Origin of the sequence: Serinibacter arcticus (assembly GCF_004786095.1) — a bacterium.
GTDB lineage: Bacteria > Actinomycetota > Actinomycetes > Actinomycetales > Beutenbergiaceae > Litorihabitans > Litorihabitans arcticus.
Genome location: NZ_RHPJ01000002.1, coordinates 804,554 through 859,964, shown reverse-complemented (window position 1 = coordinate 859,964; position 55,411 = coordinate 804,554). Strand labels below are relative to the sequence as shown.

60 protein-coding genes and 1 tRNA gene (2 of these 61 cut by a window edge) are annotated in these 55,411 nt (G+C 73.0%); 16 read left to right on the top strand and 45 right to left on the bottom strand.

Annotation, left to right across the window (positions count from 1 at the left end; genetic code table 11):
• A protein-coding gene (locus tag SERN_RS08560) for an ROK family protein (protein WP_158292618.1) crosses the window boundary here: on the top strand, positions 1-1,095 show its 3' portion. 33 nt of this gene lie to the left of the window's left edge; 1,095 of the gene's 1,128 nt are visible here — the last part of the coding sequence; its start codon lies beyond the left edge, outside the window; it ends in the stop codon at positions 1,093-1,095.
• Between the two features lie 21 nt (positions 1,096-1,116).
• Complete coding sequence (locus SERN_RS08555; protein WP_233251557.1) at positions 1,117-2,007, top strand: suppressor of fused domain protein; 891 nt, start codon at positions 1,117-1,119, stop codon at positions 2,005-2,007.
• Between the two features lie 15 nt (positions 2,008-2,022).
• Here SERN_RS08555 and SERN_RS08550 read toward each other — a convergent pair whose 3' ends face one another.
• Genes SERN_RS08550 through SERN_RS08540 form a run of 3 tightly spaced genes read right to left on the bottom strand, consistent with a single transcriptional unit; the run spans position 2,023 to position 5,037 of the window.
• Positions 2,023-3,525, bottom strand: coding sequence for a tripartite tricarboxylate transporter permease (locus SERN_RS08550; protein ID WP_135849658.1), 1,503 nt, complete (start codon positions 3,523-3,525; stop codon positions 2,023-2,025).
• Positions 3,526-3,529: 4 nt separating this feature from the next.
• Positions 3,530-4,039, bottom strand: a complete 510-nt coding sequence (locus tag SERN_RS08545; protein ID WP_158292617.1) for a tripartite tricarboxylate transporter TctB family protein — start codon at positions 4,037-4,039, stop codon at positions 3,530-3,532.
• The gene (locus tag SERN_RS08540; RefSeq protein ID WP_233251556.1) at positions 4,036-5,037 is read right to left on the bottom strand and encodes a Bug family tripartite tricarboxylate transporter substrate binding protein; all 1,002 of its coding nucleotides are present in this window, start codon (positions 5,035-5,037) and stop codon (positions 4,036-4,038) included. The genes SERN_RS08545 and SERN_RS08540 overlap by 4 nt, the downstream gene beginning before the upstream one ends.
• A gap of 108 nt (positions 5,038-5,145) precedes the next feature.
• Between SERN_RS08540 and SERN_RS08535 the strand changes: the two genes are divergently transcribed.
• Positions 5,146-5,547 carry a universal stress protein gene (locus tag SERN_RS08535; protein ID WP_135849656.1) on the top strand — a complete coding sequence of 134 codons (402 nt, stop codon included), beginning with the start codon at positions 5,146-5,148 and terminating at the stop codon, positions 5,545-5,547.
• 19 nt (positions 5,548-5,566) lie between these two features.
• On the opposite strand, the gene SERN_RS08530 is transcribed toward SERN_RS08535, so the two are convergent.
• The 3 genes from SERN_RS08530 to SERN_RS08525 are packed head-to-tail and all read right to left on the bottom strand — an operon-like array spanning position 5,567 to position 6,973.
• Positions 5,567-6,097, bottom strand: a complete 531-nt coding sequence (locus SERN_RS08530) for a GNAT family N-acetyltransferase (RefSeq protein ID WP_135849655.1) — start codon at positions 6,095-6,097, stop codon at positions 5,567-5,569.
• Positions 6,098-6,146: 49 nt separating this feature from the next.
• Positions 6,147-6,302, bottom strand: a complete 156-nt coding sequence (locus SERN_RS15315; protein WP_158292616.1) for a hypothetical protein — start codon at positions 6,300-6,302, stop codon at positions 6,147-6,149.
• The gene (locus SERN_RS08525; protein WP_135849654.1) at positions 6,299-6,973 is read right to left on the bottom strand and encodes a DsbA family oxidoreductase; all 675 of its coding nucleotides are present in this window, start codon (positions 6,971-6,973) and stop codon (positions 6,299-6,301) included. Before SERN_RS08525 ends, SERN_RS15315 begins: the two co-directional genes overlap by 4 nt.
• Before the next feature lie 69 nt (positions 6,974-7,042).
• On the opposite strand from SERN_RS08525, the gene SERN_RS08520 reads away from it, so the two are divergent.
• Entirely contained in the window at positions 7,043-8,329 is a 1,287-nt protein-coding gene (locus SERN_RS08520) for an MFS transporter (RefSeq protein ID WP_135849653.1), read from the top strand.
• Here SERN_RS08520 and SERN_RS08515 read toward each other — a convergent pair.
• From SERN_RS08515 to SERN_RS08505, 3 genes are all read right to left on the bottom strand, one after another.
• Entirely contained in the window at positions 8,314-8,847 is a 534-nt protein-coding gene (locus SERN_RS08515; protein ID WP_135849652.1) for an acyl-CoA thioesterase, read from the bottom strand. The two genes, SERN_RS08520 and SERN_RS08515, sit on opposite strands and share 16 nt — an antisense overlap.
• 64 nt (positions 8,848-8,911) lie before the next feature.
• Positions 8,912-9,409, bottom strand: a complete 498-nt coding sequence (locus SERN_RS08510) for a hypothetical protein (protein ID WP_135849651.1) — start codon at positions 9,407-9,409, stop codon at positions 8,912-8,914.
• Between the two features lie 147 nt (positions 9,410-9,556).
• Positions 9,557-12,103: an ATP-dependent Clp protease ATP-binding subunit gene (locus tag SERN_RS08505; protein ID WP_135849650.1), complete on the bottom strand. Its 2,547-nt coding sequence runs from the start codon at positions 12,101-12,103 to the stop codon at positions 9,557-9,559.
• A 260-nt stretch (positions 12,104-12,363) separates the two neighbouring features.
• On the opposite strand from SERN_RS08505, the gene SERN_RS08500 reads away from it, so the two are divergent.
• Positions 12,364-12,798, top strand: coding sequence for a VOC family protein (locus SERN_RS08500; protein ID WP_135849649.1), 435 nt, complete (start codon positions 12,364-12,366; stop codon positions 12,796-12,798).
• 27 nt (positions 12,799-12,825) lie between these two features.
• Here SERN_RS08500 and dtd read toward each other — a convergent pair whose 3' ends face one another.
• From dtd to SERN_RS08470, 6 genes are all read right to left on the bottom strand, one after another.
• On the bottom strand, positions 12,826-13,260 hold the full coding sequence (dtd, locus tag SERN_RS08495) for a D-aminoacyl-tRNA deacylase (RefSeq protein ID WP_135849648.1): 435 nt from the start codon (positions 13,258-13,260) through the stop codon (positions 12,826-12,828).
• A 12-nt stretch (positions 13,261-13,272) separates the two neighbouring features.
• Entirely contained in the window at positions 13,273-13,626 is a 354-nt protein-coding gene (locus tag SERN_RS08490; RefSeq protein WP_135849647.1) for a DUF2516 family protein, read from the bottom strand.
• Between the two features lie 9 nt (positions 13,627-13,635).
• A complete protein-coding gene (locus SERN_RS08485; RefSeq protein ID WP_158292615.1) occupies positions 13,636-14,730 on the bottom strand; it encodes an FUSC family protein in 1,095 nt (364 codons plus the stop codon).
• Between the two features lie 7 nt (positions 14,731-14,737).
• Positions 14,738-15,889, bottom strand: coding sequence for a CAF17-like 4Fe-4S cluster assembly/insertion protein YgfZ (gene ygfZ, locus SERN_RS08480; RefSeq protein WP_135849645.1), 1,152 nt, complete (start codon positions 15,887-15,889; stop codon positions 14,738-14,740).
• 15 nt (positions 15,890-15,904) lie between these two features.
• Positions 15,905-16,501: an FABP family protein gene (locus SERN_RS08475; protein ID WP_135849644.1), complete on the bottom strand. Its 597-nt coding sequence runs from the start codon at positions 16,499-16,501 to the stop codon at positions 15,905-15,907.
• 149 nt (positions 16,502-16,650) lie between these two features.
• Positions 16,651-17,388, bottom strand: coding sequence for a hypothetical protein (locus tag SERN_RS08470; protein WP_135849643.1), 738 nt, complete (start codon positions 17,386-17,388; stop codon positions 16,651-16,653).
• A 102-nt stretch (positions 17,389-17,490) separates the two neighbouring features.
• On the opposite strand from SERN_RS08470, the gene SERN_RS08465 reads away from it, so the two are divergent.
• The 3 genes from SERN_RS08465 to SERN_RS08455 all read left to right on the top strand — a co-directional run bounded on the left by SERN_RS08465 (position 17,491) and on the right by SERN_RS08455 (position 20,187).
• The gene (locus tag SERN_RS08465) at positions 17,491-18,261 is read left to right on the top strand and encodes a response regulator transcription factor (RefSeq protein WP_135849642.1); all 771 of its coding nucleotides are present in this window, start codon (positions 17,491-17,493) and stop codon (positions 18,259-18,261) included.
• 276 nt (positions 18,262-18,537) lie between these two features.
• Entirely contained in the window at positions 18,538-19,170 is a 633-nt protein-coding gene (locus SERN_RS08460; protein ID WP_135849641.1) for a DUF47 domain-containing protein, read from the top strand.
• A gap of 3 nt (positions 19,171-19,173) precedes the next feature.
• A complete protein-coding gene (locus SERN_RS08455; RefSeq protein WP_135849640.1) occupies positions 19,174-20,187 on the top strand; it encodes an inorganic phosphate transporter in 1,014 nt (337 codons plus the stop codon).
• 84 nt (positions 20,188-20,271) lie between these two features.
• On the opposite strand, the gene pstB is transcribed toward SERN_RS08455, so the two are convergent.
• The 8 genes from pstB to SERN_RS08415 all read right to left on the bottom strand — a co-directional run bounded on the left by pstB (position 20,272) and on the right by SERN_RS08415 (position 29,432).
• Positions 20,272-21,051, bottom strand: coding sequence for a phosphate ABC transporter ATP-binding protein PstB (pstB, locus tag SERN_RS08450; RefSeq protein WP_135849639.1), 780 nt, complete (start codon positions 21,049-21,051; stop codon positions 20,272-20,274).
• Between the two features lie 16 nt (positions 21,052-21,067).
• Positions 21,068-21,991, bottom strand: coding sequence for a phosphate ABC transporter permease PstA (gene pstA / locus SERN_RS08445; RefSeq protein ID WP_135849638.1), 924 nt, complete (start codon positions 21,989-21,991; stop codon positions 21,068-21,070).
• Positions 21,991-22,986, bottom strand: a complete 996-nt coding sequence (pstC, locus tag SERN_RS08440) for a phosphate ABC transporter permease subunit PstC (protein ID WP_135849637.1) — start codon at positions 22,984-22,986, stop codon at positions 21,991-21,993. The genes pstA and pstC overlap by 1 nt, the downstream gene beginning before the upstream one ends.
• Positions 22,987-23,087: 101 nt before the next feature.
• A complete protein-coding gene (gene pstS / locus SERN_RS08435; RefSeq protein ID WP_408640863.1) occupies positions 23,088-24,251 on the bottom strand; it encodes a phosphate ABC transporter substrate-binding protein PstS in 1,164 nt (387 codons plus the stop codon).
• A 163-nt stretch (positions 24,252-24,414) separates the two neighbouring features.
• The gene (locus SERN_RS08430) at positions 24,415-25,470 is read right to left on the bottom strand and encodes an NUDIX hydrolase (protein WP_233251554.1); all 1,056 of its coding nucleotides are present in this window, start codon (positions 25,468-25,470) and stop codon (positions 24,415-24,417) included.
• A 4-nt stretch (positions 25,471-25,474) separates the two neighbouring features.
• On the bottom strand, positions 25,475-27,850 hold the full coding sequence (locus SERN_RS08425) for an RNA degradosome polyphosphate kinase (protein WP_233251553.1): 2,376 nt from the start codon (positions 27,848-27,850) through the stop codon (positions 25,475-25,477).
• Entirely contained in the window at positions 27,847-28,779 is a 933-nt protein-coding gene (mshD, locus tag SERN_RS08420; RefSeq protein WP_199241550.1) for a mycothiol synthase, read from the bottom strand. Before mshD ends, SERN_RS08425 begins: the two co-directional genes overlap by 4 nt.
• Positions 28,776-29,432: a hypothetical protein gene (locus SERN_RS08415; protein ID WP_135849635.1), complete on the bottom strand. Its 657-nt coding sequence runs from the start codon at positions 29,430-29,432 to the stop codon at positions 28,776-28,778. Before SERN_RS08415 ends, mshD begins: the two co-directional genes overlap by 4 nt.
• A gap of 113 nt (positions 29,433-29,545) precedes the next feature.
• Here SERN_RS08415 and SERN_RS08410 point away from each other — a divergent pair, with 113 nt between their 5' ends.
• From SERN_RS08410 to SERN_RS08400, 3 genes are all read left to right on the top strand, one after another.
• Complete coding sequence (locus SERN_RS08410) at positions 29,546-30,406, top strand: transglutaminase-like domain-containing protein (RefSeq protein ID WP_135849634.1); 861 nt, start codon at positions 29,546-29,548, stop codon at positions 30,404-30,406.
• Between the two features lie 18 nt (positions 30,407-30,424).
• Complete coding sequence (locus SERN_RS08405) at positions 30,425-31,426, top strand: LacI family DNA-binding transcriptional regulator (protein ID WP_135849839.1); 1,002 nt, start codon at positions 30,425-30,427, stop codon at positions 31,424-31,426.
• A gap of 89 nt (positions 31,427-31,515) precedes the next feature.
• The gene (locus tag SERN_RS08400) at positions 31,516-33,615 is read left to right on the top strand and encodes an S-layer homology domain-containing protein (protein WP_135849633.1); all 2,100 of its coding nucleotides are present in this window, start codon (positions 31,516-31,518) and stop codon (positions 33,613-33,615) included.
• On the opposite strand, the gene SERN_RS08395 is transcribed toward SERN_RS08400, so the two are convergent.
• The 5 genes from SERN_RS08395 to SERN_RS08375 form a co-directional block, all read right to left on the bottom strand.
• Positions 33,554-34,666, bottom strand: a complete 1,113-nt coding sequence (locus tag SERN_RS08395) for a methyltransferase family protein (RefSeq protein ID WP_135849632.1) — start codon at positions 34,664-34,666, stop codon at positions 33,554-33,556. The genes SERN_RS08400 and SERN_RS08395 overlap by 62 nt on opposite strands.
• 3 nt (positions 34,667-34,669) lie before the next feature.
• Positions 34,670-35,227, bottom strand: coding sequence for a MarR family winged helix-turn-helix transcriptional regulator (locus SERN_RS08390; protein WP_135849631.1), 558 nt, complete (start codon positions 35,225-35,227; stop codon positions 34,670-34,672).
• A gap of 191 nt (positions 35,228-35,418) precedes the next feature.
• Positions 35,419-38,043: a polynucleotide kinase-phosphatase gene (locus tag SERN_RS08385; protein WP_135849630.1), complete on the bottom strand. Its 2,625-nt coding sequence runs from the start codon at positions 38,041-38,043 to the stop codon at positions 35,419-35,421.
• A complete protein-coding gene (locus tag SERN_RS08380; RefSeq protein WP_135849629.1) occupies positions 38,040-39,476 on the bottom strand; it encodes a 3' terminal RNA ribose 2'-O-methyltransferase Hen1 in 1,437 nt (478 codons plus the stop codon). The genes SERN_RS08385 and SERN_RS08380 overlap by 4 nt, the downstream gene beginning before the upstream one ends.
• 55 nt (positions 39,477-39,531) lie before the next feature.
• Positions 39,532-41,133 carry a PAS domain-containing sensor histidine kinase gene (locus SERN_RS08375; RefSeq protein ID WP_135849628.1) on the bottom strand — a complete coding sequence of 534 codons (1,602 nt, stop codon included), beginning with the start codon at positions 41,131-41,133 and terminating at the stop codon, positions 39,532-39,534.
• A gap of 91 nt (positions 41,134-41,224) precedes the next feature.
• Here SERN_RS08375 and SERN_RS08370 point away from each other — a divergent pair, with 91 nt between their 5' ends.
• Positions 41,225-41,725 (top strand): YdbT family protein, encoded by a 501-nt coding sequence (locus tag SERN_RS08370; RefSeq protein WP_135849627.1) that lies wholly within the window; start codon positions 41,225-41,227, stop codon positions 41,723-41,725.
• Between the two features lie 22 nt (positions 41,726-41,747).
• On the opposite strand, the gene SERN_RS08365 is transcribed toward SERN_RS08370, so the two are convergent.
• The 15 genes from SERN_RS08365 to SERN_RS08300 form a co-directional block, all read right to left on the bottom strand.
• Positions 41,748-42,980, bottom strand: a complete 1,233-nt coding sequence (locus SERN_RS08365) for a Dyp-type peroxidase (RefSeq protein ID WP_135849626.1) — start codon at positions 42,978-42,980, stop codon at positions 41,748-41,750.
• On the bottom strand, positions 42,980-43,633 hold the full coding sequence (locus tag SERN_RS08360; protein ID WP_135849625.1) for a copper chaperone PCu(A)C: 654 nt from the start codon (positions 43,631-43,633) through the stop codon (positions 42,980-42,982). Before SERN_RS08360 ends, SERN_RS08365 begins: the two co-directional genes overlap by 1 nt.
• Before the next feature lie 62 nt (positions 43,634-43,695).
• Positions 43,696-44,313 (bottom strand): copper resistance CopC family protein, encoded by a 618-nt coding sequence (locus SERN_RS08355; RefSeq protein WP_135849624.1) that lies wholly within the window; start codon positions 44,311-44,313, stop codon positions 43,696-43,698.
• Positions 44,314-44,374: 61 nt separating this feature from the next.
• Positions 44,375-45,001, bottom strand: coding sequence for a hypothetical protein (locus tag SERN_RS08350; protein WP_135849623.1), 627 nt, complete (start codon positions 44,999-45,001; stop codon positions 44,375-44,377).
• A gap of 90 nt (positions 45,002-45,091) precedes the next feature.
• Positions 45,092-45,250, bottom strand: a complete 159-nt coding sequence (locus tag SERN_RS15310) for a hypothetical protein (RefSeq protein WP_158292614.1) — start codon at positions 45,248-45,250, stop codon at positions 45,092-45,094.
• Between the two features lie 240 nt (positions 45,251-45,490).
• Positions 45,491-45,664 carry a CsbD family protein gene (locus tag SERN_RS08345; RefSeq protein ID WP_135849622.1) on the bottom strand — a complete coding sequence of 58 codons (174 nt, stop codon included), beginning with the start codon at positions 45,662-45,664 and terminating at the stop codon, positions 45,491-45,493.
• 79 nt (positions 45,665-45,743) lie between these two features.
• Complete coding sequence (locus SERN_RS08340) at positions 45,744-46,115, bottom strand: hypothetical protein (protein WP_135849621.1); 372 nt, start codon at positions 46,113-46,115, stop codon at positions 45,744-45,746.
• Positions 46,108-46,755, bottom strand: a complete 648-nt coding sequence (locus SERN_RS08335; protein ID WP_135849620.1) for an Asp23/Gls24 family envelope stress response protein — start codon at positions 46,753-46,755, stop codon at positions 46,108-46,110. The genes SERN_RS08340 and SERN_RS08335 overlap by 8 nt, the downstream gene beginning before the upstream one ends.
• Positions 46,752-47,399 (bottom strand): RNA polymerase sigma factor, encoded by a 648-nt coding sequence (locus SERN_RS08330; protein ID WP_135849619.1) that lies wholly within the window; start codon positions 47,397-47,399, stop codon positions 46,752-46,754. Before SERN_RS08330 ends, SERN_RS08335 begins: the two co-directional genes overlap by 4 nt.
• 321 nt (positions 47,400-47,720) lie before the next feature.
• On the bottom strand, positions 47,721-48,329 hold the full coding sequence (locus SERN_RS08325) for a hypothetical protein (protein ID WP_135849618.1): 609 nt from the start codon (positions 48,327-48,329) through the stop codon (positions 47,721-47,723).
• Complete coding sequence (locus SERN_RS08320) at positions 48,329-48,886, bottom strand: DUF6286 domain-containing protein (protein WP_135849617.1); 558 nt, start codon at positions 48,884-48,886, stop codon at positions 48,329-48,331. Before SERN_RS08320 ends, SERN_RS08325 begins: the two co-directional genes overlap by 1 nt.
• Positions 48,883-49,299 carry an Asp23/Gls24 family envelope stress response protein gene (locus tag SERN_RS08315; RefSeq protein WP_135849616.1) on the bottom strand — a complete coding sequence of 139 codons (417 nt, stop codon included), beginning with the start codon at positions 49,297-49,299 and terminating at the stop codon, positions 48,883-48,885. Before SERN_RS08315 ends, SERN_RS08320 begins: the two co-directional genes overlap by 4 nt.
• Positions 49,296-49,478, bottom strand: coding sequence for a hypothetical protein (locus tag SERN_RS08310; protein WP_135849615.1), 183 nt, complete (start codon positions 49,476-49,478; stop codon positions 49,296-49,298). Before SERN_RS08310 ends, SERN_RS08315 begins: the two co-directional genes overlap by 4 nt.
• 94 nt (positions 49,479-49,572) lie before the next feature.
• Positions 49,573-50,076 (bottom strand): Asp23/Gls24 family envelope stress response protein, encoded by a 504-nt coding sequence (locus tag SERN_RS08305; RefSeq protein ID WP_135849614.1) that lies wholly within the window; start codon positions 50,074-50,076, stop codon positions 49,573-49,575.
• Between the two features lie 212 nt (positions 50,077-50,288).
• On the bottom strand, positions 50,289-50,693 hold the full coding sequence (locus SERN_RS08300; RefSeq protein ID WP_199241548.1) for a hypothetical protein: 405 nt from the start codon (positions 50,691-50,693) through the stop codon (positions 50,289-50,291).
• Between the two features lie 205 nt (positions 50,694-50,898).
• Here SERN_RS08300 and SERN_RS08295 point away from each other — a divergent pair.
• The 4 genes from SERN_RS08295 (at position 50,899) to mgtE (ending at position 53,965) form a co-directional block, all read left to right on the top strand.
• Positions 50,899-50,974, top strand: a tRNA-Lys gene (locus SERN_RS08295).
• Positions 50,975-51,107: 133 nt separating this feature from the next.
• Positions 51,108-51,680: an ECF RNA polymerase sigma factor SigK gene (gene sigK, locus SERN_RS08290; protein WP_135849613.1), complete on the top strand. Its 573-nt coding sequence runs from the start codon at positions 51,108-51,110 to the stop codon at positions 51,678-51,680.
• A 32-nt stretch (positions 51,681-51,712) separates the two neighbouring features.
• Positions 51,713-52,477, top strand: coding sequence for an anti-sigma factor (locus SERN_RS08285; RefSeq protein WP_135849612.1), 765 nt, complete (start codon positions 51,713-51,715; stop codon positions 52,475-52,477).
• A gap of 105 nt (positions 52,478-52,582) precedes the next feature.
• The gene (gene mgtE / locus SERN_RS08280; RefSeq protein WP_135849611.1) at positions 52,583-53,965 is read left to right on the top strand and encodes a magnesium transporter; all 1,383 of its coding nucleotides are present in this window, start codon (positions 52,583-52,585) and stop codon (positions 53,963-53,965) included.
• A gap of 173 nt (positions 53,966-54,138) precedes the next feature.
• Here mgtE and SERN_RS08275 read toward each other — a convergent pair whose 3' ends face one another.
• On the bottom strand, positions 54,139-55,197 hold the full coding sequence (locus SERN_RS08275; protein WP_135849610.1) for a magnesium and cobalt transport protein CorA: 1,059 nt from the start codon (positions 55,195-55,197) through the stop codon (positions 54,139-54,141).
• A gap of 119 nt (positions 55,198-55,316) precedes the next feature.
• On the bottom strand, positions 55,317-55,411 hold the end of the coding sequence (locus SERN_RS08270; RefSeq protein ID WP_135849609.1) for an alcohol dehydrogenase catalytic domain-containing protein. It continues 892 nt past the right edge of the window; 95 of the gene's 987 nt are visible here — the last part of the coding sequence; its start codon lies off the right edge, out of view; the stop codon is at positions 55,317-55,319.

Here is a 55,411-nt window from a genome sequence, read left to right as displayed (position 1 = left end):
CGTGGTGCCGCTCGTCAGGCGGGGCTGCGCAGCCAGAACCTCGCGCTCGTGGTCGAGCACGTGGCGCGCGCCGGCACGGTCTCACGCGCCGACGTCGCCTCGGCCACCGGTCTGACGCGGGCGACCGTGTCCAGCCTGGTCGAGGTGCTGATCGAGGCCCGCGTGCTCGAGTGGGCCCCCGCTCCCGCGGCCGGCGGCGTCGGTCGGCCCGCGTCGCCCGTGCGCCTGGCCGTCGCCACGGTGGCCGGGCTCGGGGTGGAGATCGGTGCCAACCACCTGTGCGCCGTCGTCGTCGACCTGCGCGGCGAGCGCCTGGCGTTCCGCGAGGTCCGCGGCGACTTCGCCTCGCCTGCGCCCGCCGCGGCGCTGGCCTCGGTCGCCGCGCTGGCGACCACGGCCCTCGCCGCCGCTCGGGCCGCGCACCCCGACCTGGTGCTGCTGGGCACCACCCTCGCCGTCCCCGGCATCGTGCGCGACGGCGTGGTGCTGGACGCCCCCCGGCTGGGGTGGATCGACGTCGACGCCGCGGCGGCCCTGACGGACGTCGCGCCCGACGTCCCGGTCGCTGTCGGAAACGAGGCGTCGCTCGCCGCGCTCGCCGAGTCCCACGCCCGCCCCGCCAGCACGTTCCTGTACATCTCCGGGGGCGTCGGCGTCGGTGGCGCCCACGTGGTCGACGGCGTGGTCCAGGGCGGGGTGCACGGGTTCGCGAGCGAGCTCGGCCACGTCGTGGTGGACCCGGCCGGGCCCGACTGCCGCTGCGGCGCGACGGGCTGCCTCGAGCAGTACGCGGGCGCCCAGGGGCTGGCGCGGCTCGCCCCGTCCGACGTCGGCAGGGCGCTCGGGATCGGTCTGGCCAGCGCCGTCAACGTGCTCGACGTCGCCGCCGTCGTCGTGGGCGGGGCGCTCGGCGACCTCCTCCCCCGACTGCACGACGCGCTGACGGCGGAGCTCGCCACCCGCGTGCTCGCCTACCCCTGGGCGCCCGTCGACGTGCAGCGCGCGCAGGTACGCGAGCTCCCGGGGCTGCAGGGGGCGGCGCTGTCCCCCGTGCTCGCCGCGCTGGCCAACCCCGAGTCCCTGCTGCGCACCTGACGTCCGCTACCGTCGTCGCGCATGAGCGACCTCCCTCTCGTGCCCTCGTCCGAAGCCTTCCCCGCCCACGTCTTCGACGCCCGCGGCCTCCCGCCACGCGTGCACGACGAGCGCATCGGCGGCTCGGTCCTCGTGGTCGAGAAGGACCTGCCGGAGGGGTCGGTACTCCTGGCGACCGCCGGTGTCTCGCGCCTGCCGGTCGGGGCGGGGCTCCCTGTCGAGCTCGCGGTCGAGGTGCCGCACGGCCAGGAGGGTGCCGGCCTGATCGCGCTGCGCCTCGTCTGCGACGACGTCGCGCACCATCGCCGCACGCCCCCGGTCGGATCGCCGTGGCGCAGCTCGCAGCCGTTCCTCCTCGGGACCCGCATCACCGCGATCGTGGCGACGTCCTCGCGCTGGGGTGACTCCTTCGACGAGGTCCGCGAGGCGGACGGCACGCTCGCGGGTCACGTGCGGACGCTGCGTCTGCTGACCGACGGCGAGGCCGCCGTCGTCGCGACGCACGGCTGGGACGGCCTGCTCGAGCGGGCCGGATCGCTCGAGCGACTGCTGGACGTGACGCGGGAGGGTGTCGTCGACGGTCACGTCGGGCCGAACGCGGGTGGCGGTGATGCTGCCGGCAGCGCGGCCCCCGCGGCCTCCGGTCCCCCGAGGGACGGCTCCGTCGTGATGCTGTCGCGGCTCCACGAGCAGCACCCGCCGCGCTGGCTGACGTTCGAGGACGGGGTGTTCCACTCGGTCACGGGGCGCGAGTCGCCGGAGTACATGGCCGACAGCGGCAACCACACCTTCTGGTCGCGGACGAGCTACCTCGCGCGCTTCCCGTGGACCGAGGGCTTCACGAGCACGGCGCAGGAGGGCCAGACGGCGGTGTTCACCGACGCGAGCGGCGCGTTCACGCTCGAGGACTGAGCCGGGAGGGCCGGCTCAGAAGTCGGCGCGCACCGCGCGACGGCGCCGCAGCACCGCCCAGGCGACCCCGGCCACGAGCACGGCGTAGAGCCCGATCGTGATCGGACTGCTCACCAGCACGGCGGGGTCGTTGCCGGAGTTGGCCATGGCGTCGCGCAGGGAGTACTCGGCCAGCGGCCCGAGGATGACCGCGATCAGCACCGGGGCCAGCGGGACGTCGTAGCGGCGCATCGCGAACCCGAGCAGCCCGATGCCGAGCATCAGGAGCAGGTCGGTGGTGCTCGCCGCCGCCGCGTACACCCCGAACGCCGCGAGCAGGCTGATCCCCGCGTACAGGTACGCCTTCGGCACCTTGAGCAGCTTCGCCCACAGGGGTGCCACGGGGAGGTTGAGGATGAGCAGCACGACCATCGCGATGAAGAGGCTCGCCAGCAGCGCCCAGACGATCTCGCCGTTGCGCTCGAACAGGAGCGGTCCCGGCTGCATCCCGTACTGCCGGAAGGCGATCAGCAGCACCGCGGCCGTCGCCGAGGTCGGCAGTCCGAGGGTCAGGAGCGCACCCATCGCGGTCCCCGCCGTCGCGTTGCCCGCCGCCTCGGGCCCGGCGACGCCCTTGATCGAACCCTTGCCGAACTGCGGGTCCGCCGATCGCCGGTCCAGCGCCCGCTCGGTGCCGTAGGCGAGAAACGTGGGAACCTCGGCTCCGCCGGCGGGGATGACGCCGAACGGCACCCCGAACCCGGTTCCGCGGAGCCACGCGGGCAGCGCCTGACGGATCTCGGCCCGGCTGAGGAACGGCTGACCGCCGGTCGGGATGAGCTTCGCCTCGTCCGCGAACCCCACCTTGGACGCCTGGTGGATGACCTCGCCGACCGCGAGCAGCGCCACCGTGATCACCACGATGTCGACGCCGTCGAACAGCGGGCGGAGCTCGAACGTGAACCGCTGCGTCCCGGTGGGCTGGTCGATCCCGACGACGGCCAGCGCGAGCCCGATCGCCAGCGCCGCGAGGCCGCGGATCGCCGAGTCGGAGACGACGGTCGCGATCGCGACGAACGCGAACACCGCCAGCGCGAAGAACTCCGCCGGACCGAAGCGGTTCGCGAGGTCGGCCATCGACGGCGCGAAGAACACCACGAGCACCGTGGCGATGATGCCGCCGATGAACGCGCCGATCGCCGCCGTCGCCAGGGCCTGCGGCGCACGCCCCGCGCGCGCCATGCGGTGGCCCTCGAGCGACGACGCGATCGCCGTGCTGTTGCCGGGGGTGTTCATGAGGATGCCGGCGATCGAGTCGCCGAACAGCCCGCCGAAGTAGATGCCGGCGAACATCGCGAGCGCGGCCAGCGGGTCGAGGCTGGCGGTCAGCGGCAGCAGCAGGGCCACCGCCATGGCCGAGCCGAGTCCCGGAAGCACGCCCACCGCGGTGCCCAGCACCGCGCCGATGAGGACGAACAGCAGGTTGGACAGGGTGAGCGCGTCGGCGAAGCCACCGGCGAGGTTGGTCAGCTGTTCCATCGGGTCACCCCAGGATTCCGGGAGGGATGTGGATGCCCAGCAACCCGCCGAACAGGAGCTGGATGGCGGCTGCCAGGCCGAGACCGGCGACGAGGCTGACGACGTGGTTGCGCGCCCCCATGCCGACGGCGACGACGGCGAACAGCAGCGTGGCGGAGATCAGCCAGCCGACCGGCTCGAGGAGCAGGATGAACAGCAGGACGCCGCCGACCACGATCGCCACGCCGCGCCAGTTCGTGCCCTCGGGCGCCTCCGGCTCGCCGTCGAGGATCTCGTCGGCCTCGTCACCGGGGTCGGCGGTCGGCGGGGTGGTGCTCGGGCGGAGCACCTGGACCGCCATCAGGACGGCGACGACGAGGCACAGGACCGCGATCACCCACGGGAACGCCTTGGGCCCGAAGAGCCCGCCCTCACCGGCCTCGTCCATCGTGAGGATGCCCGTCACGAGCGTGACGCCGACCGCGAGCAGGACGACGGGGATGACCAGGGCTCCGAGCTGCCTGCGCTCGCTCACGAGAGCCCCAGCTCCTCGACGAGCACGCCGATCCGCGCCTGCTCGGTCTCGACGAAGGCCGCGAACTCCTCGCCGTACAGCGGGCTGGGCACCCACCGGTTGAGCTCGACGGCCTCCGCCCAGCTCTCGGTCTGGACCATCTCCTCCACGACGGCGATCAGCTCGTCGCGCTCGTCGTCGGTGATGCCCGCGGGCGCCACCAGCCCGCGCCAGTTCACGAGGTCGACCTCGGGGTAGCCGAGCTCGATCATCGTGGGGACCTCGATGCCGGGGAGCCGCTCCGGCGCGACGACCGCGAGCGCCCGCAACCGGCCGCCCTCGATCAGGTCGCGGAAGTCGTTGTAGCCGCTGATCCCGACGTTGACGGTGCCGGCCGCCGTCGAGGTCAACGACTGGGTCAGCTCGCCGCCGCCCGCGTGCGGCGTGTAGACGAGGTCCTCCGGCACGATCCCGAGCGATCCTGCGAGCTGGGCGGCGACCAGGTGGTCGATGCCGCCGGCCGAGCCGCCACCGATCGGCAGGCCGGCCGGGTCGGCGGTCCAGGCCGCGACGAAGTCCTCGAGGGTCTGGAACGGCGAGTCCGCGGGCACCGCGATCACCTCGAAGTCCTCGGCGAGCCGTGCGACGGGGGTGGTGTCGGCCAGCGTGGTGGAGCTGCCGGACTGGGCGATGCCGCCGAGCATCACGGTCCCGGTCACCATCAGGGTCTGCGAGTCCCCCTCGAGCTCGGCGAGCTGGCTCAGGCCGATCGTGCCGCCGGCACCGGGGATGTTCACGACGCTGACCGACCCGACGACGCCGTCGCTGCGCAGCGCCTGCTGCGACTCCCGCGCCACGAGGTCCCAGCCGCCGCCGACCGCCGCCGGTGCGACCAGGGTCAGCGTGGTGCGGGCACCCGCGCCCTCACCGGCCCCCCGTGCGTCGATCACCGCGAGCACGGTCAGAGCGCCGACGACCACGACGCCGACCACGCGCTGCACCACCGATCGCGTCCTCACCAGTCCCACCTTCGCCGTCGGAAGCAGTTCTCGACGGGAATCATGGCACGGTCGACGACCTCGACGTGACACTGGCCGCACGACGGGGGAGGTGAGTAGGTTGTGGCCATGACCGTCGGCGTCGCCTTCAGCAGCACCCCCGCGGGTCAGGCCGCCCTGCGCGAGGCCGTCCGCGAGGCGGTGCGCCGCGGCACCGACCTCGCGGTCCTCGTCGTGGTCGACACGGTCGAGCACGCGGCGGCCGGGCCGGACGTCGAGGCCGCCCGGGACGAGACCGCTCGTCGGGCCGCGGAGGTCGAGGGCGGCGAGGCGGTGGCCTGGCGCGTCGAGACGGCACCGACGCGCGGCGACGTCGCCGACGTGCTGGTCGATCTCGCCGTCAGGGTGGAGGCCGACCCCCTCGTGATCGGTGCCAGGAGGCGCTCCCCGGTCGGCAAGCTGATCCTCGGCAGCGCCGTGCGGAGCGTGCTCATGCAGGCGCCGATGGCGGTGCTGGTCACCAAGGCCTGACGGCGCTCCGGCGAGGTGCTCAGACCTCGTAGCCGTCGCGCGTGATCTCGCCGGACGGGAACTCGCCCCGACCGAGCGGGAGGTGCAACGACGCCTCGCGCCAGACCTGGACGGACTCGTCGCGCTCGATCGTGCGCGTGAGCTGCGTCGGGGTGCGCCGCCAGCCGCCGCGGGAGTAGAAGCCCTCGCGGTCGTGGCCGGTGGTGAGGAAGCCGAACGGGACGCCCAGCCCCGCGAGCACGCGGGCTGCCTCGGTCAGCAGCGCGAGCCCGAGGCCGGTCCCCTGACGCGACGGGTCGACGGCGACCAGGCCGGTGTCCGCCACGAGCACCTCGGCCGTGCCGACCCTGACGAACCGGCGCAGGACCGCGAGGTGCGCGGCGGGGGCGCCGTCGTCGTCCGTGCCGACGAGGCGCAGCTCGGGTCTCTCGGAGCACCAGCTCCGACCCCGCAGGTCGGTCTCGGGGAAGGCCCGCGCCAGGAGGCCGGCGAGCGCGGTGTGGTCGGCTGCGGTGAGGTCGGTCTCGCGAACCGTGCGCCAGGTCGTCATCGGTCGACCCTATGCGGCCGCCCGACGACGCGTCCGGACGGTCGGGTCGTCAGCGAGGCGGGTCGACGGCGCAGACGCCGTCGATGCACAGTCCCGTCTCCACGTCGTCGTCGACGGCGGTGACGAACGTCAGGAGCGACGGCGCGGGGCGGGTCGGGTCGACGCCGCTCGCGTCCGGACGGCCCGTCGGCGGCGATGCGGTCACGCCGTCGCCCCGGCCCCGGCCGACGCCGAGTCGCGCGCCTCGCGCGCCTGTGCCAGCGCCGCCACGAACGTCTCGGGGCTCTGCGCGCCGGACACCCCGAGCGCGCCGTCGAACACGTAGAACGGCACGCCCCGGATGCCGTACGCGGCCGCCTGCGCGGTGTCGGCCTTCACGGCCGGGAGGTAGCGGTGGTCGGCGAGCGCGGCGCGGATCTCCTCGGGGTCGAGCCCGACGTCGGTGCCCAGCGCCACCAGCTCCTCCACCCTCCCCACGTGCCGCCCCTGCTCGAAGTAGGCCGCCAGCAGCCGCTCCTTCAGCTCGGCCTGCAGCCCGCGCTCGCGCGCCAGGTGCAGCAGCTCGTGCGCCAGCACCGTGTTGGTCTGGTGCACGTGGTCGAAGTCGTAGGCGAGCCCCTCCTGGGCCGCGAGACCGGTGACGTGGGCCATCATCTCGGCGGCCTGCTCGCGCGAGATGCCCTTGCGCTCGCTCAGGTAGTCGGCGGGTGTCCCGTCGTAGTCGACCGGGGTGTCGGGCGCGAGCTCGAACGAGCGGTAGGTGATGGCCACCCGCTCCCCCGAGTCGGCGAGCGCCGTCTCGAATCGCCGCTTGCCGATGTAGCACCAGGGGCACTGCACGTCGGACCAGATCTCGACCGTCAGGGGTTCGCTCACACCTGGTCAACGGGCGGGCCGGCCGCGGCTATTCCCTGCGCACGGCGCCTCGTGGGTGACGATGGGGTCGTGACGACCACGACCGACGACGCCTGGAGCCTGCGACGCCTGTGGCCCGGCGTGTACCTGCCGGCGATCGTGGTCGAGGCGGGCATCGGGGCCGTCATCCCGTTCGTCCCGGCCGTCGTGACCGCGCAGGGCGGGAGTCTCGCCGTCGCCGGCGTGCTCGCCGCCATGCTGCCGATCGGCCACATCGTCGCCGACATCCCCGCGGGGGCGCTGGCCGGCCGGATCGGCGATCGCCGCGCCATGCAGGTCGCGTGCCTCCTGGTGGCGCTCGCGATGGCGGGCGCCGCGCTGGCACCGTCGATCCTCCTCCTGGCGATCTGCCTGTTCCTCATGGGGTGCGCCGACGCCGTCTTCGGCCTCGCTCGCCAGTCCTACCTGACCGCGGTCGTCCCGCCGCTGCGACGGGCACGCGCCCTCTCCACGCTCGGCGGCGTGCACCGCATCGGGCTGTTCGTCGGCCCCTTCCTCGGCGCCCTGGTGGTGGCCGGCGGCTCACCGGCGCGGGCCTTCGGGCTCGCCGTCGCGACGTCGCTGCTCGCGTGGCTGGTCGTGACCGTCTCGCGCGAGCTGCCGGGGGCGGAGACGATCCGCGCGGGCGAGGGCCACACCGGCGTCGCCACCGTCCTGCGCGAGCACTCGCGCGTCCTGACCCGGCTCGGCGTCGCCATCGCCGCGATCGGACTGATCCGCGGCGCGCGCCAGGTCGTGCTGCCGCTGTGGGGCACGGCCATCGGTCTCGACCCGACGACGACGGCTCTGGTCTTCGGCGTCTCCGGCGCCGTCGACATGCTGCTCTTCTACCCCGCCGGCAAGGTCATGGACGCACGGGGCAGGCTCTGGATCGCCATCCCGTCGATGCTGACGATGGGCCTCGCGCTCGCGCTCGTGCCGTTCACGTCGACGGCGACGGGGCTCGGCCTCGTGGCGCTCCTGCTCGGGCTCGGGAACGGCATGGGTTCCGGCGTCGTCATGACGCTCGGCGCCGACGTCGCCCCGCCCGCCACGCGCGCGCAGTTCCTGGGCGCGTGGCGCCTGCTGCAGGACCTGGGCAGCGCGGCCGGTCCGCTCGCGCTGTCCGCCGGGGCCGCGCTCGGCTCGCTGGCGGGCGGGGTGGGCGCCGTCGCCGTGCTCTCGATCGGGGCCGCCGGTGCGCTGTGGCGCTTCGTGCCGCGGTACTCGGTGCACGCCAACCGGACCACGCGCCGTCGCGCGGGGATCGGCGTCGACCCCGGGGCGACCGAGGGTCCGGACCGCGGCACCGGGCCGACGGGTCAGTCCCCGCGGTAGGCGACGCCGACGGCGTGCGCCCACTCGGCGACGTCCTCCGGCAGCGTCGGCTGCGCCAGCCCCGGGGACAGGAGCTCCACGACGTCGGGGGCGGGCACCCTGGCCGTGCTCCCGCGCTGCAGGAAGCGACCGGCGACCAGACCGCGCGCGCAGACCTCGCCGTCGCGCAGGAACTCCTGCGTCAGATACGTCATGCGCTCGTCCCAGCCGACCATCCTGGTGTGGATCTCGAACCGCTGACCGAGTGTCAGGGAGCGCCGGTACCGCATCGTCGATGCGGCGACGACGGGGTACCAGCGACGCTGCGCCAGCGCCGCGACGCCGCCGATGTCGGCGATGTAGTTGCTGCGGGCGACGTCCATCATCTGCAGGTAGACGCCGTTGTTGACGTGCAGGTAGAAGTCGAGGTCGCTCGGCCGCACGCGCATCCTCGTGACGGAGAGGGCGAACGGGTCGGCGCCGGGGATCGCGGCGCGCGGCCGGGTCGAGGCGAGGATCAGGTGGAGCTGGCGTGCCATGGCCCGAACCTACCAACGGCGCCGGGCCGCTCGCTGCGAGCGACCGACGCCGGGCGTCCCGCCCTCAGCCCAGGAGGACCGGGAGGAGGAACGAGAGCACGACGACCGCGAGCGCGAGTCCGACGATCCCCCACACGAAGCCCAGACCCTTGAACTTCTGGGGGACGTGACCGATGTTGCCGGTCGTGAACTGGTGCGCGGGCGCCGCGTAGAAGACCGGCACGGTCTGTCCCGGCTGCGCGTCGAAGGTCAGGGACGCCTGGCCGTACTTGCGCAGCCACTGGCACTCCACGTCCACGCGCACCGGACCGGCCGCGACCGGGACGGACCGCTGGCCGTACTTGGCCGTGAGGGCGTGCCCGTTCACCCAGACCGTGGGCGGGACGAAGCTGCGCATCATCACGTTGCCCTGGATCGTCAGGTCGATCGTCGCCTGGGCGCCGTAGCCCTGCGGGGCCGGGGCGGGGGCGCCGTAGCCGGCGGGGACGGGGCTGCCCGATCCGTGCTGCGGATCGAAGGACTGCTGCGGCTGCTGCCCGTACCCGGGCTGAGGAGTGGTCACGAGGGACGACTGTAGCGACGGCCCCGGTCGTCGCGGGGATCCAGGTTCACGCCGCGCGGTGAGCGGTGCCCGGTCAGCGACCGGAACGACGGCGAGGGCCGCCGCACCCGGAGGTGCGACGGCCCTCGCCGTCGTGCGGAGACCGACTCAGGAGTCGGTGACCGGGGCGTCCTCGACGGACGTCACGGAGCCGTCCGACGCGGCGCCGACCGTGACGACCTCGGCCTCGAGACGCGGGTCGTCCTTGTCCACACCGGTGAACAGGAACTCCCCGAGCAGGCCCTCGCCGCGGGCGTCCACGATGATCTTCTGGCCGGCGCGGAGCTCACCGAACAGGATCTTCTCGCTGAGGGTGTCCTCGATCTCACGCTGGATCGCACGGCGCAGCGGCCGGGCGCCCAACACGGGGTCGTACCCGCGGTCGGCGAGCAGCACCTTGGCGGGCTCGGTGAGCTCGATGGCCATGTCCTTGTCCTCCAGGCGGAGGGCGAGGCGCGCGATCAGCAGGTCGACGATCTCGAAGATCTCGTCGCGGCTGAGCTGCGGGAACACCACCACGTCGTCGACGCGGTTGAGGAACTCGGGCCGGAAGTGCTGCTTGAGCTCGTCGTTGACCTTGGTCTTCATGCGCTCGTACGACGTCGACAGGTCGCCGCCGGCCTGGAAGCCGGTCTGCAGGCCCTTGCTGATGTCACGGGCGCCGAGGTTCGTGGTCATGATGATCACGGTGTTCTTGAAGTCGACCACGCGGCCCTGGGAGTCGGTGAGGCGACCGTCCTCGAGGATCTGCAGGAGCGAGTTGAAGATGTCGGCGTGAGCCTTCTCCACCTCGTCGAACAGCACCACGGAGAACGGGCGACGGCGGACCTTCTCGGTGAGCTGGCCACCCTCCTCGTACCCGACGTACCCGGGGGGCGAGCCGAACAGCCGCGAGACCGTGTGCTTCTCGGAGAACTCGCTCATGTCGAGCTGGATGAGGGAGTCCTCGTCACCGAAGAGGAACTCGGCGAGCGCCTTGGCGAGCTCCGTCTTCCCGACGCCGGTGGGGCCGGCGAAGATGAACGAACCACCGGGACGCTTGGGGTCCTTCAGTCCGGCACGCGTGCGGCGGATCGCCTGCGAGAGCGCCGTGACGGCGGCCTTCTGGCCGACGATGCGCTTGTGCAGCACGTCCTCCATGCGGAGCAGACGCGAGGACTCCTCCTCGGTCAGCTTGAACACCGGGATACCGGTCGAGGCGGCCAGCACCTCGGCGATGAGCTCCTCGTCCACGGTGGCCACGACGTCCATGTCACCCGACTTCCAGGCCTTCTCGCGCTCGAGACGACGCGCGGTCAGGTTCTTCTCGTCGTCACGCAGACGCGCGGCCTTCTCGAAGTCCTGGTCGTCGATCGCCGACTCCTTGGCCCGCTTGGCCTCGGCGATCTTCTCGTCGAGCTCGCGCAGCTCCGGCGGCGCCGTCATGCGACGGATCCGCAGGCGGGCACCGGCCTCGTCGATCAGGTCGATCGCCTTGTCCGGCAGGAACCGGTCGTTGATGTAGCGGTCGGCCAGCGTGGCCGCCGCGACGAGCGCCGGGTCGGTGATCGTGACGCGGTGGTGCGCCTCGTACCGGTCGCGGACGCCCTTGAGGATCTCGATGGTGTGCGTGAGCGTGGGCTCGTTCACCGTGATCGGCTGGAAGCGGCGCTCGAGCGCCGGGTCCTTCTCGATGTGCTTGCGGTACTCGTCCAGCGTGGTGGCACCGATGGTCTGGAGCTCACCGCGGGCGAGCATCGGCTTGAGGATGCTCGCGGCGTCGATCGCACCCTCGGCCGCACCGGCGCCGACCAGCGTGTGCACCTCGTCGATGAACAGGATGATGTCGCCGCGCGTGCGGATCTCCTTGAGCACCTTCTTGAGGCGCTCCTCGAAGTCACCGCGGTAGCGCGACCCGGCCACGAGGGCTCCGAGGTCGAGCGTGTAGAGCTGCTTGTCCTTCAGCGTCTCCGGGACGGTGCCGCGCACGATGTCCTGCGCGAGGCCCTCCACGACGGCGGTCTTGCCGACGCCGGGCTCGCCCACGAGGATCGGGTTGTTCTTGGTCCGGCGCGAGAGCACCTGCATCACGCGCTCGGCCTCGATCTCACGACCGATCACCGGGTCGAGCTTGCCCTCGCGGGCGAGCTGCGTGAGGTTGCGACCGAACTGGTCCAGGACGGCGGAGCCGGACGGCGTGCCCTCCTGCGGACCGCCGGCGGCGACGGGCTCCTTGCCCGGCTGGCCCTGCAGCAGCTGCAGGACCTGCTGGCGCACGCGGCCGAGGTCGGCCCCGAGGTTGCCCAGGACCTGGGCGGCGACGCCCTCGCCCTCGCGGATGAGGCCGAGCAGGATGTGCTCGGTACCGATGTGGTTGTGACCCAGCTGCAGCGCCTCGCGGAGCGAGAGCTCGAGCACCTTCTTGGCGCGCGGCGTGAACGGGATGTGGCCGGTGGGAGCCTGCTGGCCCTCGCCGATGATGTCCACGACCTGCTGGCGCACGACGTCGAGCGAGATGCCGAGGGACTCGAGCGCCTTGGCAGCGACGCCCTCACCCTCGTGGATCAGCCCGAGCAGGATGTGCTCGGTACCGATGTAGTTGTGGTTGAGCATGCGTGCCTCGTCCTGCGCAAGGACGACGACGCGGCGGGCTCTGTCGGTGAATCTCTCGAACATGGCGCACCTTCTTTCCGGCTGCGTCGGTCGCGAAGCACGACCGTCGGGCGGCGTTCACTCAATCTAACGGGCACCCCCGACAAAACATGCCGCTGTTCGCCCCAGGCGTGAAACTCGCCGCACCCCTGGTTCGTCGCCGAGCCCCCGGCGGATCGGCGTCGCCCCGAACGAGGTCGACCGATGACTTCCGTGCGCGACACCCGTCCATCACGATGACAGCACAGCAGGCCGGACGCACCGGCCCGAACGAGGAGACACCCATGTTCTTCCCCAACCTCCAGATCACCAGCGCCGCGGCCACGCGGGAGTTCTGGTCAGCTCTCGGCTACACGTTCGACCCCACCTTCTCCACGGACACCGTCCTGTGCCTGGAGCTCCTGCCCGACTCCGTCTCCGTGATGCTGCACGAGCCGGAGTCGTTCGCACGCTTCCTGCCCGGCACGGCGCCGTCGGACTCCCGCGCGACCACGCAGGTGCTGCTGTCGTTCGACCTGGACGGCCGCGACGCCGTCGACGCCCTGTACGAGAGGGTGATCGCCGCGGGCGGCACCCGGGCGCGCGAGACCGAGGACCTCGGCTTCATGTACACGCGCAGCTTCCGCGACCTGGACGGTCACGTGTGGGAGCCCTTCTTCATGGACCAGGCGAAGGCGGCCGAGATGTTCGCGCAGGAGCCGTCCGGCGACGAGGGCTGAGGTCGAGCGACGCGCCCGGCCGCGGCCTCAGCCGGCCGCGGTGTCCACGAGGATCGTCGTCGGACCGTCGTTGGTCAGGTCCACGCGCATGTCGGCCCCGAACACCCCCGTCGCCACGGTGACACCGAGCTCCCGCAGCGCGGTCACGACGGCGTCGACCAGCGGCTGCGCCACGTCGCCCGGCGCCGCCGCGCTCCAGGTGGGTCGGCGGCCCTTCCTGACGTCGCCGTAGAGCGTGAACTGACTGACGACGAGCACGTCGGCCCCGGCGTCGAGCACCGAGCGCTCGCCCCGCAGGAGACGCAGGTGGGCGATCTTGCGCGCGACGTGGGCGACCTCGGCGGCGCCGTCGTCGTGCGTGACACCGATCAGCGCGAGCAGCCCCTCGCCGCTCACCTCACCGACGACGTCGCCCGCGACGACCACCCGTGCGGAGTCGACGCGCTGCAGCAGGGCGCGCACGGAACGCCCCGACTACCAGCGACCGGTCGGGCCCGAGCCGGTCCCGGGGCGGCGCGGCGTGAAGCGGATGACCTCGGGCTTGACGTCCGCGAGGTAGATCGCGGCCGGGAGCACGGCGATCAGGCCGATGAGGAGCGGGAGCCCGAACCCGAACGCGACGCCGAAGATCGCGAACCGCGGCACCGAGAGGTAGCCGAACAGGGCGCCAGCGGCGAGGATCGCGATCCAGAACTGCTTGGTGCGCTTCTCGGCCGTGACGTAGGCCCCGGCCGGGCGGCGGAGCGCGTCGGCCAGCGCCCACACCTCGAGGGCGAAGCCGACGAGGAACAGCGCGATGAACACGTAGTACTGGATCAGCCCGGTCACACGGCAAGCCTACGGGGCGGTGGGCGGCGGCTGCCGCAGCGCCTCCGCCGTCGCCCGCTCGTCCTGGCCCGCGGCGCGCAGCAGGTCGTACGTGATCGAACGCAGCAGAGACAGGAGCGTGTGCCGCACCGGGTCCCGCTCCCCCGTCGTCCCCAGGCGTGCGGCGATCTCGCGGAGGTCCTGCGCGGCCTCGGACCCCGGCCGCCCCGAGCCGATCAGGCCGCCGAGACGGCGGGTCACGATCCCGAGCTCCTCCACGATCCCGGCGAGCTGCTCGTCGCGCCAGCCGTCGCGCACGGCGACGGCCGAGCGGCGGGCCAGCACCCGCGTCGTGCGGATGGCGCGGTCGGTGTACTCGCACGCGTCGGCCAGGTCCGCCACGGCGGCGACGTGCCGGTGCCAGGCCGGCGAGAGCTTTGCCGTCGACCCGGACGCGCTGACGGCCGACTCCCACGCCACGAGCATCGCCTGGGTCGAGCGGGCACGGTCCAGGGAGTCGGCGACGGCGGCCCCGTCCCCCGTGTGCAGGCCGCGGCCCAGCCGGGTGAGCACCTCGGCGAGCTCGCCGAGCGTGCGCCGCGCGAGGTTGCGGGGACGGCGCCGCGGGTCGCGCGGGATGAAGAGCGAGAAGACCAGGGCGACGGCGCCTCCGATGAGCGCGTCCGTCCACCGCCCGATGCCGCCGCCGGAGGAGGACATCAGCGGGAGCCCGAGCACGACGATCGCCTGCACCGCCGACTGCGTGGTCAGCACGGGCGAGGGGTCCAGGGCCTTCGCGATGAGCGTCGCGACGAACACGACGAGCGCGGTCTGCACCGGGCCCGAGCCGAACTGGACCTGGATGGCCTCCCCCATGGCGACCCCGAGCGAGATGCCCAGCGCCACCTCGCCCACGCGGCGCGGCTGCACGTCGGCGGTGAAGCCCAGCGCCGAGAAGCACGCGACCGCGGCGAAGAACGGATAGGTGTGGCCCACCACGAGGCCGGCGACGGCGTACGCCACGCCCGTGGCGAGGCTCACCCAGGCGACGGGGCCGACGGCGTCGCGCGCCCGGCCCACGCCGAGCAGCACCCCGCGCGGCACACGGACGCGGACGCCGCTCACCGGAGGATCACTCGGTCCGGCGGCGCAGCCCCGGGGTGACGGGGCCGCGGGCCTCGGGCCGGCCCTCGCCGTGGCCGTCGGCACCGACGACGATCTCCTGCGACGCCGAGATGTCACCGGCCGGACCCTGCACGCGCAGCTCGACGTCGACCGGGACGGACCGCTTGAGGATCGCGAGCGCGACGGGGCCGAGCTCGTGGTGACGCGCGGCGGACGTCACGCGTCCGACGACCTTCTCCCCCAGGGCGACGGCGGCGCCGGGCTCCGGCAGCAGGTGGTCGGACCCGTCGAGGTGCAGCATCGTGAGGCGACGCGGCGGCCTGCCCAGGTTGTAGGTGCGGGCCACGCCCTCCTGACCCCGGTAGCAGCCCTTGTCCAGGTGGACGGCGGTGCGCAGCCAGTCGAGCTCGTGCGGCATCGTCCTGTCGTCGACCTCGCGCCCGAGGCGCGGCCGCCAGGCAGCGACGCGCAGCGCCTCCCACGCGAGCGTCCCGGCCACCGGGACACCGGCGCGCAGGAGGTGGGCCACGACGTCGTCGAACGCCTCACCGGCCACGAGCGCGTACGCGGTGGGCGTGAGGGCGCCGGGGTGGTCGGCGACCACGGCGTACCGGGTGCCGCCGGCCACGACGCCGGGCCAGGGGTCGCGCCAGGTGGTCCGGAGCACGTCGGTGGGCGACGCGTCGCGGTCGGCGGCGACGGCGTCGGCCGCCTCGGCGATCGCGGCCAGGCCCGCGGAGGCGCCGGACAGGACGACGCCGAGCACCGCGACGTGCGCGGTCGCCACCGCGACGTCGAGCATGAAGCGCATCCGGTCGAGGTAGGCGGCCAGCGGCTCCGCGTGGGCGGCCTCGGTGACGAGGAAGGCGTGCACGCCGTCGTCCACCAGCGCGGCGGAGTGCTCGACCCGGCCGTGGACGTCGAGGAGCAGGAGCTCGGCGCTCTCGCCCGGGGCGAGCGTCCGCACGCGCTGCGAGGAGAGCGTGTCGAGCCAGCTCAGGCGGTCGGAACCGGTGACGGTGACGACGCCGAGGTGGCTCAGGTCGACGACGGCACGACCCGCGGCCAGCATCCGCTGCTCGCGCGAGGGGTCGCCGTAGTGCGCGGCGACACCCGCGTCGGGTGCGCCGGAGACGACGGCGCCGTGGACCGGAAGCATCAGCGCCTCAGCTCCTCACGCGGCGGCCGCCGGCGCGAACCGCACCAGGCGCCCGGTGGCGTAGGACTGCAGCTCGTGACCGAAGGCCGCGAGCTCGATCGAGAAGAAGATCTCCCCGCGGACCCAGCCGTACATGCGGCGCTGCGCGACGACGTCCGACGCGGTCGCGGTGCGCCCCACGTGGTGCGTGACGAGGTCGACGCGCGGGCCCTGGGCCGAGCCGAGGTGGATGGAGACGTGCCCGCTCGCCTCGGCGATCACGACCTCCAGGCCGCTGGGGGCCGGGGCGTCGGCCGGGGCGCCGACGACCGGGACGGCCTCGCCGTCCGAGGACGGACGCCAGAACCCGGACTCGCGCGACCAGACGGCGCCGGGCACGAGGTCGGCCGCCTCGAACGGCTGCTCGCGGTCCGGCAGCTCACCCTCGAGCAGCGAGATGGTCGAGGAGTACGCGAGGTAGGGGCCGCCGTCGTGCGTCAGCTCGACGTCGACGACGATCGACCGCTCGGGGATGTCCGGGTAGGCCATCACCCCCGCGCCGCGCCAGCTGCCGACGAGCCAGGCGAGCGGGTAGAGATCGGGTGAGAGGTCGTCGGGAAGCTCGAACGACATCAGCGACTCTGCTGCTTCAGCAACCGGTACACGACGTAGACGGCGAACCACATGATGGCGATCGCCACGACGGCGATCAGCGCGGTGAAGACGAGGTGGAGCATGCTCATGGCCCCAGCCTACGTGGCGGGCGAGCCGTGGCGACCCTCTCAGACGAGGAAGAACCGCAGCAGCACGTACACCGGGATGCCGACGACGGCGACGGGGAGCACGGCCGCGGCGAGCGCGGCGGCGGGCCGCCCGGCCGAGGGGTAGCGGCCCAGCAGCGCGTGCAGCGCGGCGCTCAGCAGCCCCGCCGAGAAGCCGATGAGGCCGGCGACGACGTAGCCGACCTCCGGCAGGAAGTAGCCGCCGCCGACGCCGACGACCGTGGCGGCGACGATCGTGAGGATCGCGTGCGGCCACGGCGGGAGGTGGATCGCGGCGCACGCGGCGCCGGCCGCGAGCGCGACGCCCGCCGTCAGCACGACGGTCAGCTGCTCCGGCCCGTCACCGATCGCGACCCAGCCGGCGGCCGAGACGATCACGACGATGCCGGCGGCCGAGGCGGCGAGCGACTCGATGAGGCGAGGGCGACCGTCGCGCCGGGCGAACTCGCGCACGAACGCCGCCACGACGGCGAGGGCGGCCACCAGCGTCAGGTGGCGCAGGTCCCCGGAGAACCAGACGGCCGCGAAGGCCGCGACGGCGGTCAGCGCGAGGAGCACGCGGGTGCCCGTGAACGCCGGCAGGGCCAGCAGCTGGGGCCAGCCCCAGGCGAACACGAGGACGAGCACCACCATGATCGCGAGGGCCGCGTCCCAGCTCACCAGGGCGACCGCGGCGAAGGCCGCGGTGGCCACGGAGCTGATGACGGCACGGGTCGATGCGCCGATCAGGGTCCGCACCCACCACTCCCTCGTCCGTCCGTCAGATAGCCCCGCAAGGCCTCGACCACGGTACTGCAATACAGTGGGGGCCGATCCGTCCACCCGAGCGAAGGGACGCGCGTGGCCGAGCTGCTGCTGCTGACGTCTGAACCGGGGGGTTCGTCACAGGTCCTGCCCGCCCTCGGACTCCTGAGCCACCGGGTGCGCGTGCTCCCCGTCGAGCCCTCCGCGCTGCTCGACGCGCCGGACTCCGACCTCGTGGTCCTGGACGGGCGCCGCGACCTCGCCCTGGCGCGCACCACGTGCCGACTCATCCGCTCGACCGGTCTGACGGTGCCGCTCCTGCTCGTCCTGACCGAGGGCGGACTGACGGTCGTGAACGCCGACTGGGGCACGGACGACATCGTGCTCGACACGGCGGGTCCGGCCGAGCTCTCGACCCGGCTGCGCCTCCTGACCGACGGCACGCGGCAGCAGCGCGTGGCCGACGAGGACGCCGAGATCCAGGCCGGTGAGCTCGCGATCGACCCGAGCGGCTACACGGTCCGCCTGCGCGGTCGCGCGCTCGACCTCACCTACAAGGAGTTCGAGCTCCTCAAGTACCTCGTGCAGCACCCGGGACGCGTCTTCACGCGCGCCCAGCTGCTTCAGGAGGTGTGGGGCTACGACTACTACGGGGGCACCCGCACGGTCGACGTCCACGTCCGTCGTCTCCGCGCCAAGCTCGGCATCGAGCACGAGACGCTGATCGGCACCGTCCGCAACGTCGGGTACCGGTTCGAGCCGCCCCGCGACCGCCGCGAGGAGGCGTCGACCCCCCTGACGACGCCGCCCGACGACGGCGCGCCCGACCTCCCCGTGGTCCCGCCGGCGCGCAGCGCGCGCGCCTGAACGCACCCTCCCCCACCTCGCCGCGGCCTGCCGGCGACGGCGTCAACTCGTCGTTGCCGACGCCGTCAATCGGTCGTTGCCGCCCGTCTTTCCAACGTTTCCCTGCTGTTGGCTCTCACGTCACCCGGTCGTCACCCAGGGGCTACAGTTGCGACGACGTCGGGCGGGCAGGCCCCGGGCCACCAGCTCCACGGGCCGGCCGGCCGCGTGCCGAGAGGCAGTCTCCGCTCCGACGCCGCCTCGTCAGCATGTCCGCCCGACCCCACCGGAGCCCCCGTGCGTCTGCGACTCAAGCCTCGCGACACCTCCCTGTTCGACCTCCTGACCCAGCAGGCCCGGCTCCTGCCGGTCGGCAGCGGGGTGCTGGCGCAGCTCGTGGGCAGCGCCCCCGAGGCGAGGGTCGCCCTGGCGGAGACGATGCGCGAGACCGAGCACCGGGCCGACGAGGCCACGCACGCGATCCTGCGCCGCATCAACGAGACGTTCGTGACGCCGTTCGACCGCGACGACATCTACGACCTCGCCGGGCGTCTCGACGACTGCATGGACGACATGGAGGAGGTCGCCGACCTCGTCGTGCTGTACCGGATGGGCGAGCTGCCCGCGGGCGTCGTCGAGCAGGTCGGCGTGCTGCAGCGCTGCGCCGAGCTCACGGCCGAGGCGATGCCGCGCCTGTCGACGATGAAGAACCTGCGGGAGTTCTGGGTCGAGATCAACAGCCTCGAGAACGAGGGCGACCGCACCCACCGCCAGCTGCTGAGCGACATCTTCGACGGACTCACCCCGGCCGGCACCGACCCGATCGAGATCATGAAGATCAAGGAGATCGCCGATCTGCTGGAGTCGGCGATCGACGGGTTCGAACGCGTCGCGAACGCCATCGAGACCATCGTCCTCAAGGAAGCCTGATCGGTGGAGATCGCCCTCGTCGTCGCCGTCGTCGCGCTCGCTCTCACCTTCGACTACACCAACGGCTTCCACGACGCCGCGAACGCCATCGCGACGTCGGTCTCCACGCGCGCCCTCACGCCCCGCGCCGCCCTGCTGATGGCGGCGGTGATGAACTTCGTCGGAGCGCTGCTGGGCACCTCGGTGGCCGAGACGATCGCGACCAGCATCGTCAGCCTGGACGTCTCCGACTCCGCGCACGCCCACACGGCCCTCGTGGTGGTGCTCGCCGCGCTGATCGGGGCGATCGCCTGGAACCTCATCACGTGGTGGCTCGGCATGCCCTCCTCCTCCTCGCACGCCCTCATCGGCGGTCTCGTCGGCGCCGGGCTGGCCGGGTCGTTCGTGGTGCAGTGGGGCGAGGTGGTCGACAAGGTCGTCATCCCGATGGTCGTCTCGCCGATCGTCGGCTTCTCGTTCGCGTTCGGTCTGATGATCGCGGTGCTGTGGATCTTCCGGAACGCCCGACCCGGTCCGACGACGCGCGGCTTCCGTCTCGCGCAGACCGTCTCCGCCGCGGCGATGGCGCTGGGGCACGGCCTGCAGGACGCGCAGAAGACGATGGGCGTCATCTTCCTGGCGCTGCTGACGGTCGGCTGGGCACAGCCCGAGGACGGCATCCCGCTGTGGGTGAAGCTCGCGGCCGCCGCGGCCATCTCGCTCGGCACGTACTCGGGCGGCTGGCGCATCATGCGCACCCTGGGCCGCAAGATCATCGACCTCGACCCGGCGCGCGGGTTCGTGGCCGAGTCGGTCTCCGCCGTCGTCCTCTACGTGATGGCGATGGGTCTGCACGCCCCCGTCTCCACGACGCAGACGATCACGTCGGCGATCATGGGCGTCGGCGCGACCAAGCGTCTCTCGGCCGTGCGCTGGGGCGTCGCCAAGAACATCGCGATCGCGTGGGTGCTGACCATCCCGATGGCGGCGCTGATGGCCGCGCTGACGTTCTGGCTGGTCCACTCCGTCCTGCTGTAGGCACGGGGCGCTGCTGCCCGACGACGAGACGGCCGGCCCCCGTGGGGACCGGCCGTCGTCGCGGAGCTCAGAAGGGGCTGAGGATCACCCGAAGCGGCCCGAGATGTAGTCCTCGGTCGCCTTCTTGCTCGGGGCGGAGAACATCGTGGTGGTGTCGTCCATCTCCACGAGCTGGCCCGGCTGACCGGTCGCCTCGAGGTTGAAGAACCCGGTGCGGTCGGAGACGCGGGAGGCCTGCTGCATGTTGTGCGTCACGATCACGATCGTGTAGTCCTCCTTGAGCTCGTGGATCAGGTCCTCGATCGCGAGCGTGGAGATCGGGTCCAGGGCCGAGCACGGCTCGTCCATGAGGAGCACCTGCGGGGAGACGGCGATCGCGCGCGCGATGCACAGCCGCTGCTGCTGACCGCCCGAGAGGCCGGAGCCGGGCTTGTCGAGCCGGTCCTTGACCTCGTTCCACAGGTTCGCGTGCCGGAGCGACCCCTCGACCAGCTCGTCGGCCGCGGCCTTCGGCATGCGGCGGTTGTTCAGCTTCACGCCGGCGAGCACGTTCTCCCTGATCGACATCGTGGGGAACGGGTTCGGGCGCTGGAAGACCATCCCGATCTGGCGGCGGACCTCGACCGGGTCGACGCCGGAGCCGTAGATGTCGACGCCGTCCATGACGGCCTTGCCCTCGACGCGCGCGCCGGGGATGACCTCGTGCATGCGGTTGAGCGTGCGCAGGAAGGTCGACTTGCCGCAGCCGGACGGGCCGATGAGAGCGGTGACCGAGCGGGGCTCGATCGCCATGGTGACGCCCTGCACCGCCTTGAAGTCGCCGTAGTAGATGTCGAGGTCGCTGACGTCGATCCGCTTGGACATGAGGGTTCTCCTTGGCTTACTTCTCGGCGATCGAGAACCGGCTCGAGATGAACCGGGCGACGAGGTTGAGGATCATGATGATGAGGATCAGGACGAGGGCGGCGCCCCAGGCGCGGTCCGCGCCGACACCGAGGGCGTCCTGGCTGTACTGGCTGTAGGCGAACACCGGCAGCGTAGCGACCCGACCGTCGAGCATGCTGGTGTTCATCGACGTGACGATACCGACGGTGAGGAGCAGCGGCGCGGTCTCACCGATCACGCGGGCGATGGCCAGCACGATCGAGGTGACGATGCCGGCCAGCGACGTGCGCAGCACGACCTTGATGATCGTCAGGTACTTCGGGACGCCGAGCGCGTACGAGGCCTCGCGCAGCTCGTTCGGGACGAGCTTGAGCATCTCCTCGCACGAGCGCACCACGACGGGGATCATCAGCACGGACAGCGCGATCGCGCCCATGACGCCCGAGCGGTAGGCCGGGCCGATGAGGATCGCGAACAGGGCGACGGCGAAGAGGCCCGCCACGATCGAGGGGATGCCCGTCATGACGTCGACGAAGAACGTCAGCGTCTTCGCCAGCCGGCCGTGGCCGTACTCCACCAGGTAGACCGCGGCGAACAGGCCGATCGGGGCCGAGATCAGGGTCGCGAGACCGGTGATCTGGAGCGTGCCGAGGATCGCGTGACGGACGCCGCCGTCGGGCGAGTCGCCGAAGACGCCGGTCATGTCGGTGGAGATGAACTGCCACGTCAGCATCGACCCGCCGCGGATCACGACCTCCGTCAGGAGCGAGATCAGCGGCACCAGCGCGATGAGGAACGCGAGCGTCACGAGCGTCGCCATGATGGCGTTCGTCCGCTTGCGGCGACGCCCGGAGGGGCTGGTGGTGAAGTTCGGGGCGACGTCGGGGGCCGGCACGGGCCGGTCGGTCACGGCGGTCATCAGTTGGCTCCCGAGAAGGCGGCGCGGCGCGCGACGATCCAGCGCGCGGCCATGTTGACGACGAGGGTGATGGCGAACAGCGCGAGGCCGCTCGCGATGAGCACGCTGACGCCCATGCCGTGCGCCTCGCGGATCTGCTGCGCGATGTTGGCGGCGATGGTCTGGTGCTCGGCGCTCGCGAGGATCTTGATGCTGTAGACCTCGGTGCCGCGCGCGAACGGCGCGAGGATCATCAGCACGGCCATCGTCTCGCCGAGCGCGCGGCCGAGGCCGAGCATCGAGGCGGAGATCACGCCCGAGCGACCGAACGGCAGGATCGCCTGGCGGGCGACCTCCCAGCGGGTGGCGCCGAGCGCGAGCGAGGCCTCGATGTGGAGGCGCGGCGTCTGCAGGAACACCTCGCGCGAGACGGCCGTGATGATCGGGAGGATCATGACGGCGAGCACGATCGCGGCGGAGGTGACGTTCTTCGCGGGCGGGGCGTAGTCCGCGAAGATCGGGATGAAGCCGAGCTTCTGGGAGATCCAGTCCATGATCGGACCGATCTTCGGCACGAGCCAGAAGAAGCCCCACAGGCCGTAGACCACGGACGGGATCGCGGCGAGCAGGTCGACCACGTAGGCGACGGGACCCGAGAGCCGCTTCGGCGCGTAGTGCGCGATGAAGAGCGCGATGCCGATCGAGAGCGGGACCGCGATGACCAGCGCGATGAGCGCCGCCAGGACGGTACCGAAGACCAGCGGGCCGATGTACTGACCCAGGTTCAGGTCACGCGTGAAGTCGGCGTACGCCGCCGGGGAGGCGGTGATGGCCGGCAGCGCCTCGCGGACGAGGAAGATCGCGACGGCCGCGAGGGTCACCAGGATGAGGATGCCGGACGCGGTGGACAGCCCTGCGAACAGGCGGTTGCCGAAGCGCCCGGGGGTGGTGCCTCGTCGTGACGCGAGGGGTCTACCCTCGGCGCCGGGTGCCTCCGGCGTGACGTCGGTGCTCACGTGATCCCTTCCTTCTGCGTGGGAGAGGTGCTGACCCGGCGCTGCGGCGACACCCTCCTCGGGTGCCGCCGCAGCGCCTGGTCAGCGATTGTCCTGGATGATCAGGACGCCGAGATCATCTCGATGGCCGCCTCGACCTGCGTGCGCAGGTCGTCGGAGATCGGCGCGACGCCGGCCGCCTCGTTCGCACGGCTCTGGCCGTCCTCGCTGGCGATGTAGTCGAAGTACGCCTTGACGTTCGCCGCGTCGGACGCGTCGTCGTAGGTGTCGCAGCCGATGAGGTAGGAGATCAGCACCAGCGGGTAGACGCCGGCCTCGGTGGTGGTGCGGTCGAGCTGGTAGGTGATCCGCTTCTCGGTCGCGTCGTCGCTGAGCGGCGAGGCGTCGACGGCGGCCGCGGCGGCCTCCGGGCTGAACGGCACGTACTCCTCGCCCACCTGGAGCGCGACGGTGCCGAGGTCGCCGGCCTGCGAGGCGTCGGCGTAGCCGATCGCACCCTCGGCGGCGGAGACCGTGGTCACCATGCCGGAGGTGCCGTCACCGGACTGCTGCGACGGCAGGGGCCACGCGTCGCTGGCCTCGTCGGTCCAGGTGCCCTCCGAGGCCTCGAAGAGGTACTCGGTGAAGTTCTCGGTGGTGCCCGAGTCGTCGGAGCGGTTCACGACCGTGATGGCGGTGGACGGCAGGGTCGCGTCGGGGTTCTGGTCGGCGATGGCCGCGTCGTCCCACGTCGTGATCTCGCCACGGAAGATCTGCGCGAGCGTGGCGGCGTCGAGCTGGATGTTGTCCACGCCGGTGTCGGGGAGGTTGTAGATGACCGCGATCGGCGAGATGTAGAGCGGGAGCTCGACGGCCTCGCCGCCGAAGCAGCGGTCGGTGGCCGAGGCGAGCTCGTCCTCCTTGAGCGCGGAGTCGCTGCCGGCGAACAGCACGCCGGAGGACAGGAACTGCTCGCGGCCGCCGCCGGAGCCGACGCCGTCGTAGGTGACCGTGACGCCCTGCTCGAGGTCGCCGAAGCCCGCGATCCAGCCCTCCTGCGCCTTGCCCTGCGAGGAGGCGCCCGCGCCGGGCAGGTTGCCGCTGAGCGAACCGGCCTCGGGGGCCTCGGTGTCGCCGGTCGAGGACTCGGTGCCGCCGTCCGAGGTGGAGCCGGAGGGGCTCTCGTCGGCGGTCACGCCGCCGCCGCAGGCGGCGAGGACCAGGGCGGTGCTGGCAGCGAGGGTGGTGATCATCCCGCGGCGGATCGACTTCTTCACGTCAAACATCCCTCTCGTCGTGTGGGCGGGGCGCATGCACGCCCGCCATGACGACAACGTAGGGACGCCGGATGACCGGCCCGCCCGCGGAAGGTGAACAGCGGTTGAACGAGGGTCGACACCTTTCTCGATGTGAGGTGGATCACGGGCGGCCAGAACCTCAGTCCGAGGCTCAGTCAGAGGGTCGACGGCGCTCGACGGCGTGCACGCGGACGCCGCGCCGGTGACGCGGCAGCACGTGCGCCACGAGCATCTCGCCGGTGCGCAGATAGGGGTTCGCCGTCGGGAAGAGCGCGCTGACGCGGCGCGGCGCGCGGGCCGACAGGGTCTCCAACACCGTGGGCAGGACGGGGCGGTGCGTGCACAGCACGGCGCCGTCGGCCACCTTCTCGGCGTGCTTGTCGCCACCCCGGCGCGAGCGGAACGCGGCCAGCAGACGGTCGACCGTCCGCGCCGCGCCGCTGGGGCGCTTCGCGTTCGCGGCCTCGGTGATCTCGGGCACCGCGATGACGTCGAGCTGAGCCGCGCTCGTGTACGGCGCGACCGTGGCGACGCAGCGCTCCCACGGGCTCGAGAACACGTCGGCCACGCCGAACGCCGCGAGCGTGCTGACGAGCCCGGCGGCGTCGTGCAGCCCGGTCGCCGTGAGCGGCCGGTCGGTCTCGCCGCCGCCCCACGCGCTGCGCTTGCGGGCGCGCGCGTGCCGCAGGACCACGAACGCGCGGGTGTCGAGGACGCCGTCCTCCCACTGGTCCACCAGCGCGTCGAGCGGGGCTCGGTCGGCGGGGCGGGTCAGCAGGTCGCGGGCGAGGTTCGCGCGCAGCCACCGGGCGTCGTCGATCTCGTCGGGATCGCACAGCGGCACGGCGCCGCGCGCGAGCACGGCGGGGTGGGTCGGTTCGACGACGCGGGCCGCCCAGTAGTGGCAGACCTTCAGGCGTCCGTCGTCGAGCCGGTAGCGCACGCCCGGCAGCGGGACGCCGAGCACGACCGGCTGGCCGGTCTCCTCGGCGACCTCGCGCACGGCGCACCCGGGCAGCGACTCCCCCGGGTCGAGCTTGCCCTTGGGCAGCGACCAGTCGTCGTAGCGGGGGCGGTGGACGAGCAGCACCTCGAGGTGCTTGCCGCTCACGCGCCACACCACCGCCCCGGCGGCGTGCACCGCCGCGGGGACGCGCTGCGCCGTCGTCGTCATCGCGGGTGCCCCGCCGACAGCCAGGCTCGCCACCGCGTCAGCGGATGCCGGTCCGGACACGGGCCCGCTGCCGCGACCGCGGCATCAGGCTCGCCTGGAGGTGGAGCAGGCGCTCGCCCGCGTCGTTCGTGGAGACGCGCACCCACTGCTGCTCGCCGTCCACGTCACGCAGGTGCCACGACTCCGTCGTGTCGGCCAGCGACGTCGCGAACAGGTTCGCGAGGGTCGCGAGGTGGTCGGGGTCGACCAGACGGACCAGGACCTCCACGCGGCGGTCGAGGTTGCGGTGCATGAGGTCCGCGCTGCCGATGAAGTACTCCGGGTCACCGCCGCCGGCGAACGCGTAGATGCGCGAGTGCTCGAGGAACCGGCCGAGGATCGAGCGCACCGTGATGTTCTCGCTGAGCCCGGGCACGCCGGCCTTGATGGCACAGATGCCGCGCACCACGACGCCGACCTTCACGCCCGCCTGCGACGCGCGGTAGAGCGCGTCGATCGTGGCCTCGTCGACGATCGAGTTCACCTTGATGTTGATCCACGCCTCCTTGCCGGCGCGGTGGTTGTCGATCTCGCGCTCGATGCGCTCGATCAGACCGCCGCGGATCGACCGCGGCGCCACGAGCAGCCGATGGAAGCGCGACTTGGGCGCGTAGCCCGAGAGCTGGTTGAACAGGCGCGTGAGGTCCTGGCCCACCTCGCCGTCGCACGTCAGCAGACCGAGGTCCTCGTAGATGCGCGCCGTCTTGGGGTTGTAGTTCCCGGTGCCGATGTGGCAGTAGCGGCGCAGGCCGTCGGCCTCCTGCCGCACCACCAGCGACAGCTTGCAGTGCGTCTTGAGCCCGACGATGCCGTAGACCACGTGCACGCCCGCCTGCTCGAGCTTGCGCGCCCAGGAGATGTTGGCCTGCTCGTCGAAGCGGGCCTTGATCTCGACGATGGCGAGCACCTGCTTGCCCGCCTCGGCCGCGTCGATCAGCGCGTCCACGATCGGGGAGTCGCCCGAGGTGCGGTACAGGGTCTGCTTGATCGCCAGGACGGTCGGGTCGGCGGCCGCCTGCGCCAGGAACTGCTGCACGCTCGTGGAGAAGGAGTCGTACGGGTGGTGCAGCAGGATGTCGCGCTCGCGGATCGCGGCGAAGAAGTCGGTCGGGCTGGCGCTCTCGACGTCGGCGAGCGCGCGCGGCGTGCGCCCCACGAACCGCGGGTACTGCAGGTCGGGACGGTCGACGTCGGCCACCACGTTCAGGCCGGTGAGGTCGAGCGGCGCGGGGAGCTCGTACACCTCGTGCTCGCTGACACCGAGCTCGCGCACCAGGAGGCGTCGCACCTGGGGCGAGATGTCGGGGGCGAGCTCGAGCCGGACGGCGGGGCCGAACCGGCGGCGCAGCAGCTCCTTCTCGAGGGCCTTGAGGAGGTTCTCGGCGTCGTCCTCCTCGACCTCCAGGTCCTCGTTGCGCGTGACGCGGAAGGAGTGGTGCTCCACGACCTCCATCCCGGGGAAGAGGTAGTGCAGGTGTGCGGCCATCAGCTCCTCGAGGGAGATGAACCGGCGCACGGGCGAGGGGTTGAGCTCGCCCTTCGCGACGGCCTCGTCGACCGCGATGAAGCGCGGCAGGGACGGCGGCACCTTGACGCGCGCGAAGTGCTCCTTCTCCGTGGAGGGGTTCTTCACGACGACCGCGAGGTTGAGCGAGAGCCCCGAGATGTAGGGGAACGGGTGCGCCGGGTCGACGGCGAGGGGCGTCAGCACCGGGAAGATCTGCTTGCGGAAGTACTTGTGCAGGCGGTCCTGCTCGCCCGAACCGAGGTCGTCCCAGTGCACGAACGTGATCTGCTCGGCCGCCAGCGCCGGCGCCAGCAGGTCGGAGAACACGCGGGCGTGACGCTGCATGAGCTCGCGGGCGCGCGTCGAGATCTCCTCGAGGACCTGACGCGGGGTCAGGCCCGAGGCCGCCGTCACCGCGAGGCCGGTCGCGATGCGGCGCTTGAGGCCGGCCACGCGGACCATGAAGAACTCGTCCAGGTTGGAGGCGAAGATCGCCGCGAACCGGCACCGCTCGAGCAGGTGCATCGAGGGGTCCTCGGCGAGCTCGAGCACGCGCTCGTTGAACGCGAGCCAGGAGATCTCGCGGTCGGCGAACCGGTCGGCCGGGAGGGGGGTCAGCTCGTCGGTCTCGCCCCTACCCGCCTCCGCGCCGCCGGCGTCGACAGCACCGTCGAGCTCGCCGTCGACCTCGTCGGAGGGCTGCTGCTGGAACGGGACGGTGGCGCTCACGAGAGCCTCCGCCGCGGCGTCCTCGCTCTCCTCCTCGCGCAGGTCCTCGAGGTCCTCGAGGTCCTCGGCCAGGTCGGAGGCGGCCGCAGCGTCGTCGTCGAGTTCGCCGGTCGGGCCGGCGAGGGATGTGTCGGTCATGCGCCTATCGTGGCACCCTCTCCAGCGGGCCGCGAGGTTGTCACGTACTGGACGTCCCTCGTTCGCACCGTGAACCCCGCGCGTTCGTAGAGCCGGCGGGCCGCAGCGTTCCCGCCGTCGACGTACAGCTCGACGTCGTCGGCGCCCGCCCGGGCGATCTCGCCCAGCGCGTGCTCGAGCAGGCGCCGACCCAGGCCCTGCCCCGCGCGGTCGGGGTGGGACGCGAGGACGTAGACCTCGGCGCTCTCGCCGGCCGGGTGCTTGACCCAGACGCTCGCGGCGGCTCCGGTGGGCTCGAAGCCTTCGGCGTCCAGCACCCACAGCGTCGACGGGTCGAACCAGTCCTCGCCCAGCCGCGCGTCCAGGTCCCCGCGCGTCCACCGCCCCTGCTCGGGGTGGTCGGCGAACGCGAGCGCGTTCAGCGCGAGCCACGCCGTCAGGTGCCGCTCGCGGGCGTCGTCGCCGGTGCGCTGCGCGAGCGAGCGCACCTCGGGGTCCGCCGCCCGCGCGGCGTCCTGCGCCGTGAGCGCCCGCCCCAGCTTGAGCAGCTCGCGCACCGGCTCGAGCCCGACGGCGGCCGCGAAGCCCCGCGCGGGCGGCAGGTCGCCGTGGGCCCAGTACGCGGTCCCGACCGACAGCGCCTCGACCGACGCGGCGAGCAGCGAGGCGATCCCCCGGCGTCGCGCGGCGGGGTCGACGACGATCTCGACGGAGCCGTCGGCGTGGATCGCCGCACCGTCGACGGCACCGTCCGCACCGCCGCGGTGGAGCAGCTGCGTCACGCCGGGCTCCCGCAGCGCGAGGAGGTGGGCCTCCGAGAGCGGGGCGACGCCGTCGACCGCCTCGGCCCGCTCGGCGAGGGCGAGGACCTGGGCGCGCGCGGCGTCGTCGGGCACCTCGGGCTCGACGGGCGGCACGAGGCAGGTCACTGGAGCGTCCCGGCGCGGGCCTTGCGCGCGGCCTGGCGCAGCTCCTCGGACGTGCGCACGAGGTTGGCGGCGCGACGCGTGGCGACCTCGGCCTCCTCGCCGTGCGGGAGGTCGTGCAGGTCGGCGTCGAGCGCGGTGCCCGTGCCGACCACGCGGTAGAACGCTGCGGCGCGGTCGAGCGCGACGTCGAGGTCGGCCGTCACCGCCCCGGCGAGCACGGCGTCCGCGAGCGCCGCCACCTCCTCGGGCGACGGCGGGTGCGGCAGCCCGACGACGACGTCGGCCACCTCGGCGCGCTTCGAGCCGAGCGCGTAGCGGTCGGCGACCTCGAGCGGTGCGCGGCGGATCCACTCGCGCAGCATGTACAGCCGCCACAGCGACCCGGGGAGGGAGTCGCCGGCGCTGTCGGCCCAGAGGGAGGCGACCGTGTCGACCCCCTCGGTCTCCACGAGCCTGACCAGTCGGCCGACCTCCTCCGGCTCGATGCCGACCTCGTGGCCGCGGCCCAGCAGGGCGTGCGCCGTCACGTGCGCCGCCTGGGCGCGCGCCGCCGGATCGACACCGCCCGGCACCTGGGCCGCGCGGACGGGGTCGAGCGCCGCGGGGCGCCGGTACCGGCCGGAGTGCTCGTGGGATCCGCCTGCCTCAGTCATGGGCTCCATCCTCCCCCGCCCACCACGGGGTTGGCACGCGTCGATGCGGAGAGCCCCCGCCGAGGCTCTAGCCTGGGGACCTCCCCGCTCGTCGACTCCCCCGGAGCCCACCCATGCGCCGCAGCGTCTCCTCCACCCTCGAGCTGACCCTCAGCGAGGGCGAGGCCCAGCTCGCCTTCATGGTCGCGGTCGCGCGCGTGCCGGGGCTGCGGATCGACGAGAGGCTCACCATCCACCTCGGCGACGAGCTCGTCGAGGCGACCGAGATCCCGGCGCCGCACAACGGCGTCGTGCACGACCTCACGGTCAACCCTGGGATCTCGGGCACCCCGCTGGTGCTGAACTACCACGCGACCGTGGACACCATCTGGGACGAGCTCGCCGCCGCGCACGACGACGCGGAGGGCGAGGAGATCGTCGGCGAGGCCGGTGGGCCGATCGACCTGCTGATGTACCTGCGGCCGAGCCGGTACGCGGAGTCCGACAAGTTCCTCGGCACCTCGCGCGCCGAGTTCGCGGGCCTGTCCGGCCGCGACCTGCTGCAGGCCGTGGCCGCGTGGGTCAACCAGCACCTGCGCTACACGCCGGGCTGGAGCCGTCCCACCGACGGCGCGGTCGAGACCCTCCTGGCCCGCCAGGGCGTGTGCCGGGACTTCGCGCACGTCGCCGTCGCGCTCCTGCGCGCGCTGGACGTGCCGGCGCGGCTGACCGCGGTCTACGCGCCGGGGCTGTTCCCGATGGACTTCCACGCCGTGGCGGAGGCCTGGATCGAGGGCGGCTGGCACGTCGTCGACCCCACGCGGCTGGCCCCGCGCCAGACGCTGGTCCGCATCGCGACCGGCCGCGACGCGTCCGACACCGCGTTCCTGTCCAGCTACGGCGCTCGCCTCACCCTGGACCGCCTCAAGGTGCTCGCGACGTCGGACCCCTACCTGCCCACGGACGACCACACCACGCTCCAGCGGATCCCGTAGGCGACCGCCGTGGTCACGATGAACGACGTCGCGCGCGCGGCCGGGGTCTCGATGATGACGGTGTCCAACGTGCTCAACGATCGCCCGCGCGTGGGCAAGGAGACCCGCGCGCGCGTGCTCGACGTCGTGGCCCACCTGGGCTACGAGATCAACCTGACCGCGCGGCACCTGCGCGCGGGCCGGACCGACACCGTCGCGTTCGTGGTGCCGGGCTTCCAGACGTACTTCGACGAGATCGCCGACCGGCTCGCGGCGGCGTTCGGCGCGCAGGGCCGCCACCTGGTCGTGGAGAGCACCGGGGCACGGCCGGAGAACGAGCTGGCTGCGCTCTCGAGCGTGCGGCTCTCGATGTACGACGGCGTGATCCTGTCGGTCGCCGGTCTCACCCTGACGGAGATCGAGGGCGTGCGCACGACGGCGCCGCTCGTGCTGCTCGGCGAGGTGGAGGTGCCCGAGAGGTTCGACCACGTGATGCTGGCCAACGCCGAGGGTGCCGCGCTCGCGACCGCACGCATGCTCGCGACCGGGTCGCGGCGGATCGCGATCGCCGGTGGTGACCCCGGCGGGCCCCACGACGGCGCCGGGATGGCGGCGATCCGCCGGGCCGGCTGGGTGCGCGCGCACGAGGGCGCCGGTCTGACGGCGGACCCGGCGCTCGTGGCACCGGGTGCGGGGGTCGGACCCGAGGTCGGCCGGGAGGCGGTGCGCCACCTCGAGCGCTCCGGCGTCGACTACGACGGCGTCTTCGCCGTCACCGACTCCACGGCGGTCGGCGTCCTCGCGGGCCTGGCCGAGGCGGGACGGCGCGTGCCGCAGGACGTGCAGGTGGTCGGCTTCGACAACCTGGACCTCGCCGAGTTCACCGTGCCGGGTCTGACGTCGGTCGACCCTGGCCGCGACGCCGTCGCGCACCACGCCGCTCGCCTGCTGCAGCGCCGCATCGACGGCGCGACGCCGGAGCCCGAGCACGTCGTCGTGCCCGTGCGGCTGGTGGAGCGCGGGACGACCCGCGCGAGTTAACTCCCGGGTAACCACCTCGACGCGCGGCGCCGCGGCGCGCGTGGTCCGATGGGCCTCCCCAGCCCTTCCGCTGACACAGGAGACAGACGGTGCGCCCACCACGACTGCTCGGCCCCACCCTGACGGCCGCCCTGGCCCTCACCCTGACGATCCCGCTCGCGGCGTCGGCCGCCCCGACCGCCGGCAGCGCCGCTGCGCCCGACCTCGCGGCGCTCGTGGCCGCCGACCCCGTCGTCCCGACGGCGCAGGCGCCCGCCTTCACCGACGTCGGCGACGACGCCCCGTTCGCCGACGAGATCGGCTGGCTCTTCCAGCAGGGCATCTCCACGGGCTGGCCCGACGGCACGTTCCGGCCGCTCGAACCGATCGCCCGCGACGCGATGGCCGCCTTCCTCTTCCGGCTGCAGAACCCGGGCGAGCCCGAGCCGACGTGCACCGAGGCGCCGTTCGTCGACGTCGCCGTCGACAACCAGTTCTGCGGCGTCATCTCGTGGATGGCGCAGACGGGCATCTCCACCGGCTGGCCGGACGGCACCTACCGCCCGCTCGCCCCGCTGGCTCGCGACGCCGCGATGGCGTTCGTGAGCCGCGTCGCCGGCGCCGACCCCGCGGCCACCGGGTGCGGGACCGCGTTCAGCGACGTCCCGCCGGGCACCCAGTTCTGCGAGGCGATCACCTGGGCCGCCGGACTCGGCATCACCACCGGCTACCCCGACGGCACCTACCGCCCGCTCGAGACGCTGACCCGGGAGGCGATGGCGGCCTTCCTGTTCCGCCTCGACGACGCGGCGGTCGTCCCCGTCGAGATCGACGGCGCGGTCGCGGATCCCAGCATCGGCGACCCCTACTACCCCGAGGCCGGCAACGGCGGCTACGACGTGGAGAGCTACCACGTCGACCTGGTGTGGGACCCCGCCACCCGCGACCTCGTCGCGACCACGACGATCGTGGCCGAGGTGACCGCGGCGGAGCGCCTCGGGCAGATCACGTTCGACCTCGAGACGCAGGACTCGGCCGGTGCGCCCACCCTCGCCGTGACGAAGGCCAAGGTGGACGGCCGGAGCGCGGGCTTCACGCACGCCGACCGCGAGGTCGACCTCGTGCCGGTCGGCGGACTCGAGCCGGGCGAGACGTTCACCGCCCAGATCTCCTACGAGGGGACGCCGGGCTACGTGCCCGACGTCTACGGCGACTCCGGCTGGCACGACCTGACCGGTGACGGCGCGCTCGTGATGGGTGAGCCGGCGTCGTCCTCAGCCTGGTTCCCCTCCAACGCGCACCCGCGTGACCGCGCCCTGTTCTCGGTGACCGCGACCGTCCCGTACGAGGCGGGCCTGCCGGAGGAGCAGCAGTGGCAGGTGTCCTCCAACGGCGAACCGGTCACCGACCTCCCGCCCGCACCCGAGGGCTGGCGCTCGTTCGGCTGGGCCGCGCCCGAGCCGATGGCGACCTACCTCACGACGCTCTTCATCGACCGGTTCACGTCCACCACGACCACGACCGACAGCGGCGTGACCATCTACAACACGTTCGCCCCTGGCGTGAGCCAGACGACGAAGGACCGCGCGGCGCGCACGGCCGAGATCCAGGAGTTCTTCGAGGGCTTCTTCGGCCCGTACCCGTTCACCACCAACGGCGGGCAGTACACCAACGACTCCCTCGGCTACGCGCTCGAGACGCAGACGCGCTCGTCCTACTCCCGCAACCCGGGCCTCGGGACGATCGCCCACGAGATCGCCCACCAGTGGGTCGGTGACGACGTGACGCTGAACAGCTGGGCGGACATGTGCCTGAACGAGTGCCTCGCGGAGTACGCCGCGTCGTGGCTGTGGGCCGAGCACTCCTCCGGCACGGACCTGGCGACGAAGTACACCGGCACCCTCACGCCGCGACTGACGCAGCCCGCCTACTGGGAGCGACCGCTCGTCGACATGGGGGCGGGCAACGAGTTCGACGACGTCTACGGCCGCGGATCGCTCGCGATCCACGCCCTGCGGCTCGAGCTCGGCGACACCGCGTTCTTCACGCTGCTCGAGCGCTGGGCCACCGAGAAGTCCGACCAGAACGTGGCCTTCTCCGACTTCGAGGACCTCGTGGACGAGGTCGCCGGCCGCGACGTCTCAGGGTTCATGACCGCCTGGTTCCGCTCCACGACTCCCCCGCCGGCGGAGTACCTGCACCTCCCGTGACGCGATCCCGCGCCGTCGACCAGCACGGTCGACGGCGCGGGCCGCGCCGCTCGCGCGACGCCGGATCGGGCAGCGGGAGCACGAGGACCCAACCGAGCGCCGCCCACGCCAGGTTCACGTGGTCGAGCGACCGGCCCAGCGCCTCGAGGCCGTGCACGCGCACGGCGTCGGTCTCGTAGGTGAGGCGTGGGCCGCCCGACGGCGATCGGGTGACGCCGCGCACCTCCAGCGCGGTCGCGGAGCGCGCGCGGAACCAGCGCGCCAGCACGAGCCACGGATCGCGGCTCCCGCTGCGGACACCGGCGGTGGCACCAGCGGCGGGCTCGGCGCTCACGGCGACGGTCAGCGCGCCCGCCGCGCGACCCGACCACGGCCGCCATCGCGGGACCCACGGGCGGACGCCCGCGTGGAACGCCGCCCACGCGCCGCCGAACGCCGGGGCCATCGCCCCCCGCTCCTGCCGGTCCGCGGCCACGACCGTGAACACGACGGCCCCGAGGGTTCCCAGCAGCAGGATCGGCTCCACCAGCAGCACGGCGCACACCGTGTAGAGCCCCGAGATCGACAGCTGCATCGGATTGCGAACGTAGGAGTACGGGCCCGACGTCACGAGCCGGTCGGGCGGATCGTGCGGCAGCGGGGTGCCCCGTCCGACGACGGCCAGCTCCCGCATCGCGGCCAGGGTCGGCAGCCCCACGAGAGCGACGACCGGCGCACCGAGGAGGAGAGGCAGCCAGGGTCGGGCGCCTCCCGGCGGGCCCCCGTCCGCGGTGGCGACGACGAGCACGGGCAGCACCAGCAGCAGGCCGGTCGCCGCCACGGCCTGCGCCCAGCCGCGCACCAGCACGTGGCGTCGGCGCACCGTCCACGTCGCCAGCAGGACGGCGGTGCCGACCGCCGACGCGATCGCTGCGTACAGCGGGATTCCCGTGGGCACGCTCCACCAGCCCCGCGCGGGTGAGACGAGCAGCAGCGGCAGGAGCACCACCGCGCTCCACGACGTCGCCGTGATCAGCGCCCCGACCCCGCGGGTGCGATCGACCGGCGCCACCGCTCAGGAAGGGGCGATCTCGTCCGCGGCGTCGACGCTCGCGGCCGCCTCGGCGTCCTGCTCGTCCTGTCGCCGCAGGTCGTCCTCGACGACCTTGGTCAGGTTGGTGAGGAAGGTCGCGACGGCGGTCAGCTCCTCGGTGGACAGGCTCTCCACCGCCTCGAGCATGCGGGTGTGCATGGCACCGAGCGTGGCGCGCACCTCCTCGTCGGAGTGCGTCGTCGTCTCGACGGCGACCGAGCGCCGGTCGTGGGGGTGGGCCACGCGACGCGCGTAGCCGTCGCGGATCAGTCGGTCGACCAGCGTGCTGGCGGACGCGCCGGTGATCTCGAGCGCATCGGCGAGCTCCTTCTGGCGCACGACCTCCCCGCGCTGCTTCGCACGCAGGAGGAAGCGGAGGGCCAGCAGGTCGGTCTCCCCCATGCCCATCGAGGCGCGGGTGCGAGCGCGCATCTTGCGCTCGGCCTCGCGGTAGCGCCGCAGCATGTTGAGGACCTCGACCGCGCCGACAGGATCGTCGGAGGTCGCGTACCAGTAGCCACGCCTCGTCTCGACGGCCATCTGATCCACACCTTCTCTCTGTCATCCGCGCCCGGTCCCGGAGTCCCCGGCGCACCACCTGCACGTGTAGAAATCCAAACAGTTAGTTCGGCGACGTGTCGGTGACCCTCACTCTACCGCCGTCGAGCCGGGAGGGGGCGATCCGTCCGGTCGTCGTCCTCCACCTGGCCGGACGCCTGTCCGACATCGGCCTACAGCCTCGGATCCACCGGTTCCGACTCCAGGGCGAGCACCGCGAAGACGGGCTGGTGGACGCGCCACGTGGGCTCACCGCGCACGAGGCGGGCAAGCGACTCCAGGCCGAGCGCGTACTCCCGCTGCGCGAGCGACCGCTTGCGGCCCAGGTGACGCTGCCGGAGCCGGGCGAGGTTCGCCTCGTCGGTGTAGTCGGGTCCGTAGACGATGCGGAGGTACTCGCGCCCGCGGACCTTGAGGCCCGGCTGGAGGGGGCGTCCGCCACGGTCGGCGAGCACGAGGTTCGCCAGCGGTTTGACGACCATGCCCTCACCACCGGTACCGGTCAGCTCCTCCCACCACGCGACCCCGGCGCTCCTCGACGCCTCGTCCGCGAGGTCGACCACGAGCCGCCTCGTGGGGCGGATCAGCACCGGGTCGGCCGCGACCAGCGCGTCGGCGATCTCCAGGTGCCACGGGTGCGGTCGGGTCTCGTGGGTGCTCCCGCCGACCCCCGGTTCGGCCGCGTCGGCCTCCGTGCGGCCGCTCGCCAGCACCTGGAACGGGGCGAGCTGGACGCCGTCGAGCCCGTCCACGTCCCACCGGTAGCGGCGGTAGGCGTCGCGGAAGCGCTCGGCGTTCTCCGCGCGCCCGGCGACCGCCGTGCGCAGGCCACCGACGTCGACGCCCCGGGCCGCCGCCGCGTCCAGCGCCGCGAGCGCCGCGGGCACGACGGCGGCAGCAGCGGCACCCACCCCGGCGAACTGCTCGCGGATCAGCTCGTCGGCCTTGAGGGACCACGGCACGATCTCCGTGTCCAGCAGCACCCAGGTCGCGCCGTCGAGGCGGTCCCAGACACCTGCCGTCGCGACGGCGTCGCGCAGCCGGGTCAGCAGCTCGCCCTCCAGGTCGGGCTGCAGGAGGCGCCGACCCGTGCGGGTCCAGGCCACGCCGGGGCTGCCGGGGGCGAGCCCGAACCGCGTGCCGCCGTCGTCGCGGCACACGAGCACCACCGCGCGCGAGCCCATGTGCTTCTCCTCGCACACGACCGTCCCGACGCCGTCGCGCGCATACGAGGCGAACGCCTCGTCAGGGTGCTCGAGGTGGCCGGGCAGCGTGGACGTGGCCACCGGGCTCATGGTCGGGGGCAGGTACGGCAGCGCTCGGGGCGGCAGCGCGAACCGGCTCATCACCTCGAGCGCGCCGGCGGCGTTCTCCTCGGGCACGGAGACGCGTCCGAGGAGCGCCGTGTCGACCACGCGGACGCCGGTGACGTCCCGCAGGTCCAGCACGTCGGCCGGCCTGGCCGCGCCGGTCCGGCCGGAGGCCCCACCGTCGGAGGAGCCCACGCCGCCCGTGGGGAACGGCCGCGCGGGGGCGTAGTGCTCCGCTGTCGCCGGGACGGAGACGACCTCGCGCTCGGGGTAGCGCAGCGCGCTGAGCGCTCCGCCGAACACGCACCCGGTGTCGAGGCACATCGTGCCGTTGACCCACTCCGCACGCGGGACGGGCGTGTGGCCGTACAGGACGACGGCGTCGCCCCGGTAGTCCTGCGCCCACGGGTAGCGCACGGGCAGTCCGTACTCGTCGGACTCCCCCGTCGTGTCGCCGTACAGCGCGAACGCGCGCACGCGTCCGGATGCGCGGTTGTGGTAGCTCTGCTTGAGACCGGCGTGCGCGACGACGAGCGCACCGCCGTCGAGCACGGCGTGCGAGACCAGGTCCCGGCAGAACTGCGCGACCTCCTCGCGGAACTCCGCGGTCTCCCCGGCCAGCTGCGCCAGGGTCGTCTCGAGGCCGTGGCTGACGGTGACGTCGCGTCCGGCCAGCGCCCGCACCAGCTTGTCCTCGTGGTTGCCGGGGACGGCGAGCGCGTGCCCGGCCCGCACCATCCCCATCGCCAGGCGCAGCACCCCGGGCGAGTCGGGACCGCGGTCCACGAGGTCGCCCAGGAAGATGACGCGCCGCCGCTGCGGGTGCACCGCGTCGACCGGGCGCCCGACGGCGTCGCGCTCGACCACGTAGCCGAGCTCGTCCAGGAGGGTGAGCAGCTCGGGCAGGCAGCCGTGGACGTCGCCGATCGCGTCGAACGGACCTCGCTCGTGACGGCGGTCGGTCAGGAGCGGCACGCGTTCGATCACGACACCGGCGATCTCCGCCTCCGATCGCAGGTGGTGGACGGTGCGGAAGCCCTCGCGCTGGAGCCCGCGCAGACTCTTGCGGAGCTGCCCCTGCTGGCGATCGACCACGTGCGAGCCGAAGGTACGGTCGGGGCGCTCGCGGTTGCGGGCCGCCGCGACGTCGGCGCCGACGTCGAGCACGATCGCGACCGGCAGGACGTCGTGGGTCCGCGCCAGGGCCACGAGCTCCTTGCGCGCGTGCGGCTGCACGTTGGTGGCGTCCACGACGGTAAGGAGGTTGCGCTGCAGGCGGGCGCCGACGATCGCGTGCAGGAGCGCGAACGCCTCGGGCGTCACGCTCTGGTCGTTCGGGTCGTTGGACACGACCCCCCGGCAGTGGTCGGAGGAGACGGTCTCGTACAGTCCGAAGTGCGTCGCGGCGAAGGTGGACTTGCCCGAGCCGGAGACGCCGACGAGGACGACCAGGCTCGGGTCCTGGACGCGCAGCGTGGTGTCGCTCATGCCGCCGCCTCCTTCACGAACAGGGCCAGCTGGGTCGGAGACCCGAGCTCGGGGTCGCCCGGGCCGACCTCGCGGACCGTGACCGTGTAGCCGTTCCGGGCGGCGACGCCGTCGGCCCAGGAGGCGAGCTCGGCGCGCGTCCACTCGAAGCGGTGGTCGGTGTGGCGCACGGGGGCACCGTCGGCCCGCTCGTGCAGGTGGGGGTAGGTCGCGTTGTACTCGGCGTTCGGGGTGGTGACGACGACGGCGCCCGGCCGGGCGTGCGCGAAGACCGTGTCCTCGAGCGCGGGGAGGCGATCGGGGTCGACGTGCTCGATCACCTCCATCAGGACGGCGGCGTCGAACCCCTGCAACCGGTCGTCCCGGTAGGTGAGGGAGGACTGCAGCAGCGTGAGCCGCTCGCGCTCGGTGTCGCTGGCGTCCCGCAGCCGCAGGCGGTCGGCGGCCTTCTCCAGGGCGCGGACCGAGACGTCGGTGCCGAGCACGCGGGTGAAGGAGCGGTCGGACCGCAGGTGGCGCAGCAGCGCGCCCTCGCCGCAGCCGAGGTCGGCGACGCTGGCCGCGCGGACGGAGCGCAGCGCGTCGAGCACCGCCTCGGCGCGCTGCGCGGCGAGCGAGGGGGTGACAGGGACGTCCGGGGCGGGAGGCGCGTCCGACGCCTCCGGCGCGGCGACGGCTGCGGTGTCGAGCAGTCGCGCGGTCGCGTCCTCGACGTACCTGCGCTGGTGCGCGAGCGAGCCCCGCAGGATCTCCTCGCGCAGCGGGTGCTCGGTCAGCCAGCCCTCGCCGTGCCGCAGCACCTTGTCGATCTCGTCCTCCCCGACCCAGTAGTGCTTGGCACCGTCGAGCACGGGCAGCAGCACGGTCAGCTGACGCAGGGCGGTGCCCAGCGTGATCTCGCCCTCGAGCGTCAGGTCGACGTAGCGGGAGTCGCCCCAGGCGGGGATCTCGGAGTCGAGCGGCACGGGTGCGGCGTCCACCCGCCAGCCGAGCGGGGTGAACATCGCGACGGCTCGCTCGGCGCCGCCGCGGCAGGACAGCGACGGCAGGTGGATGCGCAGCGCGATCGCGTGCGCCGCGACCTCCGGGAGGGACGCGCTGCGGCCGGCCGCCGCCGTCGAGAAGACGCGCCCCAGGGCGACCGCCAGGAGGGAGGAGGCCGCGTACGGGCGGTCGTTGACGAACCGCGCGAGGCTGACGTCGCCGGAGGCGCCGAACCGCTGGTCGCGCACGATCCCGACCGGGTCGACCTCGAGCAGGAGCGCGACGGTCGTGCGCTCCGCCGTCGCCTCGGGGTAGAAGACGTGGGCGACGCCGACGGACAGCTCGAAGCGCTGCGCCCTGTCGGGGTGCTTGTGGAGCAGGTGGCCGAGGTCGCGGGCGTCGGCGAACGGGGTGTCGGGGCGCGCGGTCGCGCTCAGGGTCACCAGCATGGCTCGACCCTCTCACCCCGACCCGTCCGACGGGTCCCTCCGGCGTTCGGCCGGGTCAGTCCCGGGGCAGGTGCAGGGTGAACGTCGAGCCCTGACCGGGCCGGGTGGCGACCGTGACGTCGCCGCCGTGCGCCCGCGCGATGTCACGCGCGAGCGGCAGCCCCAGGCCGAGGCCCTGCGTGGTCGACCGCCGGGCGGCCACGGTCCGGAACCCGCGCTCGAACAGCTGCGAGAGGTCCTGCGGGTCGATGCCCGGGCCGTCGTCGACGACGGCGATGCGCAGCTCCTCCTCGTCCCCGTCGATCGACACGCGGGTGCGGCCGCCCAGCGCGCCGAACTTGAACGCGTTGGTGAGGAGCTGCTCGAACGCCTGCCGGATCCGGACCGGGTCGGCGCTGATCGTCGTCGCCGTCTCCGCGACGTCCACCGTGACCGCCGTGCCGCAGCGGCCGGCCTTCGCCCTCAGATCCTCGACCGTGGCGGAGACGAGTGCGACGGCGTCGGCGGGCACGCGCTCGACCGTGATCCCGCGCGCGGCCGATCCCGCCTGCAGCACCACGAGGATGAGGTCCAGCAGCGCACTCGCGTTGCGGTGGATGACGTCGACCTGACGCTCGAGCCCGAGCTCCGCGAGGTCGTGCGTCTCCCTCATCACCTCGGTGAAACCGATGATCGAGGTGAGGGGGGTGCGCAGCTCGTGGGAGAACGTCACGACCATCTCCTCGCGGGTGGTGACGGCGTTGACGAGGTCGGTCACGTCCTGGCACACGAGCACCGAGCCGCCGGGACCGCCCTCGGCCACCGTGGTGAGCGGTGTGGCCGTGAACGACAGCGCCTGCTGGTCACCGGGCGGGCCGACGAAGACGACGTCGCCCTGCACCGGTTCACCGCGGAGCATCTTGACCGGCGCCTGCTGCTCGTGAGGCAGCGGTGTGGTGCGGTCGGGGCCGTAGAGGTGGATCGCGCGCCGCGTCACGAAGTCGTACCCGGCGCGCTCCCCGTGGTCCTTGACCGCCTGGTTGCGCAGCAGGACGACGCCGTCGTCGTCGCTGTAGGAGACTCCGACGTCGATCGCGTCCGCCACGGCCTGCGACAGCGCGATCGTCGCGTGCAGCTCCTGCGCCGTGCGCTCGAGCGCCACCTCCTGGTCTCGTGCCCCGCGCGCGCCGATGTGGACGACGACGGCGACGATCACCACGAGTGCCACCTGCGCCGCGATCCCGGGCAAGGCCGCGACGTCCTGGTCGCCGAGGACGAGAGCGGCCGCCGTGAGAGCCGGGACGGCGGTCACCGCGACCACGAACGGCAGCAGCCGTGCACGGAAGCCGTGGCTGAGCCAGAGCGCCGGGAGGACCATGAGTCCCACCACCGTCGGGCTGCCGTCCCACGCGATCGTGTCGAGCACCGCGACGGCCACCATGTCGAGCACGGCCGCGACGACGACCCCGGGGTCGCCCGCGCCGCGAGCGATCGTCACGACCAGGAGGGCCGTCGCGCCGACGACGACGGCCAGCGCCGCCCACCACCGCCCGTCCGCACCGCCGGTGGCGATCAGCAGCGCGCTGACGAGAGCGAAGCCGAGGAGGAACGGGAGCTGCCCGCGGACGAGTGGGGCCACGTGCGTCCGCGTCCAGTGGGCCTCACGCGATGCGTACATCTCACGAACGGTATGGGAGCGGACCTCCGTTGTCCCGTTCGGCTGCGCCGACGCCCAGGCAACCTCGACTCCCCTCCTCTACTGTCGTCATATGACAGCGGTCGTCGCACAGCAGCTGCCTCCGACGAGGGCGCAGCGGGTCTTTCACGTCTGGAACGCCGTCGGGCTCCCGCTGCTCATCGGCCTGAACCTCCGCCTGCCCTGGTGGGGCGTCGCCCTGGCCGTCGTCGTGGGTGCCGGCGTCCTCCTCCCTCTCGCCGTGGCCGCGACCGCCACCCGGCTGGAGGTCAGCGACGACGCGCTGGTCGTGCGCCGCCGCCTCCGGCCCCTCACCATCCCGCGGCAGGCCATCCTCGCCGTCGACGGCGACGTCCCGCACCGGCCGACCTGGTCGAGCGTGGTGGTCGTCACGACCGCGGCCGGTGAGCGCAAGCTCCCCCCGTTCGGCCGACCCGGCGTCGCCGAGATCATCGATCGGCTGCAGGACTGGTCGGGCACGCGTCCGCCCGAGCCCGCACCGGGCCGTCGGGCCGCCGAGCCCGACGGACCGATCCACGGGGCCGTCGGGCCCGACGGACCGCTCTACCTCTGAGGTCGGCCCGCCGCCGCCGTCGTCAGCCCAGCAGCGTCTCCCCCACGAACCCGCCCTCCTGGCACCCCGGTGGGACGGCGAACACGGCCGATCCGATCGGCGTCGTCCAGGTGTTGAGGAGGTCCAGCTCGTCCAGCCGCCGCTGCACCGGCACGAACTGCGTCACAGGATCGGCCTGGAAGCTCACGAAGATGAGCCCGGACTCCGAGATCGCCCCCGGCCGCGGCGGCAGGTCGTAGTTGTAGCCGCGGCGGAGGAAGCGTTCCCGCGGATCGGCGCTGCGGGCGCGCGCGATGTGCGAGAACTCCGGGATCACCGGAAATCCGACGGCGTCGACCGCGTCGAAGTCCGGTTCGTCGTGCTCGCGCGTCCCCGTGAGCGGAGCCCCCGTGTCGAGACGCCGCCCGACGGACTGCTCCCGCCCGGGGCGGTCGAGCTCGTCCCACGTCTCGAGGTTCATCGCGATCCGCCGGACCACCACGCTGGTGCCGCGGTCGAGCCAGCCGTCCCTGATCCAGACGAGGTCCTCGGCGTCGACCGATCCCGGCACGAGGTTGACCGTGCCGTCGATCTGGCCGAACAGGTTCCGCATGGTCGTCCCGGTCGGCACGGAGCCGTAGGCGTCGCGGAAACCCTGCTGCAGCCAGCGCACCGTGGCGAACGCCCGGGTGCCCTTGAGCAGCATCCGCACGGCGTGCGCGACGGTGACGGGATCGTCCGAGGCGACCTCGAGCAGCAGGTCGCCGTCGCTCCACCCCTCCTCCAGGCGATCGACGCCGAAGGCGGGCAGCGGTCCGAGCCAGCCCGGCGCCTCTCCCCCGGCGCTCGCCACGAACCCCGGCCCGAACCCGAACGTGACCGTGAGGCGCGCCGGACGCCGGGCCAGCTCGGGCTCCGTGTCGGCCAGCGCGGGCAGCCCCTGGGTGAGGCGCCGGGCGTCGTCGGTCAGCAGCCGCATGAGCCGGCCGAGCGCGTCACGATCGACGCCGTCGACCAGGTCGAGCGCGACGAACGTCGAGTGCGCCTGCGGGACGACGGTGACGCCGGCCTGGTGCGGGCCGTGGAACGGGACGGTGCTGGCGCCGCGAAGCCCTGCCGTGTCCTGGGACGGCACGGCCGCCGGGGCGGAGGACGGCGCGGCCACGGCCGCGTCGACGCCCAGGGCGAGCGCCGCGCCCCAGCCGGCGACCGCGCCGCCGCCGACGAGGAGCTGCCGGCGGCTCGGGCTGGGGATGGCCGATGCGTCGTCGGACATCAGCCCTCGGAACCCGCGTGCTCGTCCATGTCGCCCATGTCGTGGCCGTCCATGTCGTGCTCGCCCATGTCGTGCACGTCGTCGCCACCGGCGTACGTCTCGTTGGCGCCCGCGAACTCCTTGACCGGGGCGACGACGTCGAGCGTCGTGCCGTCGGCGAGCTCCAGCACGACGGTCACCTCGGCGCCGGGCGTCAGGGGTGCGGTCAGGCCCATGAGCATCAGGTGGTTGCCGCCCGGCTCGAGCACGACGTCGCCGCCGGCCGGGACGGTGAAGCCCTCGACCTCCCGCATCTGCGCGACCCCGTCGACCTCGACCGTCTCGTGCAGCTCGACCATCGGGCTGCTCGGCGAGGATGCCGCCACGACGACCACGTCGCCGTCGGTGGGGTTGTGCAGCGTGCCGAACGCGGCGGACATGCCCGCGTCGGCGGCCTTGGCCCAGGGGTCGCGGACCTCGAGCTCGTCGAGCCCGGCGTCCTGAGCGGCCGCGGTGCCGGTGCCGGTGGCGGTGGCGGCGTCTGTGGTCGCGCCGTCGGCGTCGTCCCCGCCCGAGCAGGCGGTCAGGGCGAGCGCCCCGGCGAGGCCGACGGCGGCCAGGCGGGCAGCGCGAGAGGTCGTGGTGGTGCGGTGGGAACGGATGGTTCGGGACATGAGGGTCTCCTCGAGGGCGCGCCCGGGGGCGCGCGATGAGCCGCGACGGCGGCGGGAAAGGGTCAGGAACGGGTGCGGTGGGGGCGGCGACGCCACCACCAGGTGAGGGCGAACAGCGCTGCGGCACCGAGGGCGCCCGCGACGGCGACGCCCAGGGTGCGCCAGGGCCCGGCTGTCGAAGGGGCGTCGGGAACCGCCGCCCCTTCGGCGTCGGAACCCGTCGACGGCGCGGATCCCGGGTCGACCTCGGCGCCGTCCCCGGGAGGGACGACGGCCTCGGGCCGTGCTCCGGCGTCGCCCACCGAGAACGGGATCACCCCGCTGATGGGGTGACCGTCGGAGGACACCACGCGCCAGCGGACGTCGTAGTGACCGTCCTCCAGGGCGTCGAGGGGCACGACGACGTCGCGTCCCTCGATCGTGAGGCCGGCCGCGTGGTCGGTGCCGGAGGCACCGGACTCGGCGTCGGTCACCAGGACGGCGGAGCCGACCTCGATCACGTCGGCCGAGAAGGTCAGCGTGACCTCGGGCGGTGCCGTGGCGAGCTGCTCCTGAGCCGCGGGGGCGGAGGAGACGAGCGTGTCGTGTGCTGCTGCGGGAACGAGCGGCAGAGCGACCAGGGTGGCGGCCGTCGCGAGGACGGCGGCGACCCGGGTCCGCGCCGCGGAGGGTGCGGGCATGGGTGCTCCGGGCAGGAGGGGGCGCTCCCGGCGCGAGCGTCTCGCGCGCGGGGCGTATCGGTCAGGCTGCCAGGAGGTGGGGCGGCCCGCGCCGCCGCGCGGTGGCCACGACGCGGTCGTGGAGCGGGTGGGGCCGGTCGAGCGGGCGGACCGTCGGCGTCCGGCGCGGCCGGACGAGCGTCGCCGCGGGAAGGTGAGGGGCCACGGCCGCCACGACGGCGTCGGCGAGCCGGAGCAGGAGGCCGAGCAGCAGCTCACCGCGCTGCAGCATCAGGGCCGTCACGACGGCGGCCGCCCCGTGCATGAGCCACATCCGGGCGTCGCCGTGGAGCGCGAGGGCGACGTCGGGGGTCGCGGTGCCGGAGGCCATCGCCATCGAGCCGTGGCCGGCGTGGACGCCGGCGGCGGGGCTCGCCGCCGCTGCGGACGTCACGGTCGACGTCGACCCGAGCACGAAGAGCGTGTGGAAGGCGACCTGGGCGAGCGACGTCGCCACCACCGTGGTCAGCAGCCGCGGGCGGCGCGACATGAGCAGGCTCGAGGCGAGGGCCGCCAGCACGAACGGGACGGCGATCCCGAGCAGACCGGGCACCGGTGCACCGCCGGCGACGTGGAAGGCGAGGGCGAAGCCGGTCGAGACACCGGACGCGACGGTCGCGCGGAGCACGCGCACGCGACCTGGACTCACCCGAGCATCCTCGCACGCAGGTCCGCAGGGACGAACCCGGCCGATACCGCAGGGCGTCCGACGCGGCGCCGAGAGCCCGCGACGGTCCGGTCAGGCCTCGCGCACGATCACCCTGCGCGACTCGACCATCTCGTTCTTCCACGCCCCGTCACCCGGGAGGTTGCGCCACTCGTCGGCGGTCACCGACATCGCGGCACCGTCGAGGGCATCGTGCTCGGGCTCCGCACTGCGCCGATCCTCGTTCGTCATCCCGGTTCCTCGCTCCCCCTTCGTGACCGAAGGTTTCGTCGACTGCTGAGCGGCGCTGTTCGCCGCACGACGGGAGTCCATCACCCGTGCGTCAGGGATTGCCTGCGGAGACCTTGCGCTTTCCTCAGTAACACGCACTGAACTTGCACGGCGTCGCGTCAACGTGAGCCGGGTGGGCCAGACGTGACAGCAGCCGCTGCGTCCGACACGTTCGGTCGGGCGCAGCGGCTGCTCGGGGCGTCAGCCCTTGAAGACGTCCTTGACGTCCTCGCCGGCCTTCTTGGTGTGGGCCTTGGCCTGGTCGGCCTGGCCCTCGGCCTGCAGACCCTCGTCGTTCTTGGCGTCGCCCAGGGCCTCCTTGGCCTTGCCCTTGAGGTCCTCTGCCGCGTTGCTGATCTTGTCCCCGATACCCATCGGTTCCTCCTCGTTGTCGTGTCCACGGCGCCGCAGCGCCCCTGTCACCCGGCGGTCGAACCGCCGGGAGCTTTCCGGGTCAGCCCACCGTCTCGGGGACGGGGGCCGCTCCCTCGACGGTCAGCACGCTGACCTCGACCGAACCCGTGTCCAGTCCGTGCTCGCGAAGCAGCCGGCGCACGAGGTCACGCACCCGGTGCGCCACGAGACGGGCCGGCAGCCCCTGGACCGCGAGGTGGAGGGCGACGTCGGCCGTCCCGTCCTGCACCGCGATCCGGATGAGGTCCTCGGGGGCGGGGTCGGCCGACCAGGCGCGCACCATGCCGGCCAGCGTCGGTTCGACCCGCAGCACGCCGGGCTCGGCGAGCAGCGCCGCTGCGAGATCTCCCCGCACGGTGTCGAGATCGAGATCCTGGGGCGACGGCGTGGCGCCCGCACCCGTCTCAGTCATCGTGCGCATCCCTCACGTCGATGTGAATGCGCCTGACGTCGATACCCACCTCGTCGTTCACTCTCCTCATCACGTTGCTGCGCATCTCGCGGGCCACCTCCGGGATCGACAGGGCGATGGAGACGCTGACCTGCAGCGTCACGTCCACGATCGACGGTCGGCTCGCGCGGTAGGACTCGGGGACCCCCGGCCCACCGGGGCCGGACCCGACGCTGCCCGAGACCGCGGGGCTTCCGCCACCCGGCACCAGGACGACCTCGCACCGCTCGACCTGCACGCCGTCGACGGCGTCGCCCGCCCGGCGGGCGCTCGCCGAGACCGCCTGCTCGCTCACCGTCAGCTCGGCGACCGGACCCTCGGCGTCGGGCTCGTCGAGCGGGAGCTGCCGGCCCCGTCGCACCTCGGCGCGGGCGATGGCCATGATCCGACCCAGGATCGCGGGATCCGGTTCCAGGTCGGGGTCGACCCGCTCCTCGTCCCGCTGGGACGCGGTCAGCCGAGCCAGGTTGCCCAGGTCCGACCGCGCGTTGCGGCAGTGGGGGCACTCGAGCTCGTGCTCGTCGGGCGGGGACTCGATCCGCTCCCAGACCTCGTCGATGTCACGACCGCAGGCCAGGCGGCTGGTGGAACGCTCGCTCATCGCCATGCTTCCATTCCTCTCGCCAGGTTCTGCCGTGCCCGAGCGATCCTGCCGCGCACCGTCGATACGGGCAGATTCATCGCGTAGGCGATCTCGGGATAGCTGAGCTCGTGGAACTCCCGCAGCACCCAGCACGCGCGCTGCTCGTCCGGCAGGTTCGCCAGCTCCTCGTTCAGACCGCGCAGCTGCTCGGCGTACTCGGTGGCCGCGGCCGGGTCGGAGTACCCGGAGCCGTTGCCGAGAACCGAGCGGTCCCCGGTGAGCTCGGCCATATCGTCGGCATCCACCGGATCGGTGCTGCGGCGCGCGCGGGTCCGGAGCACGGACATGCACCGCCGCGTCATGATCTGGTAGATCCAGCCGTGGAACGCCGGCAGCTCGGTCAGGGACGGCAGCTTGCGCCACACCGCCACCATCGTGTCCTGCAGCGCGTCCTCCGCCTCGCCGCGGTCCGCGAGGAGACGCACGGCCAGCCGGTACAGCGGACCCTGGTAGCGCCGGTTCAGCTCCTCGAACGCCGCCAGATCCCCGTCCTGCGCCCGGCCGACGATCATCGCCTCCGGCAGGTCGGCCACCTGGCGACGAGCGTTGCCGACGTGACCGGCGTCGTCACCCGCGTCCGTGTCCGTCCCGGACTCGCTCATCCTCGGCCCCCTCTCCCGTCGTCCCTGTCGTCCACCCTCTCGCGTCGGGGTTCGGCTGTCACGGCATCCGTCGGGTGCCCCCGGCCGTCGACCCCGGTCGGCGCGCCGCTACCGCTTCGGGGGAACGGACCCGTCCGACTGCTCGGGGTGGGTCGGACGACCCGTCGTTCCCGGGCGACCGCCGGTGCGGCGGACGAGGTGGCCGGCGCGGTTCAGCACCGTCCCGAGGGCCCGCAGGCCCCAGCTCACGAGGCGTGTCATCACTCTGGCGATCATGTCGTTCCTGTCGTGGTGGATGGATGAGGGTGTGGGACGGTCGTGTCAGACCGTGATGCGGTCGTGCGTCCGCTGCGTGCGCTGGACGTCGACGAGGACTCCCAGCCGTGCCAGGCGGACGTCCAGCGCCGTGACGGCCGAGGCGGCGGCCACCGTGTCCGCCCGGCGGAGCACCTCGCCGACGTCCGCGCGGTCGTCCACCACGAGGCGCAGCGTGAGGTCGGGCGTGCGGGCGCTGCCCCGCAGCACGGCGTCGGCGGAACCGACCCCGGCGATGGAGGTCGCCTGCTCCGCGACGGCATCGGTGAGGACCGACGGCTCGCACGTGGTCAGACCCGTGAGGGAGGACGTGTGCAGCCGCAGGTCCTTGGCCTCGTGCCGGCGCGGGATCTGGGCGATGAGCCAACCGAGGCACGCCAGCGCGAGGACGACACCGACCACGGCCACCGCGGGAGCGACCCAGGCCGCCTCGAACACCGAGGTGTCCGGAGCCAGCGGCGCGTCGCGGCCCGGCAGCCCCTCGGCCACGTCACCCGAGAGCAGGGACGACCACCAGCCGGTGGCCAGCCCGAGCGCGAGGACGCCGAGCACGAGCAGCACGAGGCCGACGACGGCGAGCCAGGTCCGGTTGAGACGAGCGGGCGTGTGGCGCATCAGGACTCCCTCGAACGAACGCGGGTCCGGACCTCGCACACGGGTCCGGAGCCCAGCACGTCGAGGCGGTCCTCGACGCTGGCCTGCACGGCGGAACGCACGGACTCGACGTCGGACCGCGAGGCGGTCACGACCTCGACCCGCACCAGTCGGGTGGAGACGCTGACGTCGACGCTCTCCACGCCGTCGACCTCGTCCGCAGCGGCCGCCGCGAGCCTCGCGACGCCGCGCTGCGTGATGACGACCTCGGACACCTCGGCGTTCGTCACGCTCAGGTCCACCGGCACACCGCTGCGGCGACCGGGTACGAGCGCCGCGAGCAGCAGCACGACGCCGAGCACGACGCCGACGACGGCCGCGGCGATCACCGGGGTCGCGCCCCAGGACTGCTGGGCCACCGCTCGGGCCGGACCGGTGGCCCACGAGGGCCAGTCGCTCGAGGCGAGACGGGTGACGGCCGCCGTCGTGGCGAGGACGGAGACCGCCAGGACGATCAGCGCCACGAGGGTCGCGGGGACGCCGCGGCTGGGGCGCCTGCGGAGCTGGGTGGCGCTCATCGCAGCTCCCTGTCGGGGTCGGGTCCGCCGGACCGGCCGTCCGCACCGGCACGAAGACCGGTGATGCGGACGTCGACCCGTCGCACGGGCACCCCGGTGAGGTCGCCGACGCGCTGCTGGACGCGGTCACGGATCGTGTCGGCGGCCGAGCGGAGCGAGACGGGGAAGACCAGGCCCACGGAGATGCTGAGGTCGACGAAGTCGGCGTGGAGGTCGACGTCGACCGCCGGGCGGACCGTCGAACCGACGCGGTCGCGCCAGCCGAGCAGCCCGCGGGATGTGCCGTAGGTGTCGCTCACCTCGGCGACGACCTGCGAGGCGATCTTCTCCACGACGCCGTCGGAGAGCGTCAGCGTGCCGCGCGACCGCGAGTCGCCGCCGGGGCGCGCGCTCGCCGGTGCGAGGGCGGTCATCGCTTCTCGGAGGCCCGGCCGAGCATGCCCTGGACGTCGACCCTGCCGTCGAGCGCGAGGCCGACGATGAGGCCGACCGCGCCGAAGGCCAGCACGGTGATGAAGGCGGCGAACGACCCGAAGGCGGCGGTCAGTCCGAGGACGAGGCCGACGGCGAGGCCGAGGTTGGTGCGAGACATGGGGTTCCTATCACTGGACGGAATGATCGGCCGACCGGCCGGGGGACGGAGCGGGCGCCAGGGGTGGACGCCCGCTCCGCCGAGGGGTGACGCGTCAGCGCAGGTCGGCCTGCTCCGAGGTGTCACGCTGGTCGTCGTCGTCGGGGAGGTGGACGTCGGTGACGTTGATGTTGACCGCCACGACCTCCAGGCCGGTGCCGTACTCGACGGCCTGGATGACGTTCTCCCGGATCTGCTCGCTGACCTGGACGACGGACTCGCCGTACTCCAGGACGATCGCGATCTCGACCGCGGTCTGCGTCTCGCCCTTCTCCACGGAGACGCCGCCGGTCACGTTGGTCTGGCTGCCCGGGATGCGCTGCGCGAGCGCGTTGACCGCACGGCGCGCGGCGTTGCCCATCGCGTAGACACCGGCGACCTCGCGGGTCGCCATCCCGGCGATCTTCGCCACGACGCTCTCGGCGACGCTCGTGTCGCCGTGCTCGGTGTGCAGGGCGTCGAACTCCTTGCGCTCGTTCTCCGTGCGCTCGTTCTCGTCCTGCGCGCCCTCGCGGACGCGGCGCTCCTCGCCGGTGGCGGGGACCTGGGGCTGCGACATGGTGAGCTCTCCTTCGTACTGCTCCTGTGAAACGCGGACACAGGTAAGGACGCCACGAGGATGCCGACCGTCACGCGTCGGAACGAGAAAGTTTTGGGACCTCGCACCGACCCGGGCAGCCGCATCGACCCGGGCCGCGCGGAGGGAGGGGTCCGCGACCTCGGCGAGCACTCCGCACGCGCGGTGCAGGTCGGCGCGGGCGGGCGCGGCGTCTAGAGCGAGCGGCCCGAGGTGTCGTCGTTGGTCAGCTCGAACTCCACGACCGGGGCGATCTCGGACCAGGGGAACTGATCCAGGTGCTGCACCGATCTGACCTCGAGGTACTCGCACAGCTCTGCCGCGACGAGAAGCTCTCCCGCGAGCTCGCGCAGCTCCTGTCCGCTCAGAACGGTCTCGTCGAGCTGCGGTTCGATCGTCACCTGGTAGCGCGCCCCACCCGGTGCGACCGGCATGACGTGCACCGAGGTGGTGGCGTTCAGGAGAGGGACGACGACGAGACCGGTGTCGGCGCCTATCGGCCCGTCGTGAACGACCACGCGTGCGGGCCGACCTGCCGCGAGGGACGGGGAGAACTCCTCGAGCCAGCGCTCCAACGTCTCCTTGCTGCGAAACGGCACGCTGCTCCTTCAGAACTGGGGCGGGTCGAACGACCGCGTCAAGGATATCGAACCCGCACGCGGCAACGGTTCGACCGTCGCGGGTCACCTCGAGCTGGTCACTCGGACGCGATGAAGCCCGAGTCGGCTCCGCGTAGCCTGGTGCCGGGCGCCAGCTGCCGCGAGATCTCTCGAGGGTTTGTCCCAGTCACGACCCGCTGGCCCCGGGCCTCTAGCTCAACTGGCAGAGCAGCGGACTTTTAATCCGTGGGTTGTGGGTTCGAGTCCCACGGGGCCTACCACCGCGCACGGCGTCGTCGTCGTCGGAAACTGCTCTCCACGGAGACCCATCCGGCCCCTCTACCGCTCCGAACCCCACGTGACAAGGATCCCGTGACAGGAAGGAGCAGCCGATGTGGGGCAGACTCTTCCCTGATGACCACCTCCGCAACAAGCCACGACGACGCCGCACGGCTCGCGTCGCTCCTTCGAGCGAGCGCGGACGGGGACCAGGCGGCGTTCGCGCAGGTCTACGACGCGGCGAGCCCGATGGTCTACGGCACGTGCCTGCGGGTCCTGCGCGACCCCGACCTGGCGGCGGAGACCCTGCAGGACGTCATGCTCGAAGCCTGGCGCACCGCAGCAGCCTTCGACGCCGACCGAGGATCAGCCAAGGCCTGGCTCGCCACCATGGCCCACCGCCGAGCGGTCGACCGGGTCCGCTCGGTCCAGGCCACACGAACACGGGACGAGCAGGACGCCGTCCGCAGCTACGTACGGGAGGTGGACGAGGTGAGTGACGAAGTGCTCCGCCGCGCCGACGCCGACCGTGTCGCCCACTGCATGCAAGGACTGACCGACACCCAGCGCGAATCGGTCCTCCTCGCCTACTGGGAGGGCCTGACCTACCGCGAGGTCGCCGACCGCCTCGCCGCCGCCCTCCCCACCGTCAAGAGTCGAATCCGCGACGGCCTCACCCGCCTTCGCCTCTGCTTGGGGGCGCGATGACCAGTCACGCGAACCATCCTGACGACGAGCCCGTGAACGCTCACGACCTGCTGGCCGCCTGGGCGCTGGACGCCGTCGACGACCACGAGCGTTCCGTCGTGGAGCGCGCGATCGCCGCCGACCCCGAGCTCGCGCTCGAAGCCCGCGGTCTGCGCGAGACGACGGCGCTGCTGGCCGGCTCCGTCGCCGCCGCTCCACCGCCGGCGCTGCGCGCCGACGTCCTGGCGATCATCGCTCGCGAGGCGCCTCGGTCGGGTGAGTCCCACCCGACGGCGCCGCTCCCGTCCCACGAGGTCGAGGACACGAACGCCCACCCGGCGTTCGTGACACCCAAGCCGCGGCGCCACGGCGTCGCCCGCTGGCAGTCGTTCGCGCTCGCCGCGGTCGTCGCCGGTGCGCTCGCGGTGCCGACCACGCTGGCGATCCAGAACGATCAGCGGGCCACGCAGGTGGAGCAGCAGATGTCCGCACTCGAGAGTGCGATGCGTCAGCCCGGCGCCCAGCTCGTGCAGGGCGACGTCGCAGGCGGAGGCATCGCCGCCGCTGTCCTCACCGATGGTGAGGCGGTCTTCACGGCGAGCGATCTGCCCGACCCGGGCGACGGCCTCACCTATCAGCTCTGGCGCCAGGACGGCGACCACATGGTCTCCGCCGGCACCCTGGCGCTGAACGACGGCCGCGTCAGCGCGACCGTCTCCGCCGAGGTCCCGGTCGACGTTCTCGCCGTCAGCATCGAGCCCGAGGGCGGCTCCGACGCCCCCACGACCGATCCGGTCATCGTCCTCGCGGGGATCTGACCCGGCGGGACGTCACAGCAGCAGCACCGCGTCGGGGTCCGACGGCGACATCGCCGTCGGGCCCCGATTCTGCATCCCCGAGCCCGTGGGCGAGGATGGTGGCCCGTGACGCCCGCCCCGCAGACACCGCAGACGCTCGACCTCCGCCAGGCGATCGCCATCGGCAACCCGAAGGCCATCGACCTCTGGCTCGACGTCGTCGAGGACCCCCGGCTGCGGTCGGAGCAGCTCGGCGAGCTCGACCCCGGGGAGCTGCTGCGTCTCGGGGACCTGATGCCCGTCGGGGTCGCCGCCGAGGTCACCGACACGCTCGCGCTGCACGTCGCCGTCGACCTCGTCCGCACCGTGGCCGCCGCGCGCGGCGGGGAGCTGCTGGCCGCTCTCGAGTCCGACCGTGCCGCGGAGATCCTGCGCGAGCTCGACGCGGACGAGCGCGAACGGCTCCTGACCGCGATGCCGGCGGAGCACGCCGTCGTGCTGCGCGACCTGCTGACCTGGCCGCCGGAGTCGGCCGCGGCGCACATGGTGCCGGACGTGCTGACCGTCGGGCGGTCCGTGACCGCGGCCGAGGCGATCGCCCAGGTGCGTGACCACCGGGCGAAGCTCCGGCAGGACGCCCACATCGGCGCTTACGTCTTCGCCGTCGACCCCGAGGGCCGGCTGGAGGGCGTCGTCTCCTTCCGCGACCTCGTGCTCGCCGACGCCGACACCGCCGTCGCCGACCTCCTCGAGCCGGACGTCGTCAGCATCGGCCCGCTGACGGACCAGGAGGAGGCCGCCCGCACCGTCGTCGCGCACCGGCTCCTGGCCGTGCCGGTGGTCGACGACGACGGTCGCCTCCTCGGCATCCTCACCTCCGACGATGCCTCCGACATCGCCGAGGTCGAGGCGACCGAGGACGCCGAGCGCCAGGGCGGTTCACAGCCCCTGGAGGTCCCGTACCTGCGCGCGTCGCCCCTGCTGCTGTGGCGCAAGCGCATCGTGTGGCTGCTGGTGCTGTTCCTCGCGGCCGCCTACACCGGCACCGTGATGCAGGCGTTCGAGGACGAGCTCGAGGCCGTCGTCGTGCTGGCGTTCTTCATCCCGCTGCTGATCGGGACGGGCGGCAACACTGGCACGCAGATCACCACGACGCTGATCCGCGCGATGTCGACCGACAACGTCCGGCTGCGCGACGTCGGGCGGGTGCTGCGCAAGGAGATGGCCACGGGCCTCCTGGTCGCCCTCGCGATGGCGCTGGCCGGGATCGTTCGCGCGTGGACGCTCGGCGTGGGCGGTCCCGTGATGCTGACCGTCGCCGTCGCCCTGGTGGCGATCGTCCTGTGGTCCAGCCTGATCTCCTCCGTGATCCCGCTGCTGCTGAAGAAGCTGCGTGCGGACCCGGCGGTCGTCTCGGGGCCGATGATCTCCACGATCGTGGACGGCACCGGCCTCATCATCTACTTCACGACGGCGAAGCTCCTGCTGCCGGAGCTCGCGGGGCTCTGAGCCCGCGGCTCGGCGCCGCGGGGCGGGTGGGCAACCTCCCACGTGGGCGTGCGCTGAGCGGCCTTCGTCGCGGCCGTCCGTGCTCGTGGGGAAGTTCCGCGGGCCGTGGCCCGCAGAACTTCCCCACGAGCGTCATCCGCAGCTCAGCGGCACCGATCGGACCGGCGGCTGTGTCAGAGCCACTTCCTGCTCCTGAACACCGCCCACAGCCCGATCCCGAGGAGCACCATGGCCCCGAGGGCGGCCGGGTAGCCCCAGTCGGCGCGGAGCTCGGGCATGTTCTCGAAGTTCATGCCGTAGACGGTGCCGACCAGGCTGGGTGCGAAGAGGATCGCGGCCCAGCTCGTGATCTTCTTGATCTCCTCGTTCTGCGCGATGGACTGCTCGGAGAGCTTCTTGGTCTCCTCGCTCTGCGCCAGGCTCGCCTCCGAGAGCTCTCGCATCGCGTCGTTCTGCTGCTGGGTGGCCAGCGTGCTGTGCACCGTGAGCGCGTTCTCGAGCAGCACCCGGAAGGAGTCGGCGCGCTCGGCGATGCGCAGCGCGTGGTCCAGCACGTCGCGGTAGCGGGCCTGGAGCTCCTCGTCGGTCCGGTACTTGCCGGCTCCTCGCAGCAGCGCCTCGAGAATCCCGCGGAGCGGGCTGGTCGCGCGCTGGAACGCGATGACTTCGCCCAGCAGCTCGTAGATCCGTCGGGCGACGCTCTCGTGACCCGCGAAGAGCTGGTCCTCGATCTCGTCGATGTCGTTCTCGAGCCCCGCGATGACGGGTCCGTACCCGTCCACGACCTGGTCGAGGACGGCGTAGAGCACCGCATCGGTACCCAGCCGCAGCAGCTCGGGGCTCCGCTCCATCCGCGCTCGGACCTCGCTGAGCGAGGGCTGCTCGGCGTGACGGACGGTGACGACGAACTGAGGCCCCACGAACAGGTGGATCTCACCGAAGTGCACGGTCTCGGTGGCGTCGATGTACCACGCCGGCCGCAGCACCACGAAGAGGGTCTCGCCGTAGCGCTCCACCTTGGGCCGCTGGTGACCCTTGCCCGCGTCCTCGACGGCGAGCGGGTGGAGGGAGAACTCCGCCGCGACGGAGGCGAGCTCCTCCCCGTCGGGCTGGAACAGTCCGATCCACGCGATCCCGTCGTGCTCGTGGAGCTGCTCGAACGTCTCGTCGAGGCTCGTCGGCGTGAGCCGACGGACACCGTCGACGTAGATGCCGTTGTCGATGAGTGCCATACCGCTCTCCTGCCTGCTCCCGGGGCGCGGCGTCCCACCCCCGCTGATCGGTGGGCACGGTCCGCGGCCCACCGAATCCTAGGACCTGCCACGCCCCGTGGGCCCCGGCGGAAGGGGGATCAGCGCTCCCCGGGGTGGATCAGCACGACACCCGCCGACGCCCCGAGCGTCTCCAGCGCGCGCTGCGCGTCCTCGAGCCGGCCGTGCCGTCCGA

Bases quoted from the DNA above. Each gene is read 5' to 3' on its own strand.
- SERN_RS08555 (WP_233251557.1), top strand. From the start codon at position 1,117: ATGAGCGACCTCCCTCTCGTGCCCTCGTCCGAAGCCTTCCCCGCCCAC.
- SERN_RS08550 (WP_135849658.1), bottom strand. From the start codon at position 3,525: ATGGAACAGCTGACCAACCTCGCCGGTGGCTTCGCCGACGCGCTCACC.
- SERN_RS08535 (WP_135849656.1), top strand. From the start codon at position 5,146: ATGACCGTCGGCGTCGCCTTCAGCAGCACCCCCGCGGGTCAGGCCGCC.
- SERN_RS08530 (WP_135849655.1), bottom strand. From the start codon at position 6,097: ATGACGACCTGGCGCACGGTTCGCGAGACCGACCTCACCGCAGCCGAC.
- SERN_RS08515 (WP_135849652.1), bottom strand. From the start codon at position 8,847: ATGGCACGCCAGCTCCACCTGATCCTCGCCTCGACCCGGCCGCGCGCC.
- SERN_RS08505 (WP_135849650.1), bottom strand. From the start codon at position 12,103: ATGTTCGAGAGATTCACCGACAGAGCCCGCCGCGTCGTCGTCCTTGCG.
- SERN_RS08500 (WP_135849649.1), top strand. From the start codon at position 12,364: ATGTTCTTCCCCAACCTCCAGATCACCAGCGCCGCGGCCACGCGGGAG.
- ygfZ (WP_135849645.1), bottom strand. From the start codon at position 15,889: ATGCTTCCGGTCCACGGCGCCGTCGTCTCCGGCGCACCCGACGCGGGT.
- SERN_RS08475 (WP_135849644.1), bottom strand. From the start codon at position 16,501: ATGTCGTTCGAGCTTCCCGACGACCTCTCACCCGATCTCTACCCGCTC.
- pstB (WP_135849639.1), bottom strand. From the start codon at position 21,051: ATGTCCAAGCGGATCGACGTCAGCGACCTCGACATCTACTACGGCGAC.
- pstA (WP_135849638.1), bottom strand. From the start codon at position 21,991: ATGACCGCCGTGACCGACCGGCCCGTGCCGGCCCCCGACGTCGCCCCG.
- pstS (WP_408640863.1), bottom strand. From the start codon at position 24,251: ATGTTTGACGTGAAGAAGTCGATCCGCCGCGGGATGATCACCACCCTC.
- SERN_RS08425 (WP_233251553.1), bottom strand. From the start codon at position 27,850: ATGACCGACACATCCCTCGCCGGCCCGACCGGCGAACTCGACGACGAC.
- SERN_RS08415 (WP_135849635.1), bottom strand. From the start codon at position 29,432: ATGACTGAGGCAGGCGGATCCCACGAGCACTCCGGCCGGTACCGGCGC.
- SERN_RS08410 (WP_135849634.1), top strand. From the start codon at position 29,546: ATGCGCCGCAGCGTCTCCTCCACCCTCGAGCTGACCCTCAGCGAGGGC.
- SERN_RS08405 (WP_135849839.1), top strand. From the start codon at position 30,425: ATGAACGACGTCGCGCGCGCGGCCGGGGTCTCGATGATGACGGTGTCC.
- SERN_RS08390 (WP_135849631.1), bottom strand. From the start codon at position 35,227: ATGGCCGTCGAGACGAGGCGTGGCTACTGGTACGCGACCTCCGACGAT.
- SERN_RS08385 (WP_135849630.1), bottom strand. From the start codon at position 38,043: ATGAGCGACACCACGCTGCGCGTCCAGGACCCGAGCCTGGTCGTCCTC.
- SERN_RS08380 (WP_135849629.1), bottom strand. From the start codon at position 39,476: ATGCTGGTGACCCTGAGCGCGACCGCGCGCCCCGACACCCCGTTCGCC.
- SERN_RS08375 (WP_135849628.1), bottom strand. From the start codon at position 41,133: ATGTACGCATCGCGTGAGGCCCACTGGACGCGGACGCACGTGGCCCCA.
- SERN_RS08370 (WP_135849627.1), top strand. From the start codon at position 41,225: ATGACAGCGGTCGTCGCACAGCAGCTGCCTCCGACGAGGGCGCAGCGG.
- SERN_RS08365 (WP_135849626.1), bottom strand. From the start codon at position 42,980: ATGTCCGACGACGCATCGGCCATCCCCAGCCCGAGCCGCCGGCAGCTC.
- SERN_RS08360 (WP_135849625.1), bottom strand. From the start codon at position 43,633: ATGTCCCGAACCATCCGTTCCCACCGCACCACCACGACCTCTCGCGCT.
- SERN_RS08355 (WP_135849624.1), bottom strand. From the start codon at position 44,313: ATGCCCGCACCCTCCGCGGCGCGGACCCGGGTCGCCGCCGTCCTCGCG.
- SERN_RS15310 (WP_158292614.1), bottom strand. From the start codon at position 45,250: ATGACGAACGAGGATCGGCGCAGTGCGGAGCCCGAGCACGATGCCCTC.
- SERN_RS08345 (WP_135849622.1), bottom strand. From the start codon at position 45,664: ATGGGTATCGGGGACAAGATCAGCAACGCGGCAGAGGACCTCAAGGGC.
- SERN_RS08340 (WP_135849621.1), bottom strand. From the start codon at position 46,115: ATGACTGAGACGGGTGCGGGCGCCACGCCGTCGCCCCAGGATCTCGAT.
- SERN_RS08335 (WP_135849620.1), bottom strand. From the start codon at position 46,755: ATGAGCGAGCGTTCCACCAGCCGCCTGGCCTGCGGTCGTGACATCGAC.
- SERN_RS08330 (WP_135849619.1), bottom strand. From the start codon at position 47,399: ATGAGCGAGTCCGGGACGGACACGGACGCGGGTGACGACGCCGGTCAC.
- SERN_RS08325 (WP_135849618.1), bottom strand. From the start codon at position 48,329: ATGCGCCACACGCCCGCTCGTCTCAACCGGACCTGGCTCGCCGTCGTC.
- SERN_RS08320 (WP_135849617.1), bottom strand. From the start codon at position 48,886: ATGAGCGCCACCCAGCTCCGCAGGCGCCCCAGCCGCGGCGTCCCCGCG.
- SERN_RS08315 (WP_135849616.1), bottom strand. From the start codon at position 49,299: ATGACCGCCCTCGCACCGGCGAGCGCGCGCCCCGGCGGCGACTCGCGG.
- SERN_RS08310 (WP_135849615.1), bottom strand. From the start codon at position 49,478: ATGTCTCGCACCAACCTCGGCCTCGCCGTCGGCCTCGTCCTCGGACTG.
- SERN_RS08305 (WP_135849614.1), bottom strand. From the start codon at position 50,076: ATGTCGCAGCCCCAGGTCCCCGCCACCGGCGAGGAGCGCCGCGTCCGC.
- sigK (WP_135849613.1), top strand. From the start codon at position 51,108: ATGACCACCTCCGCAACAAGCCACGACGACGCCGCACGGCTCGCGTCG.
- SERN_RS08275 (WP_135849610.1), bottom strand. From the start codon at position 55,197: ATGGCACTCATCGACAACGGCATCTACGTCGACGGTGTCCGTCGGCTC.